Below are 57,100 nucleotides of genomic sequence, written 5' to 3'. Positions count from 1 at the left end.
GCTCCTGGACCATCGGAGTCCCTGCCCAGGGCACCTACGAAATCGAACTGGACGAGTCCACCCTCCCCGAAGGCATCAAGCTCGCCGACGGCCAGGAGAACCCGCGGCAGGTCACCTTCAGCCAGACCTCCAACCTTTCGGTGATCTTCGCGTTCGGTGAAGGCATTGTGGTGCAGCAGCAGGACTTCGGCCAGAACCTGATCAACCGCCTGGTGGCCGGCCTGAGCTTCGGCCTTCTGCTGGCCCTCGCCGCCGTCGGCCTCTCGCTGATCTTCGGCACCACCGGCCTGACCAACTTCGCCCACGGCGAGATGGTCACCCTGGGCGCGGTCCTGGTCTTCGCGTTCAACGCCATGAACCTGCCGTTCTGGCTGGCCATTCTGCTGGCGGTCGCCGGCGGCGGCTTGTTCGGCTATGTCCAGGACGCCGGCCTCTGGAAGCCCCTGCGGCGCCGCGGCACCGGCCTGGTTCCGATGATGATCGTCAGCATCGGCCTCGCACTGGCCGTCCGCTACGTGATCCAGTTCTTCTTCGGCGGCGCCACCCAGCAGCTGCCCTTCGCCCAGAGCGCGGAGATCCAGATCGGCCCGATTTCCATTTCGCCCAACAACCTCTGGTCCCTCGTGATCAGCGCCGTTGTCATCGCGGTCCTCGGCGTCGTCCTGCTCAAGACCCGCCTCGGCAAAGCCACCCGCGCAGTCGCCGACAACCCGGCACTGGCAGCGGCCTCCGGCATCGACGTCGACTCCGTCATCCGCATTGTCTGGGTGACCGGCGGCATGCTCGCCGCCCTCGGCGGCATCCTGTGGGCGTACTACCGGCCCGGCGTCACGTTCGACATGGGTTCGCAGATCCTGCTGCTCATCTTCGCCGGCGTCACCCTGGGCGGCCTCGGCACGGTGTGGGGTGCCCTCATCGGATCCATCATCGTCGGTATCTTCGTGGAGCTGACCACCGTGTTCGGCCTCGCTGCCGACCTCAAGTACGTGGGAGCCCTCTTCATCATGATCATTGTCCTTCTGATCCGGCCCCAAGGCATCTTGGGCCGGCGCGAGCGCGTGGGTTAGGAGACAGCCATGGACTTCGGATTTATTTTCTCCAGTGCTGCCGGTGAGCTGTTCAGCCCGACGACGGCTGCCTACGCCCTGGCCACCCTCGGCCTGGCGGTTCACTTCGGCTACGCAGGCCTGCTCAACTTCGGCCAGGCCGGCTTTATGGCGGTGGGGGCCTACGGCTTCGCCATCTCCACCCTGACCTTCGGTGTTCCGTTCTTTATCGGCGTGCTCATCGCGGTGGTCTGCTCGGCGATCTTCGCGCTGCTGCTGGGTATTCCAACCCTCCGCCTGCGCGCCGACTACTTGGCAATCGTCACCATCGCGGCGGCGGAAATCGTGCGCTACATCGTCACCACCAACCAGCTGACCTCGGTGACCGGTTCGGCCAACGGCCTGGCCGCTTTTGAGGGCGGGTTCTATGCGATGAACCCGTTCCCCGAAGGTTCATACTTCGGCATGAACAACCGCGACTTCTTCATCCGCGTTGTTGGCTGGTCCCTCGTGGCCGTCTGCTGCCTCCTGGTGTGGCTGCTGATGCGCAGCCCGTGGGGGCGCGTCCTCAAGGGCATCCGTGAGGACGAAAACGCCGTCCGCTCGCTCGGCAAGAACGTGTACGCCTACAAGATGCAGGCACTAATCATCGGTGGCGTCCTCGGCGCCCTTGCCGGCATGATCTTCACGCTCCCCCGCGGCGCGGTCCAGCCGGCAAACTACGGCACCGAGCTGACCTTCTTCCTCTACACCTGCCTGCTGCTCGGCGGCCTCGGCACGGTGCTGGGGCCGGTGGTCGGCGCCATGATCTTCTGGGTGGTGCTGTCCCTCACCCAGGGCATCCTGTACGGGCTGATCGAGTCCGGCACCATCACGTGGCTGAACACCGTCCAGGCCGGCCAGCTGCGCTACATCCTGGTGGGTGTCGCCCTGATGCTCCTGATGATATTCAGGCCGCAGGGCGTCCTCGGCAATAAGAAGGAGCTGGCGTTCGCATGAGCACGCAGAACGAAGAGTCCCGCCCGGGAACGACCCCGGGGAACCCGGGAAATACAGAAAACATCGACTACATGACGGACACGCGTCCGATTGCCGCGGGCGAGACCGCCCCCGGCTGCAAAAAGCGCGATCCGATCGTGGTGGCGGAGAACGTCACCCGCAGCTTCGGCGGCATCAACGCCGTCGACGTCGAGTACCTGGAGATCCCGCGGCACAAGATCACGGCACTGATCGGCCCCAACGGCGCCGGGAAGACCACGCTGTTCAACCTCCTGACCGGCTTCGACACCCCGAACACGGGCAAGTGGCAGTTTGAAGGCAACAGCCTCGCCGGGGTGTCCTCCTACAAGGTGGCCCGCATGGGCATGGTCCGCACGTTCCAGCTGACCAAGGTCATGGGCAAGCTCACGGTGATGGAGAACATGCGCCTGGGCGCCTCCCAGCAGTCCGGCGAGCGGCTGTCCAAGGCCCTTTTCAAGGGTATCTGGGGCGGCCAGGAAAAGAAGATCACCGAGGAAGCCAACGTCCTGCTGCAGAAGTTCAAGCTGGACGCCAAGAAGGACGACTATGCAGCGTCCCTCTCCGGCGGCCAGCGCAAACTTCTGGAGATGGCCCGCTCCCTTATGGTTCGGCCGAAGCTGGTGATGCTCGACGAGCCGATGGCCGGCGTGAACCCGGCGCTGACGCAGTCCCTGCTTGACCACATCAAGAACCTCAAGGCCGAGGGCATGACCGTGCTGTTCGTCGAGCACGACATGCACATGGTCCGGCACATCGCGGACTGGGTGGTAGTCATGGCCGAAGGCAAGATCGTGGCTGAAGGCCCGCCCGCCGAGGTCATGAAGAACCCGGCCGTGATCGACGCCTACCTCGGCGCCCACCACGACGTGGACCTGGGTGACTCCGAGGGCATCAAGGAACTGGCCGCCGAGCTGGTCGCCGATGAGGAATCGATTGTCGGCACCGAGAACGCCGGCATCATCTCCCTCGACGTCGTTGCCTCCGAAACAGCGGAGCCTGCGCAACCGGACACCAGCGGTCCGGTGCGCGGCCGGCGCAGCGCCGAGGAACCGAACCGCACAGACAAGGACACACCATGAGCGCCACCAGCGCGGCAGCCGCCGCAACGCCTGTCGAGGGCGACGCACCGGTCGTCAAGGTCACCGATCTGGTGGCCGGCTACCTCCCTGGCGTCAACATCCTCAACGGCTGCAGCATCGAGGCCCGCAAGGGTGAGCTGATCGGCATCATCGGACCCAACGGTGCCGGCAAGTCCACCCTGCTGAAGGCGATGTTCGGCCTGGTCAAGGTCCATTCCGGTTCGGTTGTGGTGCGCGGCCAGGACATCACCGGGCTGAAGGCCAACAAGCTGGTCAGCCGGGGCATCGGTTTTGTGCCCCAGACCAACAACGTGTTCGCCGCCCTGACCATCGAGGAAAACCTCCAGATGGGCATGTTCCAGCGGCCCAAGGACTTCGCCAAGCGGTTCGAGTTCGTCTCGGACCTGTTCCCGGAGCTGGCGAAGCGTCGGGCCCAGCGTGCAGGGTCGCTGTCCGGCGGCGAACGCCAGATGGTCGCCATGGGACGGGCCCTCATGATGGATCCGGCCGTGCTGCTGCTGGACGAGCCCTCCGCAGGCCTCTCCCCCGTCAAGCAGGACGAGACCTTCCTGCGGGTCCACGAGATCAACCGGGCCGGCGTCTCCGTCATCATGGTGGAACAGAACGCGCGCCGCTGCCTGCAGATCTGTGACCGCGGCTACGTCCTGGACCAGGGCAAGGACGCGTACACCGGCACCGGGCGCGAACTCATGAAGGACCCGAAGGTCATCCAGCTGTACCTGGGCACCCTCGCCGACACCGTCGAGTAGTCCTCCGCACAGCCAAGAAGGGCCGTCACCAGCCGGTGGCGGCCCTTCTGCGTGTCCAGGGCATGTGGGAGGCCCCCGGGGCGGCGGGCGACCTCCGGCCGCCGCAGGCAGCCACTTGCTCGGCGCCTGCGCTCGTTCCTCACGCAACAACGGCGCTTTCACAAGCACCTGCCTCCGTCGTCCTCTTCTGTGGCTTCCCCTTCCGCCGTGGGCCAAACGCAACAACGGCGCTTTCGCAAGCACCTGCCTTCGGCGCCCTCGGCGTTCGTCTCACCTTCCGCACCCCGCCGTCGGGCCTACCTGTGCCGCCTACAAGCCTTGACCTGCGTAACGCTGGGCCGAGACACCAAAAAGCCCCCGTCCGGTGGACGGGGGCCTCTTGGTGGCTAGGAAGCGGCGGGCTTAGAGCTTGCCGAACTCTTCCTTGGATGCCTTGTAGCTGTTGTCATCCTGGTACTCGTAGATGCCGATGTAGGCTTCCGTCGGATCGCCGGCGTCGGAGAACGTTACGGGGCCGGACTGGCCTTCGTAGTCGATGTCCTTGCCTTCGCGGAGCAGGGTGACGCAGGAGGCGAAGTCGCTGCACTTCTCGCCAACTTCAGAGACTGCCTTGAGCTGAGCGGCGATGTCGGCGCCCTTGGTGCTCTTGGCGGCTTCGGAAGCCAGTGCGATCAGGTTCACAGCGTCGTAGGACTCGCCTGCGTAGCTGAAGTCCTTCAGGGCCGGATCGATGGCGAGGAGCTTCGTGCGGAACGCTTCCTTGGCGAAGGTGCCCGGGATGGTGCCCTGGGCGCCCTTCAGGGTGCCGGCCTGGAAGTCCTTGCTGTAGTCGGACGTGTTGCCGTCCACGAGGAACATCTGGGTGGGCTTGACGCCCTTGCCGGTCATCAGCGGAACGATGCTCTTGGCCTGGTCGAAGGTGATCAGGGCGATGGCGTCCGGCTTCGCGGCCAGGACCTTGTCCACCTGGCTGCTGAACTGGGAGTCGCCTTCGTTGAAGAGTTCCTCGGCCACAACCTTGCCGCCTGCCGCCTCGAACGCGGACTTCACGTTCTTTGCGAGGCCGGTTCCGTAAGCGTCGTTCAGTACGATCATGCCAACGGTCTGGGCGCCACAGGTGGCCATGTAGTTGCCGAGGACCTTGCCCTGGAGGACGTCCGAGGGGGCGGTGCGCCAGTAGAGGCCCTTGTCGTCCCAGTCGGTGAAGTCCGGGGAGGTGTTGGCCGGGGAGAACTGGATGACGCCCGCGCCGGTGATCTGGTTGATCACGGTCTTGGAGACGCCGGAGGATGCAGCGCCGATGATCGCGCTGACGCCCTGGCCCAGCAGTGCCGTGGTGGACTGCGTGGCGATGTCCGTCTTGGTGTCACCGGAGTCGCGGTGGATGACCTCGACGGGCTTGCCCAGCACGCCGCCGGCGTCGTTGACTTCCTTGATGCCAAGGTTGACACCCGCGATTTCGGGCGGGCCGAGGAAGGCCAGCGAACCGGTGGTCGGCAGGAGCGAGCCGATCTTCAGCGGGGTGTCGGTGGTGGTGCTAGATGCGGGAACCGGCCCGGTGTTGGTCGCGGCAGCGGTGCCGGCGCCAGCACCAGCGCTGGGAGCCGGGCAGGCGATGCCCGCGGCGTTGGCGGAAGCGGTTCCGGATCCGGTCGCCGTCGGGGTGGACGAGCCACCACAGGCCGTGGCCAGAAGGGCGACGCCGATGCTCAATGCGGTGAGCTTAGCAATGCGCGGCGCCGCCTGGGGGAGTGAAGTCATTTACAATCTCCTCGATCTAAAGGTGCGAACGGCCTTTGATGCGAAAGATCAGGTGTTCCTGATTTAACTTCAAGCTAGTGCACTTTCCGCCCGATCCAAAGTGACTACGGTCACATCCTTATAACACTCGTTGCATAGAGGAAATCTGCCGGCTGGAGCGGAGCCTGCCGGCCAACGTGCCCCAGCAGGGACTCGAACCCTGAACACGCGGATTTTAAGTCCGCTGCCTCTGCCAATTGGGCTACTGGGGCGCCCGGTCCATGGTATCCCGCCCGGCCGCCGGGTCGGTGTACGGCTCAGCGACGCCGAACGGCCCGGCGTAGCGGAAGGTCCCGCTCGCACCGCCGGGCCACAGGGCCAGCGGCAGCAGCTGGAAGTGCGCACCCCAGGCCGGATCGGGGGCCTCCACGCCGAGCGAGGACGCCGCCACGAAGCCAAACCGCGAGTAGTACTCCGGGTCGCCCAGCAGGGCAATGCCGCGCTCCCCCGCTGCGTTGGCCCGGGCAATCGTTTCCCTCATCAGGGCGGTGCCGATCCCGTGGCGCTGCAGCCGCGGCACGACGCCGATCGGGCCGAGGCCTAGGAGCGCCAGCTCCCCCGCCCGGCCCCGGGTGCTGATGACGTGACCCACGATTTCCCCGCCCTGCTCAGCGACGATGCTGAACTGCGGCAGGTAGTCCTCGCAGTCGAAGAGTTCCGCAAGGAGGCCCACCTCTTCCGGGACACCCTGCACGGGCAGCCCCGTGACCGGGGAGACGGCAAACGCCGCGGCGGTGAGCGCGAGGATGGCGGGGCGGTCCGCGGGCTCCTCGCTCCGCAGCACCAGTTCAGGGGCGGGCTGCTGGTCCCCGCTGGCGGCAACCAGTTCGTGCAGCACCTCCAGCGCCCGCTCGGCGTCGGCGACGGGCACGAGGATGTGGTCGTGGTGGAAGCCGGCGAGGACGTTGCAGCTGATTTTGGCTCCGGTCAGGGCGGCGCTGACGGCGGCGGTCAGGCCGATGGCTTCGAGCGACGAATGCACCTGCAGGGTGATCCATGCGGCGACGAAGTCGTAGGACAGCCCGAGGCTGTCGGCCTCCGCGCGCGGCAGCACCACGGTCAGTCCTTCCGCCTCGCGGACGGCGGCGGAGACCCCACCGGCGAGGGGCCGGCCGTCGGGCCAGAGGACGTAGACGAATTCGCCATCGCGGAGCTCCGGACGCATGGTGGCCAGCAGGGTGTGGAGGTCCTTTTCAGCGGTCATGGAGCCAGTCTAGGCGCGGTCCCGCTGCTGGCGCCGTCCCGCCACCGGCGCGGTACCGCCGGTTAACAGCGACGGCGGCCGCTCCCCCAGGGGGAACGGCCGCCGTCGAAGGCTGCTGCAGTGTTACTTGGACTCGGCCGAAACCGCTTCCTTGTTCGCAGGCTTTCCGGCCTCGGCCGCCGGCTTGCCGGCGGACGCGTCGGCGGGCGGTGCGGCGGGGGCAGCCGCCGGCTTCGGGGCCGGGGTCGCGGCGGCCACGAAGGCGCCGCGGGGGTTGTCCAGATCCATCAGCTGGGTGGTGTCGCGTCCCACGAAGAAGGACAGGATCCAGCCGAAGATCACGCGGAGCTTGCGCTCCACCGTGGGCATCGCCAGGCCGTGGTAGCCGCGGTGCGCCAGCCAGGCCAGCGGGCCCTTGAGGCCGATCCGGCCAACAACCTTGAGGTTGGCCACACCCTTCCATTCGCCAAAGCCTGCGACGGCGCCCAGGTTCTTGTGCTTGTAGTCGGTCAGCGGCTTGTCCCAGCGGGATGCCCACAGGTTCTTGGCGAGCCGCTTGGCCTGGCGCAGCGCGTGCTGGGCGTTGGGGACGCAGGTGCCGTCCGGCAGGCCGTTGCCCGTGAGGTCCGGGACGGCGGCGATGTCGCCGGCAGCCCAGGCGTTGTCAATGATGCCCTCGTCGCCCGCGATGCGCAGGTCCGGCAGGACGCGGACGCGTCCGCGCGGCTCCAGCGGGAAGTCGGTGGAACGGATCATCGGGTTCGCCTGGACACCGGCGGTCCAGACGAGGGTGTCCGACTCGAATTCCTGCGCCGGGGTCTTGTCCGGGAGGTTGATGAGCTTCAGCGAACCCTCGGCGTTGTCCAGCGAGGTGTTCAGGAGGACCTCGATGCCGCGGCTGCGGAGGTGCTCGACGACCCACTGGGCCTGGCTCTCGGTCACTTCGGGCATGATCCGGCCCATGGCTTCAACCAGGACGAAGCGGACTTCCTCCTGCTTGACGCGCGGGTTGTTCTTGACCGCGGCGCGGGCCAGGTCTTCCATTTCGGTGATGCACTCGATGCCGGCAAAACCGCCGCCGACGACGACGAAGGTCAGGGCGCGGGCGCGCTCCACCGGGTCGGTCATGAGCGAGCCGGTCTCGATCCGCTCGAGCACGCCGTTGCGCAGGGCGACGGCCTCCTCGATGGTCTTGAGGCCGATGCCCTTGTCCGCGAGGCCCTTGATCGGGAACGTGCGGGTGATCGCACCTGCGGCCACGACGACGTCGAAGTAGGGAACCTCGAAGTTGGCTCCGCCGTCGGCCGGGGCAACCACGGCGGTGCGGTTGGCGTGGTCGATCGAGGTGACGCGGCCCTGGATGAGCTCGGTCTGCTTGAGGTGCTTGCGGTGCGAGACAACGGCGTGGCGTGCCTCGATGTTGCCGCCGGCAACTTCGGGGAGGAAGGGCTGGTAGGTCATGTAGGGCAGCGGATCAACGACGGTGACGATGCCACCGGCGTTCGCGATCTTCTTCTGCAGTTTGAGGGCTACGTACAGGCCGACGTACCCGCCGCCGACGACGAGTACCCTGGGACGGTCCTGGAGCTGAGGGGAGGATGCCATGCCCTCAAGAATACCGTAGTTTGTGAAAAACTTCACTAACTACGGTTTGCCGCCGGAATCCACCGGATCCAGGACCCCGGTACCCGGGCTGCCTGCGCCGTCGGGGCCCGCGGCGGGGGCGGCGCGCACGGCCCGCCTGATCTGGAACACGGCGGCTCCCACGATGCACAGGAACAGTCCGCCGAAGCCGAGCACCACCATGGCGGGCACGGCACTGTCCAGCCCGGACGGGGCCTCCGCGACCGGCACGGTGGCTTCCGGGAGGGTGGGCGCCGCACTGGTGGGCGGCGCCGCGGCGGCGGCCGGCGTGGTGGCCAGGTTGCCGCGGCGGTGGACCCGGATCCAGTCGGAAATCGAGCCGAGCGGGTTCAGGCGGGTTTCCGGCACGTCGTCCTTGAGCGCAGCCTCGGCGTCGAGGATCCCGAAGCCGTACAGCGGGTCCCGTCCCGGCGCGCCGGCGTCCTTGGCCGTGCTGACGATTCGGTTGATGACCTGGTTGGCCGTCATGTCCGGCCACTTGGAGCGGATCAGTGCTGCCACGCCGGCGACGATGGGCGTGGCCCCCGAGGTGCCGGCCCACTCCGTGTAGTCGCCGCCAGGCAGCCCCCCGATCAGGTTTTCCGCCGGGGCGGCGACGCCGATGCTGATCCCCTGGGATGAGGAATCGATGCTGGCGTTTCCCTTGCGGTCCAGGCCGGCGACGGTCAGCACCCCGGGGATGGTGGCCGGGGCCCCCACCTGGACGTTGCCGCCACCGCGGTTGCCGGCGGCAGCGACGATGACAACGTTTTTCTGCTCCGCGTACAGGAACGCGGCGTCCCAGCTCTGCGGCCATTCCGGCGAGGTGCTGCCGAGCGAGATGTTGATGACGCCGGCGCCGTTGTCGACGGCCCAGCGGACGGCCTGGGGTATCTGGTCCTGATCGCTCTTCCCGCCGGGGTTTGGCGATCCGAGCCAGGTGGAGACGGACAGGAGCTGCGCCTCGGGCGCCACGCCGACAATGCCGTCCGGGCCCACGGTGGGGCCGGCGCTCGGGCTGGGCTTGGCGGTCGAGTCGGCGGGCTGGTGCCCGCGGCCGGCCAGCATGGTGGCGACGAGGGTCCCGTGCTCAGGCTTCGCGCCGATGCTTTTCTGGCCGTCCGGGCTGCCGGCGCCGGAGACGTCGACGCCGCCGGACAGGACACCGGCGAGGTCCTGGTGCTTGCCGTCCACGCCGCTGTCGATCACGGCGATCTTGACGTTGGCGCCCTTGGACACCTCCCAGGCCTTGGTGATGCCGGATTCGTCCAGCCAGTACTGCTTGTCCCGCCATTCGTCGGCGTGCGCGGCGGGTGCTGCCGCGAGGGTGGTGGCGGCGGTGCCGCCCGCCAGGGCCAAGGCCATCAACGCGGAGGCGGTCCGGCGGCGCCGGTCTGTTGCTCTGGTCATTCGGGTCCTATCGGCGGGGTTGCTGGTGGCCGTGCGGTCGCTCTGCTGCCAGTCGCCTGGCTGGTTCACTGCGGCCCGGCTGAACCCCTGCGGCCTAACTGATGCCCCCGGCTTAGCTGACGCCCTGCGGCTTAGCTGATACTGAGGGCAATTCCGTCAAGAATATCGTGTTCACTGGTCACGGCCGTCGTCACCCTGCCATCCGTGGCACTGGCAAGGCGTTCCAGAACGCGCCGCCAGACGAGGGCGCCGGCGCCAATCACGTCCACCCGGCCGGGGTGCATGTAGGGCAGCGCGGCACGTTCGGCATGGGTCATCCCGAGCAGTTCGGTGCAGGCCTGGCGCACGGCATCCAGCGAAAGTTCCGTGCCGTGGATGGCCGCCGCGGAGTATTCCGGCAGGGCCAGCGCGTGGGCCGTGATGGTGGTGATGGAACCCGCCACCCCGACGACGACGGCGCTGCGCTCCAGCGGCACCGTCCGCGCCGCTTCATCAATGGCGGCGTCGACGTCCGCCTCCGCGGCTTCAATCTGCGCCGCCGTGGGCGGATCGCTCTGCAGGTGGCGTTCGGTCATCCGGACGCAGCCGATGTCCACCGACTTGGCGGCGATGACGCCATCGGCGTTGCCGAGCACGAACTCCGTGCTGCCGCCGCCGAGGTCCACCACGAGGACGGGATCCTGTCCGCGGGAGGGCAGGACGCTGCTGGCGCCGGCGAAGGACAGTGCGGCCTCTTCATCGCCGGTGACCACCTCGGGCTCGACGCCGAGGATCTCGCGGATGCCGTCGACGAAGACCTGCCGGTTGCGGGCGTCGCGGGTGGCCGACGTCGCGACGAAACGCACACTGGCGGCCTCGTGGCTGCGGATCTCGGCGGCATAGTCCGCGGTGGCGGCGAAGGTCCGGTCCAGGGCTTCCTGGGCGAGCTCGCCGGTGGCGTCCACGCCCTGGCCCAGCCGGACCACGCGCATCTCGCGCACGACGTCGGCCAGCCGGGGCGCCGGGGCGCCGGTGCCCGCATCGGCAGCGTTGACGTCGGCAGCGTTGACGTCGGCAATGAGCAGGCGGATCGAGTTGGTGCCGCAGTCGACGGCGGCGACGCGGCTCACTGGCCGGCCCCGCTGGCGCCGGCAGCGCCGGGCTCCTCGGTGCGTGACTTCCGGACGGGGGCCGGCCGGCCCACGATCTCCGGGAGGCCCTGCGGTCCGTGCCGGCTGAGGTCCTGCGAGGGAGCCTCCCCGCCGGTGTCCCAGGCGCCGTCGCAGTAGCACCGGTCTTTGGTCCACCACTCGCTGATTGCGGCGAGGGCTTCGTCCCCGAGCGGGTTCACCCCGGGACCGGCGGCCAGGGAGTGGCCCACCAGCACGTGCAGGCACTTGACGCGGGTGGGCATCCCGCCGGCGGAGATGCCGTCGATTTCGGGGACGGCTCCGATGCCGGACCGGGCACCGATTTCTGCGCGGGACACCAAGTACGCCGCGTGGGCTGCGCGGTAGTCCGCGGCGAGGGCGCTGTCTCCCCCGAGCCGTTCGTTCATCTCGTTCATCAGGCCCGCGGCCTCGAGCCGCGACACTGCCGAGGTGATGACGGGGTGGGTGAGGTAGAAGGTGGTGGGGAACGGGGTGCCGTTGCTCAGCCGCGGTGAGGTGGCCGCGACCAGCGGCTTGCCGCAGACGCATCGGGCGGGGATCTCGACGACGTCGCGCACCGGGCGGCCCAGCTGCCGGCTCAGGACGTCCAGGTCGCGGGGCGAGGGCCGGCGGGACTCCGCGGCGGAGCGGGGGTCCTCCGGTGTTGCCGGGCCTCCTGCGCCGCCATTTCCTGACCTGGGCGTCTGGTCCGCTTGGTTCTGGTCCACCTGGTTCTGGTCCACGGGGGCGGCACCTTCCTGCCCTGTCTGGGTTGTCCGGCTGACAATCCTGCGGCGGGCACCGCGTCTTTAGTCTGTTGCCGAACGCCGGATGGAATCCCAGAGGGAGTCCACCCACGGCAGCTCGGCCGGGTCTTGTGCTGATCCTGTCCCGGCTGCGCCACCGGTGGACCCGGCAGGAAGATCGCTGCCGAAAACCCAGTAGCCCGTCTCACCGGGCATAACCATGTTAATGCGGTCGCGGGCCTGTTGCTTCACGAAGTTCGGATCCTGCCACCGTGAGACTTGGCGCCGGAGGTCGTCCTGCTCGGACTGCTTGGCCGCGATGTCGGCCTGGAGTGCGGCGATTTCGGCCCGTTTTTCGAAGTAAATCTTCACCGTGGGCGCCAGCATGATGGTGATGGCGATCATGACCACCAGCAGCGCCAGCATGCGGCCGGAGAAGGCCTTGGCGGGGACGGGGTGCTCTTCGGCCGTTCCAGCGCCGGAAGCCGGGCCGGTGGCGGCAGCCTTGCCCGGGGTGCCCGGGGCCGCGGGCTTCTGCGTAGCGGCGCTCAGTCGGTCTGCGGCCGCCCGGCCCGCGGCGGAGGCTGCGGCTGCGGATTTCGCGGCAGCGGCCTTGGCAGCGGCTGACTTGGCGGTGGCTGACTTGCCGGGCCCGGAGCCGTCGGCGGCTGACTTGGCCGGCCCGGAGCCGGCACGGGCGGTGTGGCCGGGGTGCTGTCCGGGCGAGGCGGGGTGCGGGGCGGTTTTCCCGGCGGGGCCGGGGTGCGGGGCGGTTTTCCCGGCGGGGCCAGGGTGGGCGCCGCGTGTGGCGCCGAAGTCAGCCTGGATGACGTCGCCGCCGTCGCCCGCGTCCTGAGACTTCGGGGCCGCAGGCGTGGCCCGGGGAACCTTGGGTCGGCGGGTGGCCATGTCACTCCTGTCATCTGTGCTGCTGTCCGCGGCCCAGGCCGGGCACCGCAGGTGCCAAAAAACGGAACCGGTGGCCATGGTCTTTCAACCATAGCCACCGGTTCGCGGTTCGTGCTGTTACTAGCCCTTGAAACGCGGGAAAGCGCTCCGGCCGGCGTAGCGTGCGGCGTCATCGAGTTCTTCTTCGATGCGCAGCAGCTGGTTGTACTTGGCCACGCGCTCGGAGCGGGCCGGGGCACCGGTCTTGATCTGGCCGGCGTTGGTCGCGACGGAGATGTCGGCGATGGTGGTGTCCTCGGTCTCGCCGGAGCGGTGCGAGGTGATGGTGGTGTAGCCCGCGCGCTGGGCGAGGGAGACGGCGTCGAGGGTCTCCGTCAGGGAGCCGATCTGGTTGACCTTGACCAGGAGCGAGTTGGCGGTCTTCGAGTCGATGCCGGTCTGCAGGCGCTCCGGGTTGGTAACGAAGAGATCGTCACCCACGATCTGGACCTTGTCGCCGATGGTGTCGGTGAGCGTCTTCCAGCCTTCCCAGTCGTTTTCATCCAGCGGATCCTCGATGGACACCAGCGGGTAGTCGGCGACGAGCTCGGCGTAGTAGGCGCTCATCTCGGTGGAGCTGAGGGACTTGCCTTCGAAGTGGTAGGCGCCGTCCTTGTAGAACTCGGAGGAGGCAACGTCCAGGGCGAGGGCGATGTCCTGGCCCGGGGTGTAGCCGGCGTTGCGGATGGCTTCCTGGATCAGGTCCAGTGCGGCGCGGTTGGACGGGAGGTTCGGCGCGAAGCCGCCTTCGTCGCCGAGGCCGGTGGAGAGGCCCTTGGCCTGGAGCACGGCCTTGAGGGCGTGGTAAACCTCGACGCCCCAGCGCAGGCCCTCGGAGAAGGTCTCGGCGCCCAGCGGGACAACCATGAATTCCTGGATGTCCACGTCGGAGTCGGCGTGTGAGCCGCCGTTGAGGATGTTCATCAGCGGGACGGGCAGGACGTGTGCGTTCGGGCCGCCCAGGTACTTGTAGAGCGGCAGGTCCGCGGAAGCCGCGGCTGCGTTGGCGACGGCCAGGGAGACACCCAGGATGGCGTTGGCGCCGAGCTTGCTCTTGTTGGCGGTGCCGTCCAGGTCGATCATCGACTGGTCGATGCTGCGCTGGTCCGTGGCGTCGAAGCCGATGAGGGCCGGGGCGATCTGGTCGATGACGGCGTCAACGGCCTTCTGCACGCCCTTGCCGAGGTAGCGGCCCTTGTCGCCGTCGCGCAGTTCAACGGCCTCGTGCTCGCCGGTGGAGGCGCCGGAGGGTACTGCCGCGCGGCCGATCTGGCCGTCCGAGAGCAGGACTTCAACTTCTACGGTGGGGTTGCCCCGGGAATCGAGGATCTCGCGGGCGTGGATGGCATCGATAAGCGCCATGGATTAGCTCCTTTGGTGAAGCGGTCTGCTGGGAATCTGATGGGAAATCAAGCTGGGAATCAAGCTGAATGACCGACGTCCTCGTCGGTACCCAGCCTAGTCGAGAGTGGGATAAGTTACAGAAACCTATCCAGTCCCCGGACGTCATTTGTGGCGGATCACTCGGACGGTTCACCCGCCGGGGCCGGGGCGGGGCCGGACTGGAAGCGGCGGTTGGCGCCGCGCAGGGCGCGTTCGGCGTCCAGCCCCCGGTCGCGGGCGGCGGCTGCCATGGCGAAGAGCAGGTCGCCGAGCTCAGCTTCCGTCGCCGGAACCTCCACCGGCTGCGCAGCCACCGGGAGGCCCGCCCGTTCGGCGCGGTCCAGCAGTTTCTGCGCCCGGGCCAGCGCGGGAAGGGCGGCGGGGACCCCGCCGAGCGCGGCGTGCCGGGATGTTTCAGCGCTGGAGTGCAGCACCTGCTCCGAGCGTTTGACGGCGTCATACGTCCGGACGACGTCCTCCACGGTCGCCGGGAAGGACTCCTGCAGTGTTCCGTCGGGACGGAACACGTGCGGGTTGCGGCGCACCATTTTGGCGTGGAGTCCGCGGGCGACGTCGTCGAGGGTGAAGGCGTTGCGCTCCTCGGCGAGGCGGGCGTGGAGGACCACCTGGAGCAGGACGTCGCCGAGTTCGGCCTTAAGCTCCGCGTCGCTGCCGTCCGTCTCGATGGTTTCCGCCACCTCGTAGGCCTCCTCGAGGAGGTACTCCACGAGGGATTCATGGGTGAGGGCGCCCATCCAGGGGCAGTGGGCGCGCAGGTCGGCTATCTTACCGGCCAGCGCGCCCACCGCGGTGGGGTCCGTCTTAGCCAAGGTCGGCGTAGGCCTCGTTGATGTATTCGACGAGGGCTTCCTTCTCCTCAAGCGGCAGGAAGGCAGCCTCGGCGGCGTTCAGCGTGAGCTCCAGCAGGTCGTCGAGGTCGTAGTCGAACGTTTCGACCAGCAGTTCGAACTCGTCGGTGAGGGTCACGCCGCTCATCAGCCGGTTGTCCGTGTTGATGGTGACGTTGAAGCCCAGCTGGTAGAGCATGTCCAGCGGGTGGCTTTCGATGCCTTCGCCGAACCCGGCGATGGCGCCGGTCTGCAGGTTCGACGACGGGCAGATCTCCAGGGCGATCCCGCGGTCGCGGACCCAGCTGGCCAGCTCGCCGAGGGTGACCATGCCGATGTTGTCGCCGAACTCGTCGCTCTCGGCGTCCTCGTCTTCTTCGAATTCGACGGTGACGTCTTCGGCGATGCGGACGCCGTGGCCCAGGCGTAGGGCCCGGCCGTCCACCAGGGCGGACTGGATGCTATCGAGTCCCGCGGCTTCACCGGCGTGGACCGTGGCCGGGAAGTTGTGCTGCGCGAGGTAGGTGAAGGCGTCCTTGAACCGTGACGGCAGGAACCCGTCCTCCGCGCCGGCGATGTCGAAGCCGACGGCGCCGTTGTTGCGGTGGCGGACCGCCAGCTCGGCGATCTCCTGGCCGCGGTCTGCGTGGCGCATGGCGGTGATCAGCTGGCCGACCTGAATGTCGCGGCCGGACTCGGCGACGGCGTCGACGCCGGCATCCAGCCCCGCCTGCACGGCCTCGACGACCTCGTCCAGGGTCAGTCCCTTCGCAAGGTGCTGTTCGGGTGCCCAGCGCACCTCGCCGTAGACAACGCCGTCGTCAGCGAGGTCTTCGACGAATTCCTTGGCGACGCGGAAGAGGCCTTCCTTCGTCTGCATCACGGCCACGGTGTGATCGAAGGTCTCGAGGTAGCGGACCAGCGAGCCGGAGTCGGCGGATTCGCGGAACCACTCCCCCAGGGCCACGGGATCCGTGGAGGGCAGCTCGTGCCCGACGGCCTCTGCCAGTTCAATGATGGTGGCCGGACGGAGTCCGCCGTCCAGGTGGTCGTGAAGGGAAACCTTGGGGAGGCCCTTCAGGTCGAAGTCGAGGTCAGGGGCAGCGTCAAGAATTATCTCAGTCACGTTCCAACCTTAGGGTCGGACGCCGGGCAACACCAGCCGGAGGCCGGGTGCGGTTTCAGGCTTCGACGTCGGCCGGTGACGCCAGGGGCGCCGGGGCGGCGGGACGCGCCACCGTGGTGTGCTGCGTCTTGGCCAGCGTCGTTGTGGGCTGCTGCGCAGAGGACTGCGATGTTTCAGGCTGCGCTGTCCCAGACTGCGGTGTCTCAGCCTGCGCTGCTTTGGCGTGCGCTGCCTTGGCGTCGGCGGCGAGGCTCGCGGCACGACTGGCGGCTGCGGCAGCACCGCGGGTGTCGCGCCAGCGGTGCAGCCAGGTCAGCAGGTGGTCGATCACGATGCCCAGCACAATGGCGAAGGCAATCGCGATGCCCACCCCCAGCAGCGGGTGCTCGTGGACCCAGTTGCCGGCGACAATGCCGACGCCGGCGGAGTAAGCCACCCACGTGATGGAGGCGAACAGGTCGAGGACGATGAAGCGACGGTGCGGGTAGGCGGTGGTGCCGGCGATCCAGTTGACGGCCACGCGGCCCACGGGGATGTAGCGGGCCGTGAAGATGAGCATGGCGCCGCGCTTGTCGAGTTCGTACCGGGCCCAGTTCAGCGCGCGCTGGACCTTGGGTCGGCGCATCCAGCGGAAGCGTTCGACGCCGATATGCCGGCCCAGCAGGTAGGCCATGTTGTCGCCGGCGACGGCGCCTAGGGCGGCTGCGGCCATCACCCACCACATGTTCGGCTGGCCGGAGGTGACGGAAAGGGCACCCAGGGCGACGATCAGGGTTTCACTCGGCAGGATCGGAACAAATCCGTCGATGAAGCAGAAGAGCGTCAGAATCGGGTAAATCCACCATTGGCCCGCGGCATGGAGGATAGCCTCATTGATGAATTCCACGCGGGCGTTGCTCCTAGGAAAGTGACGAAAAGCGCTCTTCAGTGTCCCACGGCGGACCGGGATCCGCTACGTTCCGGCCGGATAAATCTGCTGACTTCCCGTGCCGCGGAATTCTACGGCTCGGCCGGCGGGACCCGCTCCTCGACGTCGTCGGGCATCCTGCCGCGCAGCCGGCTGATGACGAGGTCCACCACGATGCCCAGGCCGATCGCGCAGATGACGGCGACGACCACCCCGAGCAGGTGGTTCTCTTCAAACCATTGCCCGAAGAAGAGGCCGATCGCGACGGAATAGGCAGCCCAGAGCAGTGCGGAGAGGACCGTCAGCCCAACGAAGCGTGGCTGCGGGAAGTGCGTGGCGCCGGCCGTCAGGTTGACCGCCACCCGGCCGATCGGCACGAACCGCGCCACGAGGATCAGGGAGGCGGGCCGTTTCCGCAGTTCCGCGCCCGCCCACCGGAAGGCCCGCTGCATCCTGGGCCCCCGCATCCACGCCCAGCGCCGCGTTCCGGTGCGGCGTCCGAGCAGGTAGGCGATGTTGTCGCCGAGGAACGCCCCGGCGGCGGCCGTGGCGGCCAGGAGTGCGGGGTTGGGAACATCGGCGGTGGAGGCCACGGCTGCGAGCCCCACCACCACGGATTCGCTGGGAATGGGCGGGAAGAAACCGTCAATCACGCAGCATGCGAACACCAGGAACAGCACCCAGGGCTGGCCTGCTGCGGCCAGGATGAAGTCGTTGATTGCCTGCACGGTTTCCTACCAAACAACGGGTGGACAGCTGTGGTGCCAGTGTACCGGCAGCCTGCCCTGCCCCCTGCGGCGGTCAGCCCCGGACCGGGGCGCCGCAAGGGGGGCAGGGCAGGGCAGCCGGATTTTCAGGCGATGCGGTCGATGATGAGCTGCTGCGCCGGCCGGGACCCCTCGGGGGCAATCACCACGGCGTGCGCCAGTGCGTCCCTGGCCCGCCCGAACTTCTCCGGGGTGTCCGTCAGGAGGGTCATGAGCGGCTCGCCGGCCTTGACCACGGCGCCCGGTTTGGCGTGCATCCGCACCCCGGCGCCTGCCTGGACCTGGTCCTCCTTGCGGGCGCGTCCGGCGCCGAGGCGCCAGGCGGCGACGCCGACGGCCATCGCGTCGAGCTCCACCAGCACGCCGTCGGCCGGTGCGTAAATGACCTCGGATTCCTTGGCGACCGGAAGCTTGGCGCGCGGGTCGCCGCCCTGCGCCTCGATCATTCGGTTCCAGACGTCCATGGCCCGGCCGTCACGCAGCGCGGCGCGCGGATCGGCGTCGTGCACGCCGGCGCAGGCCAGCATTTCCTCCGCCAGCCGGACCGTGAGTTCGACGACGTCTTCCGGACCGCCGCCGGCAAGGACCTCGACAGACTCCTCGACCTCGATGGCGTTGCCCGCCGTCAGGCCCAGGGGTGTGTTCATGTTGGTCAGCAGCGCCACCGTATTGACCCCGGCATCCTTGCCCAGGGCCACCATGGTTTCGGCCAGCTCCCGGGCCCGGGCCTCGTCCTTCATGAACGCGCCGCTGCCCACCTTGACGTCGAGGACCAGCGAGCCGGTGCCCTCGGCGATCTTCTTGCTCATGATCGAGGAGGCGATCAGCGGAATGGCTTCCACCGTGCCGGTGACGTCGCGCAGCGCGTAGAGCTTCTTGTCGGCCGGGGCCAGCCCGGCACCGGCGGCGCAGATCACGGCGCCCACGTCTTGGAGCTGGGCCAGCATCTCCTCGTTGCTGAGCGCGGCGCGCCAGCCCGGGATCGCCTCGAGCTTGTCCAGGGTGCCGCCGGTGTGGCCGAGGCCGCGGCCGGACAGCTGGGGCACGGCCACGCCGAACACGGCCACCAGCGGTGCCAGCGGCAGGGTGATCTTGTCCCCCACACCGCCGGTGGAGTGCTTGTCCGACGTCGGCTTGGCGCTGCCGTCGGGCCGGCGCAGGCTGGAGAAGTCCATCCGCTCGCCGGAGGCGATCATCGCCGCCGTCCAGCGGGAGATCTCGGAGCGGTCCATGCCGTTGAGCAGGATGGCCATGTTCAGGGCGGCCATCTGCTCGTCCGCGATCGCACCGCGGGTGTAGGCGTCGATGGTCCAGTCGATCTGGGCCGGGCTGAGGACGCCCTTGTCCCGCTTGATGCGGATGATGTCGACGGCGTCGAACGCGTTGGCGTTGTCGGCGCTTGGGTTCGGGGTTGATGTCACCGGGTTTCCTCCAGGTGTTGGGGGCCAAAGGCATCGGGAAGGACCTGGTCCATGGTCTTGATTCCCTGAGTGGTCATAAGCTCCATGTCGGGAGCCCGGAATTCGTAGAGCAGCTGCCGGCACCGTCCGCAGGGCATGAGGACATTGCCGGCGGCATCCACGCAGTAGAAGGCGCGGAGCAGGCCGCCGCCGGTCATCTGCAGGTTGCCAACCAGGGCGCACTCGGCGCAGAGGGTCAGCCCGTAGCTGGCATTTTCGACGTTGCAGCCGCTCACCGTCCGGCCGTCCGCGGTGAGGGCAGCCGCCCCCACCGCGAACTTCGAGTACGGCGCGTAGGCGTTTTTCATGGCGGCGACGGCAGCGGCCTCGAGGGCCGCCCAGTCGACGTTGTTCCCTTCCACCGCCGTCAACCCTTCACGTAGGGTATGCCGCTCGCGGCCGGACCCCGCGAACGGCCCACCAGGCCGGCCACGGCAAACACGGTCACGAGGTACGGCAGCATCGCCATGAACTGGCTCGGCACCGGGGTGCCGATGATCGTCACGATGCTTTGCAGGTTGTCCGCGAAGCCGAACAGCAGCGCCGCGAAGAAGGCCCCGATCGGGTTCCAGCGGCCCAGGATCATCGCGGCGAGGGCGATGAAGCCGCGCCCGCCCGAGATCTCCTTGGTGAAGCTGTCAATCGCCACGAGGGTGAAGAACGATCCGCCGATGCCGGCCACCGCGCCGCCGAGGGTGACGTTCCAGAAGCGGGTGGCGTTGACCTTGATGCCGAGGGTGTCGGCAGCCTGCGGGTGCTCACCCACGGAACGGACCCGGAGGCCCCACTTGGTCTTGAACAGGCCGATCCACACAACGATCACGGCCACGTACATCAGGTAGCCCACCACGGACTGCTTGAAGAGGATGGGGCCGAGGACCGGGATGCTGGACAGGACGGGGATCTCGATGATCGGCAGCCGGCCGGGCGAGTTGAACATTTCCTTGTTGGCCTGCATGACGGTGCTGAACAGGAAGCCCGTGAGGCCCGAGACGAGGACGTTGAGCACCACGCCGACGATGATCTGGTTGACCACGTACTTGATGCTGAACACGGCCAGCACCATCGACACCAGGGCGCCGGCCACGGCGGCCGCGAGCAGGCCGAGGTACGGGTTGTCCGTCACGCTGGCGACGATCGCGGCCGTGAAGGCACCGCCGAGGAGCTGGCCTTCGATGGCGATGTTCACCACGCCGGCCCGTTCGCAGAGGACACCGGAGAGGGAACCGAACACGATGGGCACGGCCAGGGTCACGGACCCGGCGATCAGGCCGGCCAGCGAAATGCTGGGCGTCCTGGCGCCGCCGACCACCCAGATCAGGAACGCGACCACAAAGACCACGGTGAACACGACCGGCAGCCAGCGGGGCGGCCGCCGGTTCTGCTTGACCTTCAGGACCAGGGCGTAGCCGGCCAGGCCCAGCAGGACCAGGGAGAGGACAATCCCGGACAGGAAGGCCGGAACTTCGATGGCCGGCAGCTGGAAGAAGTCGCCGCCGGAGGACACACCGAACTTGGCGGTCGACTGGGGGCCCAGCAGGCCGAAGAAGATGAAGGCAACGACGGCCAGCACGGCGAGAGTCACCGGCAGCTTCCAGGTCACGGGCTTGGCGGACATTCCCTGCGCGGGTTCCTTTGCCTTTTCTGGCTTTCCCTGCGGGCCGCCCGGAACGGGCGCTGTTGCTGTTGTGCTCATGCTGCACCTCCGGTGGTTGCTGCCTTGGGGGACTTGCCGGCGGGTGCGGCTTTCTTCTTGCGCGGGTTGAGTCCGAAGATCGCCCGGACCAGCGGCGGCGCCGCGATAAACAGCACAATGAGGGACTGGACCACCAGCACGATGTCGATGGGCGTTCCGGTCTGGATCTGCATCTGGACCGCCCCGGCCCGGAAGGCGCCGAACAGGATGCCGGCAGCGAACGTGCCCCACGGCGTCGAGCGTCCCAGCAGCGCCACGGTGATGGCGTCAAAGCCGTACGTTGCGGCGACGCCGTCGGTCAGGACCTTCTCGGTGCCTGCCACCTGTGCGACACCGGCCAGCCCGGCCAGGCCGCCGGCCATGGTCATCACGAGGATGGTGGCGCGGGGGACGTTGATGCCGGCGGTCAGCGCGGCCTTGGGGTTGGCGCCGACGGCGCGGAACTCAAAGCCGATCGTGGAGCGGTTCAGCAGCCACGAGACGAACAGGGTGGCCGCGATGGCCAGCAGGAAGCCAAGGTGCAGCCGGTACTGGCTGCCGAAGATCTGCGGGTACAGCGCGGACGGGTCCAGGATCGGGGAGATCGGTGTGGTCTCCCCCGGCCGCTGGAACAGATCCGTGTCCAGCAGGTAGCGCAGGAAGTACAGCGCGATGTAGTTGAACATGATGGTCACAATGACCTCATGCGCTCCGGTTCGTGCCTTGAGCACACCGACCAGTCCGCCCCAGACGGCACCGCCGATCACGCCGGCGACCAGGACCAGCAGCAGGTGCAGCCCCACCGGCAGGTGCAGCGCGAAGCCCACCCAGGCGGCCAGGATGCCGGACATGATGATCTGGCCCTGTGCGCCGATGTTGAACAGGCCGGCCCGGAAGGCCAGGGCCACGCCGAGGCCGGCCGTGATCAGCGGGGTGGCGATGGTGAGGGTCTCCATCAGCGGCGCGAACTGTCCGGAGACGGCGTTGGCGCGCGGGTTGAAGACGGCGCCCTGGAAGAGCGCCACGTAGGAGCTGGTGGCGGCGGACCAGACGGCCGCGAAGAAGTCGGCGGGCCGGGCGAAGAAGTACGTCGACGTGGCGGCGACCACTTTGTCCGTGCTGGCGATGAGCAGCCCGCCCAGGATCAGGGCGAGGAGGACGGCCAGGATGGTCACGATGCCGTTGCCGGTGAAGATCTGGCGCAGCACGGAGTCCGGCCGTTCCTCGCCGGGGAGGGTCCCGCTCTGGGCGGAGACCGGGACGGCGGACGGCCGCATGGCGCCGCCGGCGGTGTCCAGCGAGGTGACGAACTCGGCGTCGTCCTCCAGGGGCTCCGTTTCCCCTGCCGGGGTCTGGGTGGCTCGAATCTTGTCCGGATCCGGGTCAGCCGGGCGTTTCGGCTCGTTGTTCTCACTCATGGTCGTCTCCTACGGCGCCGGAGCGGGGCTCCTGCACGGGCTGGGCGGCGGGCGCCGGGTCTGCTGCTGTTCTCTCGGCGGGCTGGCCCGCGTGCTGGTCTGCGGGCTGGCCCGTGTGCTGGACTACGGGGCCGCCGGCCTGCTGCCGGCTCGCCGCGTCGGCGAGGGCATCCTGCGGGGACAGGCCTGCCATCATCAGGCCGAGGACGTCGCGTCCGGTGCCGGCCGGCACGATCCCGACCAGTTTGCCCTTGTACAGCACGGCGATCCGGTCGGCGAGCTCGATCACCTCGTCCAGTTCGGTCGAGACGATCATGACGGGCGTGCCGTGGTCGCGCTCGGCCACGATGCGCTTGTGCAGGAACTCGATGGAGCCCACGTCCACGCCGCGGGTGGGCTGGGAAGCGATGAAGAGGCGCAGCGGCCGGGACAGCTCCCGGGCCATGACCACCTTCTGCTGGTTGCCGCCGGACAGTGTGCCGGCGGCAAGGGAACCGGACGGGGTCCGGACATCGAACTCGTCGATCCGGGTCTTGGCGTTCTCCAGGACCTTGGCCGGGCTCATGCTGATGCCCTTGGCGAACGGGGCCTTGTCGTAGCGGTCCAGGATCAGGTTCTCGGCGATCGAGAACGTGCCGATCAGGCCGTCCACCGAGCGGTCTTCCGGCACGAAGCCGACGCCAGCGTTGAGGACGTCCTTGACGCTGCGGCCGAGGAGTTCCTCGCCGTCGAGCAGGATGGAGCCGTGGGCGCGTTCCTGCAGGCCGAGGATCGCCTCGGTCAGTTCGGTCTGCCCGTTGCCCTGGACACCGGCGACGGCGAGGATCTCGCCGCGGGCGATGTCGAAGCTGATGCCGTCCACCACGTGCTGGCCGCTGGGGGCGATGACCGTGAGGTCCTTGACCTGGAACGTGGTTTCCTGCGGCTTGGCCGGTGCCTTGTCGAGGGTCAGGTTCACGGCCCGGCCCACCATCAGCGAGGCCAGGTCGGTGGTGGAGGCGCCGGGGTCGGCGGTGCCCACCACTTTGCCGCGCCGGATCACCGTGATGGTGTCGGAGACGGCTTTGACCTCGCGGAGCTTGTGCGAGATGAAGACGATCGAGGTGCCGTGGCTCTTGAGCTGGCGCAGGATGTCCAGCAGCTCGTCGGTGTCCTGCGGGGTAAGTACGGCGGTGGGCTCGTCGAGGATGAGCACCTTGGCGTCGCGGACCAGGGCCTTGATGATTTCAACGCGCTGCTGCACGCCGACCGGGAGGTCCTCGATCAGCGCGTCGGGGTCGACGTCGAAGCCGTAGCGGTCCGAGATCTCCTTGATCTTCCGGCGCGTGTCGTCCAGGTTCAGGAAGCCGCCGGCCTTGGTGGTCTCGGCACCCAGGGCCACGTTTTCGGCGACCGTGAAGACCGGGACCAGCATGAAGTGCTGGTGCACCATGCCGATGCCTGCGGCCATGGCGTCGCCAGGGCCGCGGAAGGTGACGGGCTTGTCGTCGATGAGGATCTGGCCCTCGGTGGGTTCGTACAGTCCGTAGAGGACGTTCATCAGCGTGGACTTGCCCGCGCCGTTCTCACCGAGCAGACAGTGAATCTGCCCGGGTTCAACCACCACGTCAATGTGGTCGTTGGCTACCAGGGAGCCGAAGCGTTTGGTGATCCCCTTGAGTTCAAGTTTCAAAACTCTGACCAATCTCGAAGTGTCCGGAGTCTTGTGGCCCGGACGGATGATGGGGCTGCAGAACCAGCGTAGTGCCTGCAGCCGGATGCGGAGCCTGCCCGCCCAACGAAAAGCGCCACAGCCCGTGCGGTGGTGACCGGACGGGCCGTGGCGCTCTAGCTAAAGGAAGTTAGACCTTCGGGCTTGCTGCGGATTCAACCTTCAGCTTGCCGTCGGCGATGTCCTTCTTGATCTGGTCCAGTTCCGACTTCAGTTCGGCCGGAACCTCGGACTCGAGGTCGTGGAACGGGGCCAGGCGGACGCCGTCGTTCGCGAGGGTGCCAACGTACGGCGTGTTGCTGAACTTGCCGTCCTTGTCTTCCTTCACAACGGCCTCGACTGCGTCGCCCATCTGCTTCATGACGGAGGACAGCATGATGTCCTTGTAGTCCGGTGCCGTGAGGAAGCCGTCGGAGTCAACCCAGATGAGCTTGACGTCCTTGCCTGCTGCCTTGGCTTCCTTCAGGGCCGCGCCGGCGCCCTTGCCGACCGGGCCGGCGACGGGCATAACGATGTCCGCGCCCTGGTCCAGGAAGTTCTGGGTGAACTGCTTGCCCTTGTCCTGCTTTTCGAAGTCACCGGTGAAGGAGCCGTCCTGCTTGGCCTTGTCCCAGCCGAGGACCTTGACGTCGGTGCCCTTCTGCTCGTTGTAGTACTTCACACCGTCGGCGTAGCCGTCCATGAAGATGGTGACCGTGGGGATCTTGATGCCGCCGAAGGTGGCAACCGTTCCGGTCTTGGTGGTGCCTGCCGCGAGGTAGCCGGCCAGGAAGGCAGCCTGGGCCGTGTCGTAGATGATCGGCTTGACGTTGCTGATCGGGGTTTCGTAGCCGAAGTCGATGATGGCGAAGTGGCTGTCCGGGTTCGCCGTGGCCTGGGCCTTGGTGGCGTCACCGAGGAGGAAGCCGACCGTGACGGTCAGGTCGCAGCCGGCGGTGACCATGGCGCGGAGGTTGGGCTCGAAGTCGTTGTTGGTCTTGGACTCGGCCTGGTTGACCTTGATGCCCAGGTCTGCTTCGGCCTTCTTCAGTCCCTCGTAGGAGGACTGGTTGAACGACTGGTCGTCGAATCCGCCCGAGTCGGAAACGATGCAGCCGGTGTAGTCGCTGGCCGTCGGGGCCGCGCTGGTGCCGGGGGTCGGGGCGGCGCCGCAGCCGGTCAGCAGGAGTGCAGCCGCACCAGCGGTGGCAACTCCGGCCATCGAACCGCGCTTGAAGGTGGCACGCAGAGAGTTCTTCAATTTTCCTCCAGGAAGAAAGAGTAGGCGCTACGACGGGAGCTCAATGAGTGTCTGTTGGCGGGATTGCCGCTGAAACGCTGTTTTCACTGATGGATTTCGCAGCACTGCGCCGAGGCGCACTGATGGAAGCCACTTTAGTGGCCTGCGACACGTCCAAGTAGCACAGCTCACCGTGAAACCGGAGATTGTTGAGAACTTGTTACCAAGCGGTAGAGACCAGAACGCCCCGCACCGGAGGCGTCCGGTGCGGGGCGTGTGGGGTTAGAGCTGCACCAGCATCTTGCCGGTGTTGGCGCCGTCCAGGAGGTCCATAAAGGCCTGCGGGGTGTTTTCGAGCCCGTCCACGATGGTCTCGTCGTAGCGCACGGTGCCGTCGGCGAGCCAGCCGGACATCGTTTCAACGAACTCGCCCATGTGCTGCCAGTAGCCGCCGACCAGGAAGCCCTTGAGGGTCAGCTGCTTGCCGATGGCCTGCATGAGGTTCCGCGGGGCCGGCGTCGGTTCGGTCGAGTTGTACTGCGAGATGGCGCCGCACATGGCTACCCGGCCGCCGACGGTGAGCGCGGACAGCGCGGCTTCGAGGTGTTCGCCGCCGACGTTGTCGAAGTAGACGTCGATTCCGCGCTCCCCCGCTGCTTTGGCGAGCTGCTCGGCCACCGGGCCGTCGTGGTAGTCGAACGCCGCGTCGAAGCCCAGCTCCAGCAGGCGTGCCACCTTCTCCGGCGAGCCGGCGCTGCCGATCACGCGGGACGCGCCCATGGCCTTGGCGATCTGCCCCACGAGGGACCCGACGGCGCCTGCCGCGCCGGAGACGAAGACAACTTCCCCGGCCTTGAAGTCGGCCACCTTGAGCAGGCCGGCATAAGCCGTCAGCCCGGTCATGCCGAGGGCCCCGAGGAACGCCTGGGCGGGCGCCAGGTCGGTGCGTGCCGGTGTGGTGGAAGCGGCGTCCAGCACGGCGTACTCCCGCCAGCCCAGGGAATGGACAACGGTGTCGCCCACCTTGCGGTCCTCGGAACGGGAGGCAATGACCTCGCCCACGGCGCCGCCGTCGAGCGCCTTGTCCAGGGCGAACGGGGCCGAGTAGGACTTGACGTCGTTCATCCGGCCGCGCATGTAGGGGTCAACGGAGATGAAGAGGTTGCGGACCAGGACCTGGCCGTCCTGGAGTTCCGGCAGGGCCGACTCGGCAAGGCGGAAGTTCTCCGGTACAGGCCGGCCGTGCGGGCGGGATGCCAGCTGGATCTCGCGGGTGGTGGCGGGAAGGGTCTGGGTGTTGGTGTTGGTGCTCATGCAGCGACCTCCAGGATCTTGATGTCGACGGTGATGTTGCCGCGGGTGGCGTTGGAATAGGGGCAGACCTCGTGTGCCTTGGCTACGAGGGCTTCGGCGCTTTCCCGGTCGACGCCGGGCAGGGCGACCTCGAGTTCTGCGGCGATGCCGAAGCCGGCTCCCTCGCCGAGGGCGCCCAGGTGGATCCGGGCGGCGACGGCGGAATCGGTTAGGTCCGCTTTCGCCTGCCGGCCGACCAGGCGCAGGGCCGAGTGGAAGCAGGCCGCGTACCCGGCGGCGAAGAGCTGCTCGGGGTTGGTCCCTTCGCCGCTGCCGCCGAGTTCCACCGGGCTGGCCAGGGCCACGTTGAGCTTTCCGTCCCGGGTCACGGCGGTTCCGTCCCGGCCGTCGCCGGAGGCCAGTGCTTCAGCTGTATAGAGAGTCTTCAAGGGAAATCCAATCTGTTGGGGAAATCTTGGTAGCCGGCGGTGAAGTCGACGGAAGCGTGCGCGCCCGCCGGAAACTTCCGGCGAGCCGGCACGCCTCCGTCGATTTCGACGTCGAGGGCCCTTAGCGCGGGGCGTGCAGCGCGGCGGTGAGCCTGCCGAGTGTCTCGCGGAGCTGGTCGAGTTCCGCCGGGGTAAGCCCGGCCGCGTCGGCGAGTTGCTGCGGAATGCCGGTGGCCCGTGCGCTCAGCGCGGTCCCGGCATCGGTCAGGAAAACCTCCACCCGGCGCTCGTCCGCGGCGGACCGGCGGCGTTCCACAAAGCCGAGGGCCTCGAGCCGCTTGAGCAGCGGCGAGAGGGTGCCGGAGTCAAGGCCCAGCTCCTCCCCCAGTTCGCGGACGGTGCGCGGGTCCTCTTCCCAGAGGACCAGCATCACCAGGTACTGCGGGTAGGTCAGGCCCAGCTCGTCGAGCATCGGCCGGTAGGCCGCGGTGGCCGCCCGCGACGCCGAGTACATGGCGAAGCACACCTGCCTGTCCAGGCGGGGCGCAGTGAGTCGGGGGGCATCGGTCATGGCAACAACAGTAGCCCACAATTCAATTGTGCACAACTTATCTACCCGTGGCCGGAGGCCGGACTGGCCGGAAGGGTCCCTAAAGGTCGCGGATGGTGCGCAGGGCGGCGGCGGTGAGGACCTGGATGCCGAGGCCCAGGGCGCGTTCGTCCACGATGTAGTCGCCGCGGTGCAGGTCGTACTCCTCGCCGCCCGGGGTCTTGGTACCCAGGCGCATCATGGCGCCGGGGAGGTCTGCGAGGAACCACGCGAAGTCTTCGCCGCCCATGGACTGCGGCGTCAGGACCACAGCGCCTTCGCCGATCTCGGCGCGGGCCGCGGCCTCAATGAGGGCCGTCTCGTGCTCGGAGTTCACCACGGGAGGCACACCGCGGGTGTGTTCCAGGTGCACGTCCACGCCGTAGGGCGCCGCAATCTGCTGCACCACCTCGTCCAGGATTTCGCCGGCGCTGTGCCAGGCGTCGCGGTCCAGGCAGCGCATGGTGCCGGCCATGTAGCCGCTGGCCGGGATCGCGTTGGGCGCGGAGCCGGCGGAAATGTGGCCCCAGACAACGGAGACACCGCTGCGGACGTCGACGCGGCGGGACAGCACCGCGGGGACGTTGACAGCGATCTGCGCCAGGGCGAAGACGAGTTCCTCGGTCAGGTGGGGCCGGGAGGTGTGGCCGCCGCGGCCGGTGAGTTCGATCTTGATGGTGTCCGAGGCGGATGTGATGGCACCGATCCGGGTGCCGATCTTGCCCACCTCGATGCGGGGGTCGCAGTGCAGGGCCAGGATCCGGGGAACACCCTCCAGGACGCCCTGTTCAATGCAGCTCTGGGCACCGCCGGGCATGGTCTCCTCGGCCGGCTGGAAGATGATCCGCACCGTGCCGCCCAGGGGGGACACCTCGTGCATGCGCTGCAGCACCAGGGCTGCGCCGAGCATGGTGGTGGTGTGGACGTCGTGGCCGCAGGCGTGGGTGACGCCGTGGTTCTTCGAGGCGAACGGCAGCCCGGTCTCCTCGATGATGGGCAGGGCGTCGATGTCCCCGCGCAGGGCGGTGGCGATGGGCCCCTCGCCGATGTCTACGGTGATGCCGGTCCCCTCAAGGCGCCGGGGCTGCAGCCCTGCTTCCTCGAGCCGCTGCGCGAGCCTGTCGGTGGTGCGGAATTCCTTGAAGGAGAGCTCCGGGTGCGCGTGCAGGTCCCGGCGGAAGTCGATCAGTTCCGGCAGCAGGGGTTCGAGCCACGGCCCCACCAGTGTGGTGGGCTCAGCTTCAGTAGAGTAGTTGCGCACGGAATAACTCTAGCGAGCGCACAAAGAATAGCGGCATCGGGTCCGGCGCGTTACGGTCCGGCGAACATTGTCCCAACGCCGGGGACAGGGCCGGAAGGCCCTGTCGCCCCGGAACCGAAGGAACCTGGAGAACAACCGGACCTAGAGGACGTCGGTGTCGCCGCTGGCCTTGAGGGCGTCAACGGCCTGCTTCACGCGCTGGGAGTGTTCCTTGTGCATCACCAGGAGCGCGTCCGGGGTGTCCACCACCACCACGTCCTTGATCCCGATCAGGGCGATCACACGCTTGGTGTCGGACACCACCACGCCGCTCGCGTCCTCGGTGAAGACGCGGGCGCCCTCGCCGATCACGGTGACGTCCTTGACCTCCTTGGCGCTGTTCAGCCGGCCCACGGAGGCGAAGTCCCCGACGTCGTCCCAGCGGAAGGTCCCGGGCACGACGGCGACGTCCCCGGCGGCGGCGGCCGGTTCGGCCACGGCGTAGTCGATGGCGATCTTGGGCAGGGTGGGCCAAACACGCGCTTTGACCTCGTCCCGCTGCGGGGTGTCCCATGCCTGGGCGATTTCCTGGACCCCGGCGAACAGCTCGGGCTGGTTGGCCTCAAGGTGCTTGAGCATCAGCGCCACCGGAGCCACGAACATGCCGGCGTTCCAGACGTAGTCGCCGCTGTCGAGGTATTCCTGGGCGACTTCCTCGCTCGGCTTCTCCACGAACTCGACGACGGCCTGGGCGCTGGGGGCGCCGTCCACGCCGAGGTTCTTCCCGGCCCGGATGTAGCCGAACCCGGTGGACGCGTGCGTGGGCTTGATGCCGATGGTGACGATCTTGCCGGCGGCGGCAGCGTGGATGGCTTCCCGCACTGCCTCGTGGAAGAGGTCGTCGGGGCTGATCACCTGGTCCGCGGCGAAGGAGCCCATGATGGTGTCCGGATCGCGCTCGTGCAGGATCGCGGCGGCCAGGCCGATGGCGGCACCGGAGTCTTTCGGCTCGCTTTCGAGCACCAGGTCCGCGTCGTCGATCTCGGGGAGCTGGCGGCAGACCGCGTCTCGGTGGGCCATTCCGGTTACGACCAGCATGTGCGCGCCGGCGAGCGGCTCAAGACGGTCGAACGTGGACCGGAGCAGGGTGCTGCCCGATCCCGTGAGGTCGTGAAGGAACTTGGGGGCTGCTGCCCGCGACAGAGGCCAAAGGCGGGTCCCCACCCCACCTGCCGGAATCACGGCAATAAACCGGCTCAGGGCCGAATCGTTTCGTGAGTCCTGGCGTGTCGCTTTATCTGTAGTCATCACGGCTACTTTAGCCGAACGGGGTGCGGCCGTCCCTGATCCTGCGGCGGACACGGCGCCGCCGCAGGCGAACACTCAGGAGAATACGCAGGACAATCAGGCACCGCCGGGGGCGGCAGCCGGCACGCCGCTGCCCCCGGCGTCGGCTGCCGCGAATGTGGCGTTCGTCTCAAAATCCGGCGAAAACCGCGCAGTGCAGAGTCACCGCCGGGTGGCTGAATTGAATAAGCTTGTAGCGAAGCCTAGATTTAGGCTTGAGCTTACGAGTGCTCTCGCAGCAGGCGTTCCCCCCGCGTGGATCCCATGCCAGCGCCGCTGTGTTGCAGGGAGGTTTATTCAGTGCCGACAAAACCAGCTGGCACCTTGTACCGCGGCCGTGAAGGCATGTGGTCTTGGGTTGGACACCGTATTACCGGTGTAGTGATCTTTTTCTTCTTGTTGGTCCACGTGCTGGACACCTCATTGGTGCGTGTGTCCCCCGAGGCGTACACCGCCGTGATCGGTGCCTACAAGAACCCCCTGATGGCCCTGGGTGAAACGGGCCTTGTCGCAGCGATCGTGTTCCACGCCTTCAACGGCCTCCGGATCATCGCCGTCGACTTCTGGAAGAAGGGTGCGAAGTACCAGCGCCAGATGCTGTGGACGGTGCTCATTCTCTGGGCAGTCGTCATGGTGGGCTTCTCCATCCGCCACCTTTCCCTCGCCCTTGGAGGACACTAGCCATGAGTGCAACTGAGATTCAGAGCCCCCGCAGCAAGGCGCCCGGCGTCGGCAGCGGCCGGATCGCCCCGCAGTACCGCCGCAGCGGCACGTCCAAGGGGAACTTCGAAATGCTCGCCTGGCTGTTTATGCGGCTCTCCGGCGTTGTCCTTGTGGTCCTGATCTTCGGGCACCTCACGGTCAACCTGCTGGTGGGCGAGGGCATCCACGCGATCGACTTCGGCTTCGTGGCCGGCAAGTGGGCCGACCCGTTCTGGCAGATCTGGGACCTGGCCATGCTGTGGCTCGCCATGCTGCACGGCACCAACGGTGTCCGCACCATCATCAACGACTACGCCGAGAAGGACGCCACGCGCATGTGGCTGAAGGTGGTGCTCTACGCGGCCACCACCGTGATCATCATCCTGGGCACCCTGGTCATCTTCACGTTTGACCCGTGCCCCGTGGTCAACGGCGTCCAGCTGCCCGGCGGTTTCTGCCCCGCCCCGTAGCGGCGCAGTCCCAGCGGCACTTGATCCCTTGCCTGCCCGGTGCGGGCAAGGGATTTCCACGAGATGTCACCGGCCCGGCTCCGCCGGCCCGGTGCTGTAAAGCGAATTTTTAGAGAAAGAGCGTCTGGTATGCAGGTCCATAAGTACGACGTCGTCATCGTCGGTGCCGGTGGCGCCGGGATGCGCGCGGCGATCGAATCCGGTCAGCGCGCCCGAACAGCAGTACTGACCAAGCTGTACCCCACCCGCTCCCACACCGGCGCGGCGCAGGGCGGCATGTGCGCGGCCCTGGCGAATGTCGAAGAGGACAACTGGGAGTGGCACACGTTCGACACCATCAAGGGCGGCGACTACCTGGTTGACCAGGACGCTGCCGAGGTCATGGCGAAGGAAGCGATCGACGCCGTCCTGGACCTGGAAAAGATGGGCCTGCCGTTCAACCGCACGCCCGAGGGCCGGATTGACCAGCGCCGCTTCGGCGGCCACACCCGCGACCACGGCAAGGCACCGGTGCGCCGCGCCTGCTACGCCGCTGACCGCACCGGTCACATGATCCTGCAGACCCTCTACCAAAACTGCGTCAAGCACAACGTGGAGTTCTACAACGAGTACTACGTCCTTGACCTGCTGACCGTCGAGGAAGACGCGGTCCGCGAGGACGGCACCCCGTACAAGCAGAAGCGTGTTGCCGGCGTCGTGTCCTACGACCTGGCCTCCGGCGAACTGCACGTGTTCCAGGCCAAGTCCGTGGTGTTCGCCTCCGGCGGCGCGGGCAAGGTCTTCAAGACCACGTCCAACGCGCACACCCTGACCGGCGACGGCATGGGCATCGCGTTCCGCCGCGGCATCCCCCTGGAGGACATGGAGTTCTTCCAGTTCCACCCGACAGGCCTTGCAGGCCTGGGCATCCTCCTGTCCGAGGCTGCCCGCGGCGAGGGCGCGATCCTGCGCAACTCCGAGGGTGAGCGCTTCATGGAGCGTTACGCCCCCACCATCAAGGACCTCGCCCCCCGCGACATCGTGGCCCGCTCCATGGCCAACGAGGTCCGCGAAGGACGCGGCTGCGGTCCGAACAAGGACTACGTCCTCCTGGACCTGACGCACCTCGAGCCGGCGCACATCGACGCCAAGCTGCCGGACATCACCGAGTTCGCCCGCACCTACCTGGGTGTGGAGCCGTACACGGAGCCGGTTCCGGTGTTCCCAACGGCGCACTACGCCATGGGCGGCATCCCCACCAACATCAGTGCCGAGGTCCTCCAGGACAACGACACCGTGGTCCCGGGCCTGTACGCCGCCGGCGAGGTGGCGTGCGTGTCCGTGCACGGCTCCAACCGGCTGGGCACCAACTCCCTCCTGGACATCAACGTCTTCGGCAAGCGCGCCGGCATCGCCGCCGCGGAGTACGCCAAGACCGCCGATTTCGTGGAGCTCCCGGCCGACCCGGAGGCCTACACCCAGGAGCTCCTGAACCACGTCCGCACCGCCGACGGCACCGAGAAGGTCGCTGCGATCCGCAAGGAACTGCAGGACACCATGGATGCCAACATGCAGGTGTTCCGCACGGCCGAAACGCTGAACCAGGTCCTGAAGGACATCGCGTCCTTCGAGGAGCGGTACAAGCGCATCAGCGTCCAGGACAAGGGCAAGCGCTTCAATCTGGACCTCCTGGAGGCCGTGGAGCTCGGCTTCCTGCTGGAACTGGCCAAGGTTATGACCGTGGCGGCCCTGCACCGCGAGGAGTCCCGCGGCGGTCACTTCCGTGAGGACTTCCCCGAGCGCGACGACGAAAAATTCATGAAGCACTCTATGGCGTACAAGGATGACCACGCTCCGGCGGACGGGTCCGCCGAGTCGATTGCCGGCATCCGGCTGGCCACCAAACCGGTGGTCTTTACGCGCTACGAGCCGATGGTGAGGAAGTACTAAGATGACCGCTGAACTCGCTGAGCCAGCATCCAAGATTGAACTGCCTGCCGGCGTCGGGGGCGGCGGGGAGATCCCGTCCTTCGACGTCACGCTGCGCGTGCGCCGCTACAACCCCGAGGTCTCCGAGGACGCCACGTGGGATGACTTCCAGGTCACCATGTACGGCACCGACCGTGTCCTGGACGCCCTGCACAAGATCAAGTGGGAGATGGACGGCAGCGTCTCCTTCCGCCGCTCCTGCGCCCACGGCGTCTGCGGCTCCGACGCCATGCGTATCAACGGCCGCAACCGCCTCGCCTGCAAGACCCTGCTGAAGGACCTGGACACGTCCAAGCCCATCACGGTCGAGCCCATCAAGGGCCTGCCGGTGGAGAAGGACCTGATCGTGGACATGGAACCGTTCTTCCAGTCCTTCCGCGAGGTCATGCCCTTCCTCATCAACCGCGGCCACGAGCCCACCAAAGAACGCCTGCAGTCCGCCGAGGACCGCGAACGGTTCGACGACACCACCAAGTGCATCCTGTGCGCCGCGTGCACCTCGTCCTGCCCGGTGTTCTGGACCGACGGCCAGTACTTCGGCCCGGCGGCAATCGTGAACGCCCACCGCTTCATCTTCGATTCCCGTGATGATGCCGGCGACATGCGGCTCGAGATCCTGAACGACAAGGAAGGCGTGTGGCGCTGCCGCACTACCTTCAACTGCACCGAAGCATGCCCGCGCGGCATCCAGGTCACCCAGGCTATCGCCGAGGTCAAGCAGGCCATCCTGTCCCGCAAGGTCTAGCGTCACCCTGACCTGGAGCACCAAAAACAACAGACGACGGCGCCTCTCACCTTCTGGGTGGGGGCGCCGTCGTCGTACTCCCCCGAACCGAAAGGCGGACGCCGTGTCCCGCTCCGAAAAAGTCTCGTTCCAGGGTTCCACCGGCGAACTGCTCTCCGGCATCGTTGACGTCCCCGAGGGCCCCGTGAAGGGCTGGGGTGTGTTCTCGCACGGCTTCACCCTGGGCAAGGACAGCCCCTCGGCGTCGCGCATGTGCAAGGCCCTGGCAGACAACGGCGTGGGGATGCTCCGGTTCGACAACCTGGGGCTCGGCGAATCGGCCGGGATGTGGTCCGAGGGGTCCTTCAGCCACAAGGTGGCCGATACCGTCAAGGCCGCCGAGTACATGCGGGAGACCGGCCGTCAGGTGTCCCTGCTGGTGGGCCACTCGTTCGGCGGAGCCGCGGTCCTGTCCGCCGCCCGCTCCATCCCGGAGCTCGACGCCGTCGCGACGGTGGGCGCGCCGTTCTCCCCCAAACACGTCGCGCATGTCTTCGACGCGGCGCTGGACCGGATCCTCAGCGAGGGCAGCGCGGAGGTGGACCTGGGCGGCAAGCGTGTGGAGATCCGGCGGCACTTCGTCGAGGACCTGGAGAACGCGGACCTGACGGACTGCATCCGGAAGCTCGGCAAACCGCTCCTGGTGCTGCACTCCCCCACCGACAACACCGTGGGCATCGAGAACGCCAGCACCATTTTCCAGACCGCCCGGCACCCGCGGAGCTTCGTCTCCCTGGAGGGCAGCGACCATCTGCTGACGGCCAAGGGCCAGGCGGCCCGGGCCGCGAAGATTATTTCGGCGTGGGCCGACCAGTACCTCGACGCCTGAACGCGGCGGACCACGCCGTCCGGCGGGGCCGCGGCTCGGACGGCGTCCTGCCGCGCTGGACCTGCCGGGCGCCCCACCCGGTGGTGCTGGCGGCCGGTTCCGTGGCGCGGTCCTGCTCCCGGATCGCCACCCAGGCGGCGCAGATCACGTAGACCTGGCTGACCAGGTTGAACCAGATCAGCAGGCCGATGATGATGGCAAACGGGGCCAGGATGGGGTTCCTGCCCGCGCTGGCCAGCAGCTGGGTGCTGAAGATCTGCAGCACCGTGGTGCCGATCGCCGCGAGCACGCTCCCTTCCAGCAGCGTCCGCCAGGCAGGTTTCACCCCCGCGGCCACCCGGAACATGATCAGGGCAGTACCCCAGCCGAGCAGCAGCGGCACCACGATCATCACGGACGTGGTCAGTGGCCCGGCCACCTCGGGGTCGAGGTTCAGCTGCGCCGTCACCCAGTCCGCCGCCGTGCCGAACACCAGCGACACCGCCGCGCTGGTCACCAGGGCAAGTCCGAGCAGGAGGAGCGTTGCGACGTCGCGCAGGATCTGCAGGACGGGGTTGGCCCCCCGCGGGCCCAGCTGCATCATGCCCCGCACGCCGTCGCGGATTCCGCTGATCCAGCCGAGCGAGGTGAAGACCGTGACGACGGCGGCAATCAGCGCCGCCCAGCCCAGGCTGGACGGGTTCAGCAGCGCGTAGGGGTCCACCAGGCCCTCGCTGCCGTCGACCTGCAGGAGGCCGGGCGCCGTCAACGCCACGCTCTTGATGATCTGGTCCAGCAGGGCCGGCTGCCCGCTGAGGAAGAGGCCGGCCAGGGAGAACCCGGTGGCCAGGAGGCCGGTGACGGAGAAGAACATCCGGAACCCGATGCCGGCGCTCATCAGCGGGCCGTGCTGCCGGCCGTAGTGCGCGAAGGCCCGCACCGGGAGGAGCGCATTGACCCGGGCCACCAGCCACGGCACCATGGCCATCAGCGACGCCATGCCGCCGCCGGAGCGCCGGGCCCGGCCCCAGTCCACCTGCTTCCTGATGACTTCCAGCTTCAGCCCGGCCAGGTCGGTGGGAAGCGGCGGCTTAGCCGGCGTCCGCGGGGACGTCCGGGCCTCCGTCGTGGTGCTGTTTGGTCCCAAAGTGAAGCTCTTCCCGTAGCTGCCAAATGCCGTTGTCGTCGTGCTCGTAAAGTCCCATGCTAGCCACCGGGAACGTGGCCCTGTAGTTCTTCAGCGCTTCCTCGGCCTCATCGAGGCTCTCCGGGGCGACGTCGTGGGCCACCGTGACGTGCGGGTGGTAGTCGAACGGCAGTTCGCGCTCCAGCGGGCCGGCCTGCAGCTGCCGGTGCAGGCTCACACAGTCGCCGAAACCCTCCTCGACATTCAGGAAAACCACCGGGGAGACCGGCCGGAAGGATCCGGTTCCCGCGATGGTCACGGTGAAGGGCTCCTGATTCCGCGCGATATCCCGCACATGGCTGCGCGTCGCTTCCCAGTCCTGCGTCATGGTGGTGGTGACCAGCGTGATGTGGGCCGGGATGACGGCGGCCATGGGGTCGCCGAACGAGGCGCGCCAGCGCTGGAGCTCCTCGGCGATGTCCGCGGGGAAGCCCAGGATCACACCGATGCTGATGCCGTCGCCGCGCTGTCCGTTGCCCTGGGGGTCCCCTGCCGCAGGCGCCGTGGTGCCGCCACGCGGGTAAGCGCGTGCCGTCTGGTGGGCGGTGACTTTGCTGGCGGAGGACATGATCCTAGCGGGCTCCGGAGGTGCCGGCGTAGGGCAGGAACCCCACCTTGGCGTAGACATCCTGCAGCGTGGCCGAGGCGATCCCGCGCGCCTTGTCGGCGCCGAGGGCCAGCAGCCGGTCGAGTTCCGCGGGATCGTCCAGAAGCTCGTTGGCCCGGTCCCGGATGGGGGTCAGGGACTCGGTGACGACCTCTGCCAGGTCAACCTTGAGGTGGCCGTACATCTTGCCCTGGTAGGCCGCGACAAGGTCCTCGACGGTCCGCCCGGTGAGGGCCGAGTAGATGGTCAGGAGGTTGGAGACCCCGGGCTTGGCCTCGCGGTCGAACCGGATCTCCGTCTCCGCGTCCGTCACCGCGGACTTGATCCGTTTGGCGATGACCTTCGGGTCATCGAGCAGGTTGATGAGCCCCGCCGGCGACTCCGCCGACTTGGACATCTTGGCGGTGGGGTTCTGCAGGTCGTAGATCTTGGCGGATTCCTTCTGGATGAAGGGTTCCGGAACGCGGAAGGTCTCGCCGAAGCGCGTGTTGAAGCGCTGGGCCAGGTCGCGGCTGAGCTCCACGTGCTGCCGCTGGTCCTCGCCCACCGGAACACCCTGCGGCTGGTACAGGAGGATGTCGGCCGCCTGCAGGATGGGGTACGTGAACAGGCCCACGCTGGCCTGGTCCGAGCCGTGCCGCGAGGCCTTGTCCTTGAACTGCGTCATCCGGGAGGCCTCGCCGAAGCCGGTGATGCAGTTCAGGACCCAGGCGAGCTGGGCGTGTTCGGGCACCTGCGACTGGACGAAGAGCGTGCACTTGTCCACGTCCACGCCGCCGGCGATGTACTGTGCGGCCGTGACGCGGGTGCGGTGCGCCAGCTCGGCCGGGTCCTGCGGGACGGTGATCGCGTGCAGGTCCGGGATGAAGAAGACGGCGTCATATTCGTCCTGCATCCGGACCCAGTTCACCAGGGCGCCGAGGTAGTTGCCCAGGTGCAGGGAGTTCGCGGAGGGCTGCATGCCGGAGAGGACGCGCTGGCGAACCCCGGAAGGGAGCCCGGAGGCCACGGCGGGAGCCGCGGCCGGAACAGCGGCGGTGTCGGTCACGGGGGTCACAGTGGAAGAAGAGGTCATTCGCGAGGGGCCTTAAGGCTAGAGCCGGTAGTCCACTACCAGCGGGGCGTGGTCGGAGAAGCGGGTGTCCCAGGACGGTGCCCGGTCGACAACCGCTGACACTGCGGCGGCAGCGAGGTCTGGCGTGGCGATCTGGTAGTCGATGCGCCAACCGGTGTCGTTGTCAAAGGCCTGCCCGCGCTGCGACCACCAGGTGTAGGGTCCGTCGACGGCGCCGGCCAGGCCCCGGTGCACGTCCTTCCAGCCGATGTCCTCGCCGAAGAACCGGTCGAAGTAGGCGCGCTCCTCCGGCAGGAAGCCGGCCCGTTTGACGTTGCCCTTCCAGTTCCTGATATCCAGCTCCGTGTGGCCGACGTTGAGGTCGCCCACCACCAGGGCGTGGTCGCTGTGCTTGGCCAGCTCGGGCAGCCGGGTGATCATGGCGTCGAGGAAGCGGAACTTGTCGTCCTGCTTCGGGGTTCCCGCCTCGCCGGAGTGCACGTAGGCGCTGGCGACGGTCAGCTGCGATGCTTCTCCCGCGGCGTTGCGGACGATGAAGTCGGCCTCGACCCAGCGGCCGGCGGTGGCGAAGTAGTCCACGCCGATGCCTACCCGGGTCTGCTGGGGCTCGGTGCGGGAGGCGATGGCGACGCCGGCGCGGCCCTTCGCCTCGGCCTCGGCGTGCAGGATGAACCAGCCCTCGCCGATCAGTTCATGGACGATCGCGTCGGGGGCGCGGACCTCCTGCAGGCACAGGATGTCCACCTCGCGGGGCGCCAGCCACTCGGCCATGCCCTTCTTGTAGGCGGCGCGCAGGCCATTAACGTTGACTGACGCGATGCGAAGGTTGTCCTTCTTCAATGCCTGGCTCACCCGATCCACTCTAGTCGACAATGGTTCCGGAGACCGGTTCGTCGGCGCCGCCGGAGGACTTGATCATGTCCCGGGCGTTGGTGGCGGTGATCTCGATGGTCTCCAGGGCGCGGCGGATGGTGTCCTGGTCCGAGGCGGCGCCCTTGGCCCGCTCCTGCTCCACAACGCGGACCTGCACCTGCACGATCTTGAACGAGTGGTCGAGCTTCATGTCCCGGACCTCGTCCGCTTCGCGGCGGACCTCCACGAGGCGGGTGCTGCCGGAGTCGGCGCTGCCCGGCGACGGCGCCAGGCCGGCGGCCGCGTTGAAAGCGTTCTGGGCTTCCGTGAGCTTGGCTCCCGCTTTCTTGGCCGCCTTTTGGATGCTGAAGACGACGAAGGAGGCCAGCGCGAGCCAGAAGCCGGCGATGATCGCAACGATCCAACCGACGACGTCATTCTGGTTGGCCGCAAAGATCACCGCGACGACGAAGGCGATGATAAACACCATCATTCCGGGTCCGCTGATGCGGAACAGGGAGAACTTGCCGGCGGCGGAGTTGTACGCGGACGGCTTGGAAGACTCGGAGTTGCCCAGAGATTGCATGAGCCTATTATCGCAAACCCCTGCGGGCGCCCCGGCCCGCTTCCACCCGGGGCGAACGGCAGTCCGCGTGGACCTCCCTCCGGGGACTATTTGAGGAACAGCTTGCGCAGCCGGCCGGTGGTGAGCAGCACGCCCAGGACGATCATCACCAGGTAGTAGCCGATGTGGACGGCCGTGGCCGGGGTGAAGACGCCCACGCTGATCTGGCGCAGCAGCTCCACGCCGTGCCACAGCGGCATGGCCTGGATGAACCACTGGATGGGCTGCGGGTACACGCTCAGCGGGTAGAAGGTGGCGCTGAACAGGAACATGGGCAGCATCACGAAGTTGATCCAATCCATCTGCTGGAACGTCTTCATGTAGCTGGTGATGCCCATGCCGAAGCTGGCGAAGCCGAAGGCGATCAGCACCGCGGCCGGGATCATCAGGATGGCCCACGGGGTGGTGATCAGGCCCATCAGGCCCATCACGGCGGTGAATCCGGTGGCGTACATCAGGCCGCGAAGCAGCGCCAGGAAGATCTCCCCCATCGCAACGTCCAGCGGCCCCAGCGAGGTATAGAGCATGCCCTGGTACAGCTTGGCGAAGTTCATCTTGAAGAAGACGTTCCACGTGGAGTCGTAGACGGCGCCGTTCATGGCGGATACCGCCAGCAGCGCGGGGGCGATGTACGCGGCGTAGGAAATTTCCCCGCCGCCGGGGCCCTGCACCGACCCCACGATCGCGCCGAGGCCCACGCCCATCGAGATCAGGTACAGCACGGGTTCGAAGAAGCCCGAGAGCATCACCATCCAGTTGCTGCTCTTGGTGGCCATCAGGCCGCGGGCGATCACCGCGCGGACGTTGCGGGAGTAGAGCGGGCCGAAGTGCCGGTTGCGGGCCGCCTCGGTGACGCTGTGGCTCGCCGGCCCCGGGCCGGTGGTGACGGCGCTCATCCGCCCATCCTTTTCACGAACTGGCGCTTGGTCAGGACCCAGCCGGCGGCGCAGAGCGCCAGCAGGAACACGACGTGCGCGATGGTCAGCAGCGGGGCTTCCTCATAGCCGTAGCTGAGCACCCGGCCCAGCTCCGTGCCGTGCCAGATCGGCGAGATCCAGCCGATCCAGCGCACGGCCAGCGGCAGCGTGTCCAGCGGGAAGAAGGTGCCGGAGAACAGGAACAGCGGCATCACGATGAAGCGCATCACCATGGCGAACTGGCCCTTGTCTTCCTTGATGGAGCCTGCGTAGGCCATAAGGGGCAGGCCGAAGGACAGTCCGGCGACGGTGGCCACCAGGATGGAGGCCCACCCCCAGGGGCTCGGGGACGCGCCGAACAGGGCCACCACGGCGAAGTAGATGGCGGACTGCAGCACCAGGCGGACCGTAACGGCGATGATCTGCCCCAGCGCGATCTGCTCCGGGGTCAGAGGCGAGGCGTGCGGCCCGTAGTAGACCCGGCGCCATTTGAAGCCGTCCATCACCGGGAAGGTGAACTCGTTCGCGGCCGTCATGACGGCGGCCGAGACCAGGAGCGCCGGGGCGATGAACACGAGGTAGCTGACCCCGCCGAAGGCCGAGGTGCTGTTGGTGTCCACCAGCGTGGCGAGGCCGACCCCCATGGCGAAGAGATAGGCCACCGGCTGCCCGACGCCGTACATGACGATGGTCCAGCCGTAGCCCTTCATCACCCGCAGGACCTGCTCGGCGTAGTAGAAGGCCCCCCACTTCCGGGCCTTCGCCGCCGAGACCTCCGGCGAGTGAGCGCGCAGGGCGGGCGCTGCCGTCGTGGTTTCTGCCTTAGTCAACGAGGCTCCTGCCGGTCAGCCGGAGGAAGACGTCCTCCAGCGAGGAGCGGCGCACCAGCGAGGTCACCGGGCGCAGTCCGCGGGCGGAGACCTCCTCGAGGGCGGCTTCGCCGTCGTGCGCGTAGATCAGGACGCGGTCCGGCAGGGTTTCCAGGCGTTCGCCGATCCCTTCGAGCTCGGCGCCGATGGTGGCGTTGCGTTCGGAGCCGAAGCGCAGTTCCAGGACCTCGCGGGTGGAGTATTCGCGGATCAGGCTGGCGGGCGAGCCCTCGGCCATGATCTTGCCTTTGTCCACCACGATCAGCCGGTCGCAGAGCTGCTCGGCCTCGTCCATGTAGTGGGTGGTGAGGATCAGGGTGACGCCCTGCTCCTTGAGCCGGAACAGCCGGTCCCAGAGGATGTGCCGGGCCTGCGGGTCCAGCCCGGTGGTGGGTTCGTCCAGCAGCAGGATGCGGGGTTCGTTGATGAGGGACCGGGCGATGGTGAGCCGGCGCTTCATGCCGCCGGACAGGGCGTCCACCTTCGACTTGGCCTTGTCCGTGAGCTGGGCGAATTCCAGCAGCTCGTCGGCCTTGGGCTTGAGGTAGCTCATGGGCAGGCCGAAGTAGCGGCCGTAGACCAGCAGGTTGTCGCGGACCTTCAGTTCCTCGTCCAGGTTGTCCTGCTGCGGCACAACGCCCAGGTGCGCCCGCACCTCCGGGCCGTTCTGGTCGGGGTCCAGGCCCATGATGCGGAGGGTTCCGGAGGTGCGCTGGGACACCCCGCCGATCATCTTCATGGTGGTGGATTTGCCGGCGCCGTTGGGGCCCAGGAGGCCGAACGCCTCGCCCGCGGGCACGGAAAAGGAGATGCCGTCGACGGCGGCGACGTCGCCGTAGCGCTTGGTCAGGTTCTCGGCGGTGATGACGTACTGCGGCGCCCCGGTTGCGGCGGCGCTGCTGTTGGGGGTGCTCAAGGGGGCGTCCTTTGAGGAGGCTTCCGCGGATTGGCTGTGTTTGGAGACGAGTTCAGGCACCCGAACACGGTAATGGAAACGGCCGAACTATGAAAGAGTCTTTTCGTAAAAAAAAATCCAGACGTTTGCTGATCCGGATGCCCCAGGGGCTTAAACGCGCCAGGGCGCCCCTCCAACGAAGGGGGCGCCCTGGGTAAAGCAGCTATCTACCGTCTGTTGTAGGCCTTTAGCTGCGGCGTTTATTTGCGGCCCTACCTGCGGCCTGCGGCCGCGTGGCGTTCCGCGGTTTCCACCACGTTGGCCAGCAGCATTGCGCGGGTCATCGGCCCCACTCCCCCCGGGTTCGGGGAGAGCCAGGCGGCGACGTCGGCCGCGGCCGGGTCCACGTCTCCGGTGACCACGGCCTTGCCGGAACCGTCGTCGACGCGGCTGACGCCGACGTCGAGCACAATGGCGCCCGGCTTGAGGTCCTCGGCCCGGATCATGTGCGGCTGGCCGGCCGCGGCGATCACGACGTCGGCCTGCCGCAGTTCAGCGGGCAGGTCCACGGTGCCGGTGTGGGCCAGGATGACGGTGGCGTTGACGTCCTTGCGGGTGAGCAGCAGCCCCACCGGACGGCCGATGGTGACCCCGCGGCCCACCACCAGCACCCGCTTGCCGTTGAGGTCGATGCCGTGCCGGGTGAGCAGCTCCACGCAGCCCTTGGGAGTGCAGGGCAGCGGGGACTTCATGGGCCCGCCGACGTTGGCCACCAGCCGGCCGAGGTTCATCGGGTGCAGGCCGTCGGCGTCCTTGTCCGGATCCATGGCCTCCAGGATGGTGTCCTGGTCGATGTGCTTCGGCAGCGGAAGCTGGACGATGTAGCCGGTGCACTCCGGGTTCTCGTTCAGCTCCCGGACCACGGCCAGGAGCTCGTCCTGGGTGGTCTCCTCGGGCAGGTCGCGGCGGATGGACGTGATGCCCACCTCGGCGCAGTCCTTGTGCTTTCCACCCACGTACCAGGTGCTGCCCGGGTCGGAGCCCACCAGGATGGTGCCCAAGCCCGGGACGATGCCCTGGGCTTTCAGGGCGGCGACGCGTTCGGTCAGTTCGGCCTTGATCGTGGCGGCGGTGGCTTTGCCGTCAAGGATCCGGGCGGTGCTGGCGGGGATGATGGGAGTCTCCGTCGTCATTACCACTGCTCGTGCTGCGGGTACAGGGGGAAGTCGGCGGCGAGCTTGTCCACACGGGTCTGCAGCGCCTCCACGTCCGTGCCGGAGCCGGCCTTCAGCGCGGTCGCGATGATCTCGGCGACCTCTGTGAACTCCTCGGCGCCGAAGCCGCGGGTGGCCAGGGCCGGCGTGCCGATGCGCAGCCCGGAGGTGACCATCGGCGGGCGTGGGTCGAAGGGGACGGCGTTGCGGTTGACCGTGATGCCCACCGAGTGGAGCAGGTCTTCGGCCTGCTGGCCGTCCAGCTGGGAGTTGCGCAGGTCCACCAGGACCAGGTGCACGTCCGTGCCGCCGGTGAGGACGGAAACGCCGGCGTCGGCCACATCGGACTGGTTCAGGCGGTCGGCGATGATGCGGGCGCCTTCGAGGACACGCTCCTGGCGCTCCTTGAACTCAGCCGTGCCGGCAATCTTGAAGGCAACAGCCTTGGCGGCGATGACGTGCATCAGCGGCCCGCCCTGCTGGCCCGGGAAGACGTTGGAGTTGATCTTCTTGGCCCAGTCCTGCTTGGCCAGGATCACACCGGAGCGCGGGCCCGCGAGGGTCTTGTGCACCGTGGAGGTGACGACGTCGGAGTGCGGCACCGGGCTGGGGTGCAGGCCTGCGGCGACGAGGCCGGCGAAGTGCGCCATGTCGGTCCAGAGCAGGGCGCCCACCTCGTCGGCGATCGAGCGGAACGCGGCGAAGTCCAGATGGCGCGGGTAGGCGGACCAGCCGGCGATGATCACCTTGGGCTTCTCGGCGATGGCCTGCTCGCGGAGCTTGTCCATGTCGATGCGGAAGTTGTCTTCCTCGACCTGGTACGCGGCGACGTCGTAGAGCTTGCCGGAGAAGTTGAGCTTCATGCCGTGGGTGAGGTGCCCGCCGTGGGCGAGGGAGAGGCCCAGGATCTTGTCGCCCGGCTTGATCATCGCGGACAGGGCCGCAGCGTTCGCCTGGGCGCCGGAGTGCGGCTGGACGTTGGCGTATTCGGCGCCGAAGAGCTCCTTGACCCGGTCGATCGCCAGCTGCTCGGCGATGTCGACGTACTCGCAGCCGCCGTAGTAGCGGCGGCCGGGGTAGCCCTCGGCGTACTTGTTGGTCAGCACCGAGCCCTGGGCTTCCATCACGGCGCGCGGGGCGAAGTTCTCGGAGGCGATCATTTCCAGGGTGCCGCGCTGGCGGCCGAGCTCCTGGGCGAGGACTGCTGCGATTTCAGGATCGAGGTCCGCCAGCGGCTGGTTGCTCACGGCGGCGGACGAAAGGCTAAGAGAGGTGGTCACGGGGAACTCCTGGCTAGGCAACGGGCACTGCTCAAAGGTCAGGTTACCGGCTGGCCCGCGGCTGCGCCCCTAGGTTACGGTCCCGGACTGCGGGAAAGTAGCAACAGCAAGGGGCCGGCATCCGGTTGCGGGATGCCAGGCACGGGCCGGCAGCGGGTGCTGCCCGCCGGAAAAACGTGACCCTCGGCCCAGGCGTACGATCCGTGGTCTTCACTGCGTGCCGCTCCCCGGTGGTTAACCACCCAACGCCAGTTGCGACCGTTCCAGACTACCCCAGACCCGCAGCCGTGCCCCAGCCGCCGGCACGGGCCCCGCGTCCTTCGCGGGTAGGCTGTTCTCCGTGAATGACCACCAGCTGACTGCTTCCTACATCCTGACCCTCTCCTGCCCGGACCGCCCCGGAATCGTGCACGCCGTCGCCGGCGCCCTGCTCGTGGCGGGCTGCAATATTACGGACTCGCAGCAGTACGGCAGCCAGGGCACGGGCACGTTCTTTATGCGCGTCGAGGCCACGACGGCGGCCCCGCAGGCCGAACTGCAGGCCGCCCTGGAGCCCGTGGCCCAGGCCTTCGGGATGCAGTGGAGCCTCAACCCGGCCGGCCGGAAGGTCCGCACCCTGCTGATGGCCAGCACGTCGGCGCACTGCCTCAATGACCTGCTGTTCCTGCAGCGCTCCGGCACCCTGCCGATCGAAATCCCGGCGATCGTGTCCAACCACCGCGACCTGGCGGGCTTGGCCGAGTTCTACGGGATCCCGTTCCACCACATTCCCGTCACCCCGGGCACCAAGGCCCAGGCCGAGGACGAACTGCGGTCACTCATGGCCCGGCACGACATCGAACTCACGGTCCTGGCCCGCTACATGCAGATCATTTCCGACGAGCTGTGCCAGGAACTGACCGGCAAAGCCATCAACATCCACCACTCCTTCCTGCCATCCTTCAAGGGCGCCAAGCCCTACCACCAGGCCCACGCCCGCGGCGTGAAGCTGATCGGCGCCACCGCGCACTACGTGACGGCGGCCCTGGATGAGGGCCCCATCATCGAGCAGGAAGTCATCCGGGTGGACCACCGGCGCACCGCCGAGCAGTTCGTCCAGATGGGCCGCGACGTGGAGGGCCGCACCCTGGCCCAGGCGGTGCAGTGGCACGCCGAACATCGCGTCCTGCTCGACGGAAACCGGACGGTTGTCTTCAACTGAGCTGCCTTCCCACCGGGCTTCCTTCGACCGGTTGTTTTCAGCTGATCCCGGTCATTGAATAGGGGTATGGAACTTTCCGCGCAAGACCCGTTCCCGGACTTCGTGGCCCTGCTCAAGGCCGAGGGCCGCAGGGGCGTGCTGGGCCTGGACTGCGGCCAGGGCACGGACGGGCTGCGTTTTGTGCGGTCGGGCATCCACTTCACCGGCGTCGACCCCTCCGAGGAGAACGTCCACTCGGCGCGGGCCCGCGGGCTGGAGGCCTCGGTGGCCGCCGCCCCGGCGCTGCCGTTTGCTGACTCCGTTTTCCCGGCGGTGTGGGCGCCGGATGCCCTGGCGGGGCTGCCGCCGGAGGAATGGGAGGGTGTGGTCCGCGAACTCCAGCGGGTCGCAGCGCCCGGTGCCCCGATCGCCGTCGTCCGCCCCGAACCCGGGGAGGGCTACACCGTGGTCCGCTCCCCCGCCTGACACCCGCCACACCCGACGCTCCCTCACATCCGGCGGCGTTCCACCCGATCCTCCTCACATGCGGCGGCGTTCCACCCGACGCCCCCTCACATCCGGCGGCGTTCCACCCGACGCCCCCTCACATCCGGCGGCGTTCCACCCGACGCTCCCTCACATCCGGCGGCGTTCCACCCGACGCCCCCCTCACATCTGGAGCCCTTCCACCCGACGCCCCTCACATCGGGCAGGAGGGTTCGTCTTCTCGCTGCAGGATCTGCGGGAGGGTCCGTTTGTAAACCGCAGGATCTGCGGGAGGGTTCGTCTTCTCGCTGCAGGATCTGCGGGAGGGTCGGGGGGCGGGGCGATTAGGGGGTGCGGCGGCTGCGCATGTGGCCGCCCAGGAAACCGCCCACAATTGCGACCGCTCCGCCCGCGCGGGCCAGGCGCACGCCCAGGCGGTGCCGGTCCCGGGTCCGGGCCACCCACGACGCCAGGAAGATGAGGGTGGCGGTGAGGTTGGCCGCGGCATGCACGACGCCGATGCGCCGGGTTGCGCGGTCGGCCCGGGCCCATTGGGCCCAGCCGGTGATCCCGGTGGGGGCGGCGGCAACAACGCCGAGGGCGACGAGCCGTGTGGCCGCCCGCCTGGTGCCGTCGTCCCGGAAGAGGTCCAGGAAGATCGCCATAAACCAGGCGCCGAACGGCACATCGGTGGCGATCCCGTGCGGCGGTATCCCGGTCGCCTCGCCGCTGAAGAAGCTTCGCAGCCGCCGGTCGGCCACCAGTTTGTCCGCCAGCGGGCCGGCCGCCCGGACGGCCGGGTCCAGCCGCTCCGACTCCCCCAGCCGCCGCATGGTTCGCAGGAACATGTTCTTGTCAGCCATGACGGCCCCTCCCGGACGGCGCGCTGTGATGGGCCCGATCCTACTCAGCCCCGGCCGCGGTTCAACCCCCTGCCGCGCAGCTCCTGGGCCGGGGCCGTGTCCTAGGCTGGAGGAATGGCTCCCATTTACGCATTCGCCGGGGACACCCCGGCCGTCCATGATTCCGCTTTCGTCGCGCCCACCGCCTCGGTGATCGGCAAGGCGACCCTCGCCGAGGACTCAAGCGCCTTCTACGGCGTTTCCGTCCGGGCCGACACCGCCGCCATCACCGTGGGCGCGGGCACCAACCTGCAGGACAACGTGGTGCTGCACGCCGACCCGGGCTTCCCTTGCACGGTGGGCGCCCGGGTCAGCGTGGGCCACAGCGCGGTGGTGCACGGCTGCACCGTGGAGGACGACTGCCTCATCGGCATGAGCGCCACCATCCTCAACGGCGCCGTCATCGGTGCCGGCTCCCTCATCGCGGCCGGTGCCGTGGTCCTGGAGGGGACCGTGGTCCCGCCCCGCTCGCTGGTCGCCGGCGTCCCGGCCAAGGTCCGGCGCGCGCTCACCGACGAGGAATTCGCCGGGGTCCAGCAGAACGCCGCGCACTACCAGGGACTGGCCCGGGCGCACCGGGAACTGCACGCCTGACCCGACACGGGCGCTCCGGTTGCGTTAACTTCTTGACTACAAGAGCGTGATGCGGGAACCTTCATGCATGCCCTCACCAACGCGCTCAACGAGGAGCCGCACCAAAAACCCCGGATCGCAGTCCGCCCTCCGCCACCTGAACCAGCAGCGGATCATCGAATGCCTTCTCGCCGGACCCTCCACGCAGGCGGAACTGGCCCGGCAGACCGGCCTGTCGACGGCCACCGTCTCGAACATCGTAAAGATCATGCAGGACGCCGGGCTGGCCTCCACCGAGCCCACCACCAGTTCCGGCCGCCGCGCCCTCAACGTCCGGCTCAACAGCAACGGGGCCGTGGCGGTCGGCATCGACTTCGGCCGCCGGCACCTGCGCGTTGTTCTGGCGTCCCTGAGCTACCACGTCATCGCGGAGGAATCCGTCCTCCTCCCGCTGGGCCACCAGGCCGAGGAGGGCATCACCGCCGCCGTCGGGCTGGTGGACCGGCTGCTGGATTCCAGCGGCGTGGAACGCAGCGCCGTGGTGGGTGCCGGCGTCGGGATCCCCGGCCCCATCGACCGGCGCACCGGGACGGTGGCGCAGGGCGCCATCCTGCCCGAGTGGGTGGGCATCAACATCCTCGAACGCCTCGAAGAGGCCCTGGATCTGCCCGTTTTTGTCGACAACGACGCCAACCTGGGCGCCCTCTCCGAGGTCACTTGGGGGCCGCACACCGGCATCAGCAACCTGATGTTCCTCAAGATCGGGTCCGGCATCGGTGCGGGGCTGATCCTGAACGGAATGCCCTATTACGGCAACGTGGGAATCACGGGCGAAATCGGCCACGCGACCATCCATGAACACGGCCTGGTCTGCCGCTGCGGGAACCGCGGATGCCTGGAAACCATCGCCTCCACCACCACCATGATCGAGCTCCTGGGCCGCGGTGACGACGCTCCGCTCACCCCGGAGGACATCGTCCGCAAGGCCCTCGCCCGGGACTCGGCGACCCTGCGCGTGGTGGACGACGCCGGGCTCGCCGTCGGCCGCGCACTGGGCAACGTGGCCAACCTGATCAACCCCGAGGTGATCGTTGTGGGCGGCCCGCTGGCCGGGCTCGGCGAGCTGCTGCTGGACCCGATCCGGCGGGGCCTGGTCCGCCACGCCGTGCCCGTGATCGGCGAAACCACCACCCTCACCATGTCCTCGCTGGGCGACCGGGCCGAGGCCCTGGGAGCCACCGCATTGGTGTTCCAGCACGCGGGAATCCGACGAAACTGAGTTTTCGTTATCGGGCCGTTGCGTTAAAGACTTGACGACAACGCCTGTGATCCAGTTTACTTTTCCATCAGACGACCCTGCGGTTTGCAGGGGCGGACAACGAAGTCATGCATTGGAGGCGTAAGGGCAGATGACGTCCCTCAACACGCACAGCGATCCGGTAATCCTCGAGATGCGCTCCATCACCAAAGAGTTCCCCGGCGTTAAAGCTTTGTCCGAGGTGAACCTGCGGGTGAAGGCCGGTGAGATCCACGCGATCTGCGGTGAAAACGGCGCCGGCAAGTCGACCCTCATGAAGGTCCTGTCGGGGGTCTACCCCTACGGCAGCTACACGGGCGACATCGTCTACCAGAGCGAAGTCCAGCAGTTCAAGGACATCCGGGCCAGCGAGCACGCCGGAATCGTGATCATCCACCAGGAACTCGCGCTGATTCCCGAGCTGTCCATCATGGAGAACATCTTCCTGGGCAACGAACCCACAAAGCGTGGCGTGATCGACTGGGCCGAGGCACGGACCCGTTCCACCGAGCTGCTGGCCCGCGTGGGACTGCGGGAGGACCCGGAGACCCCCATCAAGGAAATCGGCGTCGGCAAGCAGCAGCTGGTGGAGATCGCCAAGGCCCTGAACAAGTCGGTGAAGCTCCTTATCCTCGACGAGCCCACCGCAGCGCTGAACGAGTCCGACTCCCAGCACCTGCTGGACCTGATGCTGGGCCTGAAGGGCCGCGGCATCACCTCGATCATCATTTCGCACAAGCTCAACGAGATCGAGCAGATCGCGGACTCCATCACCATCATCCGCGACGGCAAGTCGATCGAGACGCTCAACGTCAAGGCCGACGGCGTCGACGAGGACCGCATCATCAAGGGCATGGTGGGCCGCACCCTGGAATCCCGGTTCCCGGACCACGAGCCGAAGATCGGCGAGGTCTTCTTCGAGGTGAAGAACTGGAACGTGGGTCACCCCCAGGTCCAGGACCGCATGGTCTGCAAGAACTCGAACTTCTTCGTCCGCCGCGGCGAGATCGTGGGCTTCGCCGGGCTGATGGGCGCCGGCCGCACCGAGCTGGCCCGCTCCGTCTTCGGCCGGTCCTACGGCCGGTTCCTCTCCGGACACGTGTACATGGACGGCAAGGAAGTGGAGCTCAAGAGCGTCCGCCAGGCGATCGACGCCGGCCTGGGCTACGTCACGGAGGACCGCAAGACCCTGGGCCTGAACCTGCTGGACGACATCAAGGAAACCACCGTCTCCGCCAACCTCAAAAAGGTCAGCAAACGCAACGTCATCGACGCCAACAAGGTCTTCACGGTCGCCGAGCAGTACCGCAAATCCCTGCGGACCAAGGCGCCCTCCGTGGAGGAAGGCGTGGCCAAACTCTCGGGCGGGAACCAGCAGAAGGTGGTGCTGGCGAAGTGGATGTTCACCGACCCTGAGCTGCTGATCCTGGACGAACCCACCCGCGGGATCGACGTCGGCGCCAAGTACGAGATCTACGGCATCATCCAGCAGCTGGCCAACCAGGGCAAAGGCGTGATTGTGATTTCCTCGGAGCTGCCCGAGCTGCTGGGCCTCTCGGACCGGATCTACACCATCTTCGAGGGCGCCATCACCGGCGTGCTGAACAAAGACGAAGCCAGCCAGGAAAACCTCATGAAGCTCATGACCTCCGCCCGCAAGACCGCCTGAACCAAGGACTGAAACAATGAACGCGCTCAAGAAGCTCTTTGGCGGCAACACCCGCCAATTCGGCATGATCTTCGCCCTGGTGGCCCTGATCATCTTCTTCCAGATTGCCACCGACGGCCGCACGCTCACCCCGGGCAACGTCATCAACCTCTTCAACGGCAACTCCTACATCCTGATCCTTGCCATCGGCATGGTCCTGGTGATCATCGCCGGCCACATCGACCTGTCCGTGGGTTCGGTGGCGGCGTTCGTCGGCGTCTGCGTGGCCCTCTTCATCCGCGACTGGGGCATCCCGTGGTACCTCGGCATCCTCATGGGGCTGCTGCTGGGCGTCCTGATCGGGGCCTGGCAAGGGTTCTGGGTGGCCTACATCGGCATTCCGGCGTTCATTGTGACGCTCTCCGGCATGCTGATCTTCCGCGGCGCCAACCAGTACGTGGGCAAGTCCAACACCATCCCGGTGCCCTCCGACTTCCAGAAGATCGGCTCCGGCTACCTCCCCGAGGTGGGGCCCACCACCGGCTACAACAACCTCACCCTGCTCCTGGGCCTGGCCGCCGTCGCGTTCGTTATCTTCAGCGAGATCCGCTCCCGCCGCACCGCCAAGGCCCTCGGCGCCGAGGTCCCCGAGACCTGGGTCAGCATCACCAAGCTGGTCCTGATCTGCGCCGCTATCCTCTACGCCACGTACCTGTTCGCCACCGGCCGTCCGGGCACGTCCTTCCCCATCCCCGGCCTGATCCTGGCAGCGCTCGTTATCATCTACGGCTTCATCTCCTCCAAGACCGTGATCGGCCGCCACATCTACGCCGTCGGCGGGAACCGGCACGCCGCCGAGCTCTCCGGCGTGCAGTCCAAGAAGGTCAACTTCCTGGTCATGATGAACATGTCCGTCCTGGCCGGCCTGGCCGGCATGATCTTCGTCGGCCGCTCCACCGCCTCGGGCCCGTTCGACGGCGTCGGCTGGGAACTGGACGCCATCGCGGCCGTGTTCATCGGCGGCGCAGCGGTGACCGGCGGCGTGGGCACCGTGATCGGCTCGATCGTCGGCGGCCTGGTCATGGCTGTGCTGAACAACGGCCTGCAGCTCCTCGGCGTCGGCGCCGACCTCACCCAGATCATCAAGGGCCTGGTGCTACTGATCGCCGTCGCGTTCGACGTCTACAACAAGACCCAGGGCAAGAAATCCATCATCGGCCTGATGTTCAAGAACTTCGGCCGCAGCAGCGAGATGAAGCCCGACGAGACCACCTCCACCAAAGAGGTCATCTCCAAGGGCGCCTGATCGGCTCCCTGGACCTCCCCAAGATTCTCCGCACACCATCTAAAGAAAGTGAACCAAGCAATGCGACTGATTGGTAAAGCAGGAAAGGCAGCAGCAATCGCTGCTATTGCGGCACTGGCGCTGACAGCCTGCGGCCGTGCCGACACCGGGTCCACCGGCGGCTCCACCACCGGCGGGGAAGCGTTCCCGAAGGACTCCATGATCGGCGTCGCGCTCCCCCAGAAGACCAGCGAAAACTGGGTTCTGGCGGAGACGCTCTTCAACGACGGCCTCAAGAACGCCGGCTTCCAGCCGGACGTGCAGTTCGCCAACGGCGGCGTTTCGGAACAGCAGAACCAGATCAGCGCCATGATCACCAAGGGCGCCAAGGTCATCATCGTCGGCGCCATCGACGGTGCGCAGCTGGGCACCCAGCTGCAGCAGGCCAAGGAGGCGGGAGCCACGGTCATCGCGTACGACCGCCTGCTCCTGAACACCGCCAACGTGGACTACTACGTGGCGTACGACAATTTCAAGGTCGGTGAACTCCAGGGCCAGGCGCTGCTGGAAGGCATGAAGGCTAAGAAGCCCGAGGGCCCGTACAACATCGAGCTCTTCGCCGGTTCCCCGGATGACGCCAACGCGAAGGTCTTCTTCGACGGCGCCATGAGCGTCCTGAAGCCGAAGATCGACGACGGCACCCTCAAGGTACTGTCCGGCCAGACCTCCTTCGAACAGGCCGTAACCCAGGGCTGGAAGGCAGAAAACGCCCAGCGCCGCATGGACACCCTGCTCGCCGGCACCTACGGCAGCGCAACGCTCGACGGCGTCCTGTCCCCGAACGACACCCTGGCCCGCGCGATCATCACCTCGGTGAAGGCCGCCGGCAAGCCGATCCCGGTCGTCACCGGCCAGGACTCCGAAGTTGAGTCCGTGAAGTCCATCATGGCCGGAGAGCAGTACTCCACCATCAACAAGGACACCAGCAAGCTCGTGGAGCACGCCATCACCATGGTCAAGGACCTCCAGGCCGGCAAGACGCCTGAGATCAACGACGACAAGTCCTACGACAACACGGTCAAGGTTGTTCCGGCCTACCTGCTGGAGCCGGTGATCGTGACCTCGGAGAACGTCAAGACGGCCTACGTCAACGATCCGGTACTCGGACCGCTGACCCAGGGATAGTTCGGTCGCCCTGACATCAGGTAGAACCGACGTCAGGGAGCACCGACATCAAGGAGCCCCGGCCCGCCTCTGGACCAGTCCAGAAGCGGGCCGGGGCTTTTTGCTGCCCGCTTTTCCGCGTTCGCCATGTTTCTTCACGGGGTTCTCTGCACGGGGCTCCCTTCACAGGGTTCTCACACGGGGCTCCCTTCACAGCGGATCCATAGCTCCCGACGGCGGTCCGCACAGCAGCCCGTACCACTGTGGGATCTGCCGCCGGCCACCCGGGCCGGCTCAAGATCCCTAGGAGTCACGTGAGCGTCCTTGCCCGGAGTATCGGCAACGCCTTTCGAAACAAGGTCCGAACAGCGGCCGTAGTGGCCGTGCTGGCGGTCGCCATCGGCCTCGCCCTGGCCATGCTGGTGGCCAACCAGGCCGTCGCAGGCAAGGTCTCGGAACTGAACGCTTCGGTGGGCACCGTCCTCACCGTCACCCCCGCCGGCGGGCAGGGCTTCGAAGGCGGCGGCGAGCCGCTCACCGCAGACCAGGCGACGACGGCGGCCGGCGTGCCCAACGTCAGCTCGGTGGTCGGCGCCACGGCGCTGCGGCTGCGCAACGCCGAGGCGGCCGCCGCCCAGGCGGGCGCGGGAGGTCCCGCGGGCCAGGGCGGTCCCGGCGGCCAGTCCGCCGCCACCGTGACCACCAGCCTCACAGCCGCCGTCGACGCCGGGACGCTCGGCACCCGCAACCAGGCAGCGACGGGCACAACCGGGAGCCCCGGCGCCGCGACGTCGTTCTCCCTGCCCATTACAGCCACCGGCGTTGGTGCCGAAGTGGACACCACGGGCAAGGCACTGGAGCTGACGGCGGGCTCGGGACTAGGCGATTACAGTGCCGCCTCTTCCGGTGCCCTGCTGGGCACCACACTCGCCGAGAAAAACGGCCTCGGCGTCGGCTCGGCGTTCACGATCAAGGACCAGAGCTTCACCGTGGCCGGGCTCTTCGACGCCGGCACGGCCTTCGGCAACAACGCGCTGTATCTCACGCTCCCCACAGCCCAGACCCTCGCGGAGCTCCCCGGGGAGCTGTCCACTCTGATCGTCACCGTGGACTCCATGGACCACGTCGAGTCCGCCAAGACGGCCCTGCAGGCGGCGCTCGGCACCGATGCCGCCGATGTCAGCCAGGGCCAGCGCAACCTGGAAACCGCCGTCAGCTCGCTCAGCAGCGTCAAGAGCATCTCTTTCATCGCATTCGTGGCTGCCCTGGCCACCGCGGGCCTGATCATCCTGCTGATCATGGTCATGCTGGTCCGCGAGCGCCGCCGGGAAATCGGGGTGCTGAAAGCGATCGGCGCCCGGAACCGTACCATCGGCCTGCAGTTCGTGCTGGAGGCGCTGGTCCTCGTGGCACTGGGCAGTGCCGCGGGGGCCGCCGTCGCCTCCTTCGCCAGCGGAGGCATCGCCTCCGCACTGATCAGCTCCAACACCACCACGGCCACCGGGGCGGCCGGTGCCGCAGGGCAGCGCGGGATTCCCGGCGGGATGGCGCCGGGCGGCTTCCCGGGTGCTCCCGGCGGGAACCCGCTGGGCGGCGCCGGCCAGCTGCTGACGTCCGTCACTGCGAGCGCCTCCCCCGGCGTGATCGGCGCCGGCATCGCCGCCGTGTTCGGCGTCGCCATCATCGGCGCGCTGGTTCCGGCCCTGCTCACCGCACGCATCCGCCCCATCGAAGTCCTCCGAGGAGAGTAGCCATGCTCGAAGTCAAAAACCTGGTCCGCACGTTCAAGTCCGGCGACCGGACCATCAAACCGGTCAACGATGTCAGTTTCAAGCTTGCGCAGGGCACGCTGGCCTCCATTGTGGGCAAGAGCGGCAGCGGCAAAAGCACCCTGCTGTCCCTCCTCGGCGCGCTCGACAAGCCCACCAGCGGTGACGTACTGGTCAACGGTGTGAGCCTGGCCGGCATGCCGGACAGCAGACTGACGGACTACCGCCGGCAGGGCATCGGCTTCGTATTCCAGCAGTTCAACCTGGTCCCCAACCTGTCCGCGGTGGACAACGTGATGCTGCCGATGGAATTCGCCGGGATGCGCAAGGCCGCACGGCTTTCCCGCGCGAGGGAACTGCTGGAGCAGGTGCAACTGGACCCCGGAAAGCATGCCCGCCGCATCAACCGGCTCTCAGGCGGCGAGCAGCAGCGCGTGGCGATCGCCCGGGCCATGGCCAACTCGCCCCAACTGATCCTGGCGGACGAGCCCACCGGCAACCTGGACGAACAGACCGGCGAGCACATCATCGAGCTGCTCAGCTCTCTGAGCCGGGACCACAACACCACCATCCTAGTGGTCACCCATGACCGCCAGCTCGCGAACAAAACGGACCGGCGCTTCCGGCTGCAGCAGGGCCGGCTGACGGAGGAGGCGTCCCCGGCCCGTCCGGCGGCAACCGCGCCGGCGCCTGCGCCGGCGTAACAGGGGCGCTGCGGGCGGATCCCTCCCGATCCTCCCGCAGCTCCGGTGCCAGGAACCACACCCCTCCCTCCCCCGAATGAGAGGATGGCTCCATGACCGCCCTCATCGCCAAGCCCTGGTTGTCCAGCCAGCCGGACACCGACCCCCGTACTGCCACCGGCGCCCGGCTGCGCTGGGGTGTGATCGCCACGGGAGGAATCGCCGCCGCGGTGACCCGGGACCTGGAACTCCTTGCCGACGCCGAGCTGTATGCGGTCAGTTCCCGCACCCAGGCCGCGGCCGATGCGTTCGCGGCTGACTTCGGCTTTGCCCGCGCCTACGGGGACCAGGACGGGCACACCGGATATGAGCGGCTGCTCGCCAACGAGGCGGTCGACGTCGTATACGTCGCCACGCCGCACGCCCACCACCACGAAATCGCCATGGCGGCCCTGACCGCCGGCAAGCACGTCCTCTGCGAGAAGTCGTTCACCGTCAACGCCCGGGAAGCGTCCGAGCTGGTCTCCCTGGCGCGGGCCAACGGGCTGTTCCTGATGGAGGCCATGTGGAGCCGCTTCCTGCCCGGCATGCAGCGGGCCTTCGAGATCGCCGGCTCCGGCGAGCTTGGGGAGGTCAGGTGGGTGGGGGCGGACCTGGGCTTCCCGGCGCCGTACTCGCCCACCTCGCGCCTCTGGGCGCCCCATGACGGCGGCGGCGCGCTGCTGGACCTCACCGTCTACCCGCTGCTCTGGGCGCTGGGCACGCTGGGCTTCCCCCAGACTGTCACCGCCACGGGCTGGCTGAACGACGACGGCGTGGACGCCCAGAACGCGCTGACGCTCGGCTACCACCACGGGGCGCAGGCCCAGCTGACCTCCTCCCTGCTGGCACACGGCCCCCGGACCGCCACCGTGGCCGGCAGCAATGGGTTTCTGCAGTCCATCGGCTCCATCAACAACCCCAAGGAGCTGCTGGTGCGCGTCGGCTTCGACGAGCCGCGCACCGAGACGTTCAACGTCGTCGGGCGCGGGTACAGCTATGAGTTGCGGGAGGTGACCCGCTGCATTCAGCACGGCCTCACCGAGAGCCCCGTCATGCCCCTCGAGGATTCGCTCAACACCATGCGGCTGTTCGACGGCGTGCGCGCCCAGCTGGGGGTCAGCTACCCGAACGACGCCCGCTGACCTGCGGATTTATCGCGAAGTTCCGCGGTTTTGCCTGCCGCTTTTAGGGGGCGCTATGGACTCACGCCCGCGCGCGGACTTACCCTAGATGCACCATTGGGCGTTCGGGGAAATGGGGTGTGCGTGTGGACCCAGCATCAGTCCCGTTACGCGCGCGCCGCACGCTCCGGCGGGTGATACTGGGCGGCACCGCGGGACTTGCGTGGCTGGCGCTCTGCGCTACCGGCGCCGCGGCTGACTCCACCCCGACCCCCACCCCCACCCCCGTCCTCAGTGCTACAGGGGCTTCGCCGCTGACATCGCAGTCGGCAGGGATCTCCGCGGCACCTCCCGCCCTGCCTGCCGCGGAGATCCCTGCCGACTGCGATGTCAGCGGCGAAGCCCTGTCCGGACTGCAAGAGGGCGCCACCGGACGGGACACCGATTTCTTTGGCGCGGCCCTCTACCTGCCGGTGCTGGATGCTGAGAT

The 57,100-nt window shown here is 67.7% G+C and carries 54 protein-coding genes, 1 tRNA gene and 1 riboswitch (2 of these 56 only partly in view); of the genes, 20 read left to right on the top strand and 35 right to left on the bottom strand.

What is annotated here, in order from left to right; all coding sequences use genetic code 11:
- The 4 genes in view from AR539_RS07290 to AR539_RS07275 are tightly spaced (at most 9 nt apart) and all read left to right on the top strand, a layout consistent with a single transcriptional unit that may run on beyond the window.
- On the top strand, nt 1–1,067 hold the 3' portion of the coding sequence (locus AR539_RS07290) for a branched-chain amino acid ABC transporter permease (protein WP_197410572.1). It extends 217 nt beyond the left edge of the window; the window shows 1,067 of its 1,284 coding nt (coding positions 218–1,284); its start codon lies off the left edge, out of view; the stop codon is at nt 1,065–1,067.
- 9 nt (nt 1,068–1,076) lie between these two features.
- Complete coding sequence (locus tag AR539_RS07285) at nt 1,077–2,045, top strand: branched-chain amino acid ABC transporter permease (RefSeq protein ID WP_066434221.1); 969 nt, start codon at nt 1,077–1,079, stop codon at nt 2,043–2,045.
- Nucleotides 2,042–3,145 (top strand): ABC transporter ATP-binding protein, encoded by a 1,104-nt coding sequence (locus tag AR539_RS07280; protein WP_066434215.1) that lies wholly within the window; start codon nt 2,042–2,044, stop codon nt 3,143–3,145. The genes AR539_RS07285 and AR539_RS07280 overlap by 4 nt, the downstream gene beginning before the upstream one ends.
- The gene (locus tag AR539_RS07275) at nt 3,142–3,915 is read left to right on the top strand and encodes an ABC transporter ATP-binding protein (RefSeq protein ID WP_066434214.1); all 774 of its coding nucleotides are present in this window, start codon (nt 3,142–3,144) and stop codon (nt 3,913–3,915) included. The genes AR539_RS07280 and AR539_RS07275 overlap by 4 nt, the downstream gene beginning before the upstream one ends.
- A 402-nt stretch (nt 3,916–4,317) precedes the next feature.
- Here AR539_RS07275 and AR539_RS07270 read toward each other — a convergent pair whose 3' ends face one another.
- The 24 genes from AR539_RS07270 to AR539_RS07155 form a co-directional block, all read right to left on the bottom strand.
- The gene (locus AR539_RS07270; protein WP_066434211.1) at nt 4,318–5,676 is read right to left on the bottom strand and encodes an ABC transporter substrate-binding protein; all 1,359 of its coding nucleotides are present in this window, start codon (nt 5,674–5,676) and stop codon (nt 4,318–4,320) included.
- A gap of 177 nt (nt 5,677–5,853) precedes the next feature.
- Nucleotides 5,854–5,927: transfer RNA gene (locus tag AR539_RS07265), tRNA-Leu, on the bottom strand.
- Nucleotides 5,918–6,919, bottom strand: coding sequence for an N-acetyltransferase (locus tag AR539_RS07260; protein WP_082699233.1), 1,002 nt, complete (start codon nt 6,917–6,919; stop codon nt 5,918–5,920). Before AR539_RS07260 ends, AR539_RS07265 begins: the two co-directional genes overlap by 10 nt.
- A gap of 123 nt (nt 6,920–7,042) precedes the next feature.
- A complete protein-coding gene (locus AR539_RS07255; RefSeq protein WP_066436256.1) occupies nt 7,043–8,524 on the bottom strand; it encodes an NAD(P)/FAD-dependent oxidoreductase in 1,482 nt (493 codons plus the stop codon).
- 39 nt (nt 8,525–8,563) lie between these two features.
- Entirely contained in the window at nt 8,564–9,952 is a 1,389-nt protein-coding gene (locus AR539_RS07250; protein WP_066434208.1) for a S8 family serine peptidase, read from the bottom strand.
- 131 nt (nt 9,953–10,083) lie between these two features.
- Nucleotides 10,084–11,061: a Ppx/GppA phosphatase family protein gene (locus tag AR539_RS07245; protein WP_066434206.1), complete on the bottom strand. Its 978-nt coding sequence runs from the start codon at nt 11,059–11,061 to the stop codon at nt 10,084–10,086.
- Nucleotides 11,058–11,693, bottom strand: coding sequence for a DUF501 domain-containing protein (locus AR539_RS07240; RefSeq protein ID WP_157360990.1), 636 nt, complete (start codon nt 11,691–11,693; stop codon nt 11,058–11,060). The genes AR539_RS07245 and AR539_RS07240 overlap by 4 nt, the downstream gene beginning before the upstream one ends.
- Before the next feature lie 198 nt (nt 11,694–11,891).
- Complete coding sequence (locus tag AR539_RS07235) at nt 11,892–12,737, bottom strand: FtsB family cell division protein (RefSeq protein ID WP_066434204.1); 846 nt, start codon at nt 12,735–12,737, stop codon at nt 11,892–11,894.
- Between the two features lie 120 nt (nt 12,738–12,857).
- Nucleotides 12,858–14,138, bottom strand: coding sequence for a phosphopyruvate hydratase (gene eno / locus AR539_RS07230; RefSeq protein ID WP_066434195.1), 1,281 nt, complete (start codon nt 14,136–14,138; stop codon nt 12,858–12,860).
- 158 nt (nt 14,139–14,296) lie between these two features.
- Complete coding sequence (locus AR539_RS07225) at nt 14,297–14,914, bottom strand: MazG nucleotide pyrophosphohydrolase domain-containing protein (protein ID WP_082699317.1); 618 nt, start codon at nt 14,912–14,914, stop codon at nt 14,297–14,299.
- Nucleotides 14,915–14,981: 67 nt separating this feature from the next.
- Nucleotides 14,982–16,133, bottom strand: a complete 1,152-nt coding sequence (locus AR539_RS07220) for an adenosine deaminase (RefSeq protein WP_066434188.1) — start codon at nt 16,131–16,133, stop codon at nt 14,982–14,984.
- Nucleotides 16,134–16,188: 55 nt separating this feature from the next.
- Nucleotides 16,189–17,019 carry a DedA family protein gene (locus AR539_RS07215; RefSeq protein WP_066434187.1) on the bottom strand — a complete coding sequence of 277 codons (831 nt, stop codon included), beginning with the start codon at nt 17,017–17,019 and terminating at the stop codon, nt 16,189–16,191.
- Between the two features lie 113 nt (nt 17,020–17,132).
- Nucleotides 17,133–17,768 carry a DedA family protein gene (locus AR539_RS07210; RefSeq protein ID WP_066434184.1) on the bottom strand — a complete coding sequence of 212 codons (636 nt, stop codon included), beginning with the start codon at nt 17,766–17,768 and terminating at the stop codon, nt 17,133–17,135.
- 125 nt (nt 17,769–17,893) lie between these two features.
- Nucleotides 17,894–19,228, bottom strand: coding sequence for a thymidine phosphorylase (locus AR539_RS07205; protein ID WP_066434181.1), 1,335 nt, complete (start codon nt 19,226–19,228; stop codon nt 17,894–17,896).
- On the bottom strand, nt 19,225–19,629 hold the full coding sequence (locus AR539_RS07200; protein ID WP_082699316.1) for a cytidine deaminase: 405 nt from the start codon (nt 19,627–19,629) through the stop codon (nt 19,225–19,227). The genes AR539_RS07205 and AR539_RS07200 overlap by 4 nt, the downstream gene beginning before the upstream one ends.
- A 5-nt stretch (nt 19,630–19,634) precedes the next feature.
- Nucleotides 19,635–20,963, bottom strand: coding sequence for an ABC transporter permease (locus AR539_RS07195; protein ID WP_066434179.1), 1,329 nt, complete (start codon nt 20,961–20,963; stop codon nt 19,635–19,637).
- Complete coding sequence (locus AR539_RS07190) at nt 20,960–22,360, bottom strand: ABC transporter permease (RefSeq protein ID WP_082699232.1); 1,401 nt, start codon at nt 22,358–22,360, stop codon at nt 20,960–20,962. Before AR539_RS07190 ends, AR539_RS07195 begins: the two co-directional genes overlap by 4 nt.
- The gene (locus AR539_RS07185; RefSeq protein ID WP_066434177.1) at nt 22,353–24,032 is read right to left on the bottom strand and encodes an ABC transporter ATP-binding protein; all 1,680 of its coding nucleotides are present in this window, start codon (nt 24,030–24,032) and stop codon (nt 22,353–22,355) included. The genes AR539_RS07190 and AR539_RS07185 overlap by 8 nt, the downstream gene beginning before the upstream one ends.
- 169 nt (nt 24,033–24,201) lie before the next feature.
- Nucleotides 24,202–25,311, bottom strand: a complete 1,110-nt coding sequence (locus AR539_RS07180) for a BMP family lipoprotein (protein ID WP_442854394.1) — start codon at nt 25,309–25,311, stop codon at nt 24,202–24,204.
- Between the two features lie 261 nt (nt 25,312–25,572).
- The gene (locus AR539_RS07175) at nt 25,573–26,604 is read right to left on the bottom strand and encodes an NADP-dependent oxidoreductase (RefSeq protein ID WP_066434175.1); all 1,032 of its coding nucleotides are present in this window, start codon (nt 26,602–26,604) and stop codon (nt 25,573–25,575) included.
- Nucleotides 26,601–27,032, bottom strand: a complete 432-nt coding sequence (locus AR539_RS07170; protein WP_066434173.1) for an organic hydroperoxide resistance protein — start codon at nt 27,030–27,032, stop codon at nt 26,601–26,603. Before AR539_RS07170 ends, AR539_RS07175 begins: the two co-directional genes overlap by 4 nt.
- A gap of 121 nt (nt 27,033–27,153) precedes the next feature.
- Nucleotides 27,154–27,603, bottom strand: coding sequence for a MarR family winged helix-turn-helix transcriptional regulator (locus tag AR539_RS07165; protein ID WP_066434170.1), 450 nt, complete (start codon nt 27,601–27,603; stop codon nt 27,154–27,156).
- 79 nt (nt 27,604–27,682) lie between these two features.
- A complete protein-coding gene (locus AR539_RS07160) occupies nt 27,683–28,882 on the bottom strand; it encodes an amidohydrolase (RefSeq protein ID WP_066434167.1) in 1,200 nt (399 codons plus the stop codon).
- A gap of 141 nt (nt 28,883–29,023) precedes the next feature.
- On the bottom strand, nt 29,024–30,169 hold the full coding sequence (locus tag AR539_RS07155; RefSeq protein WP_066436232.1) for a mannose-1-phosphate guanylyltransferase: 1,146 nt from the start codon (nt 30,167–30,169) through the stop codon (nt 29,024–29,026).
- A 339-nt stretch (nt 30,170–30,508) separates the two neighbouring features.
- On the opposite strand from AR539_RS07155, the gene sdhC reads away from it, so the two are divergent.
- The 5 genes from sdhC to AR539_RS07130 all read left to right on the top strand — a co-directional run bounded on the left by sdhC (nt 30,509) and on the right by AR539_RS07130 (nt 34,961).
- Complete coding sequence (gene sdhC, locus AR539_RS07150) at nt 30,509–30,889, top strand: succinate dehydrogenase, cytochrome b556 subunit (protein ID WP_082492811.1); 381 nt, start codon at nt 30,509–30,511, stop codon at nt 30,887–30,889.
- 2 nt (nt 30,890–30,891) lie between these two features.
- Complete coding sequence (locus AR539_RS07145) at nt 30,892–31,380, top strand: succinate dehydrogenase hydrophobic membrane anchor subunit (RefSeq protein ID WP_066434163.1); 489 nt, start codon at nt 30,892–30,894, stop codon at nt 31,378–31,380.
- 129 nt (nt 31,381–31,509) lie between these two features.
- Nucleotides 31,510–33,309: a succinate dehydrogenase flavoprotein subunit gene (sdhA, locus tag AR539_RS07140; RefSeq protein ID WP_066434159.1), complete on the top strand. Its 1,800-nt coding sequence runs from the start codon at nt 31,510–31,512 to the stop codon at nt 33,307–33,309.
- 1 nt (nt 33,310) lies between these two features.
- A complete protein-coding gene (locus AR539_RS07135) occupies nt 33,311–34,093 on the top strand; it encodes a succinate dehydrogenase iron-sulfur subunit (protein WP_066434156.1) in 783 nt (260 codons plus the stop codon).
- 103 nt (nt 34,094–34,196) lie between these two features.
- On the top strand, nt 34,197–34,961 hold the full coding sequence (locus tag AR539_RS07130; protein WP_066434154.1) for an alpha/beta hydrolase family protein: 765 nt from the start codon (nt 34,197–34,199) through the stop codon (nt 34,959–34,961).
- Here AR539_RS07130 and AR539_RS07125 read toward each other — a convergent pair.
- The 10 genes from AR539_RS07125 to glyA all read right to left on the bottom strand — a co-directional run bounded on the left by AR539_RS07125 (nt 34,924) and on the right by glyA (nt 44,460).
- Entirely contained in the window at nt 34,924–36,087 is a 1,164-nt protein-coding gene (locus tag AR539_RS07125; protein ID WP_066434152.1) for a YihY/virulence factor BrkB family protein, read from the bottom strand. The genes AR539_RS07130 and AR539_RS07125 overlap by 38 nt on opposite strands.
- Nucleotides 36,032–36,694, bottom strand: a complete 663-nt coding sequence (locus tag AR539_RS07120; RefSeq protein ID WP_082699231.1) for a 2'-5' RNA ligase family protein — start codon at nt 36,692–36,694, stop codon at nt 36,032–36,034. Before AR539_RS07120 ends, AR539_RS07125 begins: the two co-directional genes overlap by 56 nt.
- A gap of 4 nt (nt 36,695–36,698) precedes the next feature.
- On the bottom strand, nt 36,699–37,808 hold the full coding sequence (gene trpS / locus AR539_RS07115; RefSeq protein ID WP_066434149.1) for a tryptophan--tRNA ligase: 1,110 nt from the start codon (nt 37,806–37,808) through the stop codon (nt 36,699–36,701).
- Nucleotides 37,809–37,826: 18 nt separating this feature from the next.
- Complete coding sequence (locus tag AR539_RS07110; protein WP_066434147.1) at nt 37,827–38,660, bottom strand: exodeoxyribonuclease III; 834 nt, start codon at nt 38,658–38,660, stop codon at nt 37,827–37,829.
- 10 nt (nt 38,661–38,670) lie between these two features.
- On the bottom strand, nt 38,671–39,246 hold the full coding sequence (locus tag AR539_RS07105; protein WP_066434144.1) for a hypothetical protein: 576 nt from the start codon (nt 39,244–39,246) through the stop codon (nt 38,671–38,673).
- A gap of 86 nt (nt 39,247–39,332) precedes the next feature.
- Nucleotides 39,333–40,181: an ABC transporter permease gene (locus tag AR539_RS07100; RefSeq protein ID WP_066434141.1), complete on the bottom strand. Its 849-nt coding sequence runs from the start codon at nt 40,179–40,181 to the stop codon at nt 39,333–39,335.
- Complete coding sequence (locus AR539_RS07095) at nt 40,178–41,032, bottom strand: ABC transporter permease (protein ID WP_066434138.1); 855 nt, start codon at nt 41,030–41,032, stop codon at nt 40,178–40,180. The genes AR539_RS07100 and AR539_RS07095 overlap by 4 nt, the downstream gene beginning before the upstream one ends.
- Nucleotides 41,025–41,987: an ABC transporter ATP-binding protein gene (locus AR539_RS07090; protein WP_066434136.1), complete on the bottom strand. Its 963-nt coding sequence runs from the start codon at nt 41,985–41,987 to the stop codon at nt 41,025–41,027. Before AR539_RS07090 ends, AR539_RS07095 begins: the two co-directional genes overlap by 8 nt.
- A gap of 251 nt (nt 41,988–42,238) precedes the next feature.
- Entirely contained in the window at nt 42,239–43,138 is a 900-nt protein-coding gene (locus AR539_RS07085) for a bifunctional methylenetetrahydrofolate dehydrogenase/methenyltetrahydrofolate cyclohydrolase (RefSeq protein WP_157360989.1), read from the bottom strand.
- A gap of 20 nt (nt 43,139–43,158) precedes the next feature.
- Nucleotides 43,159–44,460: a serine hydroxymethyltransferase gene (glyA, locus tag AR539_RS07080; RefSeq protein WP_066434128.1), complete on the bottom strand. Its 1,302-nt coding sequence runs from the start codon at nt 44,458–44,460 to the stop codon at nt 43,159–43,161.
- A 179-nt stretch (nt 44,461–44,639) separates the two neighbouring features.
- Nucleotides 44,640–44,726: riboswitch (ZMP/ZTP riboswitch) on the bottom strand.
- 74 nt (nt 44,727–44,800) lie between these two features.
- On the opposite strand from glyA, the gene purU reads away from it, so the two are divergent.
- Nucleotides 44,801–45,661, top strand: a complete 861-nt coding sequence (purU, locus tag AR539_RS07075; protein ID WP_066434125.1) for a formyltetrahydrofolate deformylase — start codon at nt 44,801–44,803, stop codon at nt 45,659–45,661.
- A gap of 66 nt (nt 45,662–45,727) precedes the next feature.
- Nucleotides 45,728–46,126 carry a class I SAM-dependent methyltransferase gene (locus tag AR539_RS07070; RefSeq protein WP_066434123.1) on the top strand — a complete coding sequence of 133 codons (399 nt, stop codon included), beginning with the start codon at nt 45,728–45,730 and terminating at the stop codon, nt 46,124–46,126.
- A gap of 344 nt (nt 46,127–46,470) precedes the next feature.
- Here AR539_RS07070 and AR539_RS07065 read toward each other — a convergent pair whose 3' ends face one another.
- Complete coding sequence (locus AR539_RS07065) at nt 46,471–46,989, bottom strand: DUF2231 domain-containing protein (protein ID WP_066434121.1); 519 nt, start codon at nt 46,987–46,989, stop codon at nt 46,471–46,473.
- Between the two features lie 114 nt (nt 46,990–47,103).
- Here AR539_RS07065 and AR539_RS07060 point away from each other — a divergent pair, with 114 nt between their 5' ends.
- From AR539_RS07060 to AR539_RS07020, 9 genes are all read left to right on the top strand, one after another.
- Nucleotides 47,104–47,622, top strand: a complete 519-nt coding sequence (locus tag AR539_RS07060) for a gamma carbonic anhydrase family protein (RefSeq protein ID WP_066434119.1) — start codon at nt 47,104–47,106, stop codon at nt 47,620–47,622.
- Between the two features lie 67 nt (nt 47,623–47,689).
- Entirely contained in the window at nt 47,690–48,880 is a 1,191-nt protein-coding gene (locus AR539_RS07055) for an ROK family transcriptional regulator (protein ID WP_066434117.1), read from the top strand.
- A gap of 130 nt (nt 48,881–49,010) precedes the next feature.
- Entirely contained in the window at nt 49,011–50,567 is a 1,557-nt protein-coding gene (mmsA, locus tag AR539_RS07050; RefSeq protein WP_066434112.1) for a multiple monosaccharide ABC transporter ATP-binding protein, read from the top strand.
- Between the two features lie 16 nt (nt 50,568–50,583).
- Nucleotides 50,584–51,852, top strand: coding sequence for a multiple monosaccharide ABC transporter permease (gene mmsB / locus AR539_RS07045; RefSeq protein WP_066434111.1), 1,269 nt, complete (start codon nt 50,584–50,586; stop codon nt 51,850–51,852).
- Between the two features lie 60 nt (nt 51,853–51,912).
- Nucleotides 51,913–53,016 carry a substrate-binding domain-containing protein gene (locus tag AR539_RS07040; protein WP_066434107.1) on the top strand — a complete coding sequence of 368 codons (1,104 nt, stop codon included), beginning with the start codon at nt 51,913–51,915 and terminating at the stop codon, nt 53,014–53,016.
- 293 nt (nt 53,017–53,309) lie between these two features.
- On the top strand, nt 53,310–54,746 hold the full coding sequence (locus AR539_RS07035; RefSeq protein WP_066434104.1) for an ABC transporter permease: 1,437 nt from the start codon (nt 53,310–53,312) through the stop codon (nt 54,744–54,746).
- 2 nt (nt 54,747–54,748) lie between these two features.
- Complete coding sequence (locus tag AR539_RS07030; protein ID WP_066434102.1) at nt 54,749–55,468, top strand: ABC transporter ATP-binding protein; 720 nt, start codon at nt 54,749–54,751, stop codon at nt 55,466–55,468.
- 92 nt (nt 55,469–55,560) lie between these two features.
- On the top strand, nt 55,561–56,631 hold the full coding sequence (locus AR539_RS07025; protein ID WP_066434099.1) for a Gfo/Idh/MocA family protein: 1,071 nt from the start codon (nt 55,561–55,563) through the stop codon (nt 56,629–56,631).
- A gap of 125 nt (nt 56,632–56,756) precedes the next feature.
- Nucleotides 56,757–57,100 carry the 5' portion of a hypothetical protein gene (locus tag AR539_RS07020; RefSeq protein ID WP_157360942.1) on the top strand. Its footprint extends 325 nt past the window's final position, so only the first 344 of its 669 coding nucleotides appear in the window; the start codon lies at nt 56,757–56,759; its stop codon lies off the right edge, out of view.

Source organism: Arthrobacter sp. EPSL27 (assembly GCF_001512305.1).
Lineage (GTDB): Bacteria > Actinomycetota > Actinomycetes > Actinomycetales > Micrococcaceae > Arthrobacter.
Note: the sequence above shows the minus strand (reverse complement) of the source record. Positions and strands in the feature narration are given on the sequence as shown.

What these genes read in the sequence shown, in the direction of transcription:
- AR539_RS07285 (WP_066434221.1), top strand. Translation starts at nt 1,077, where the DNA reads ATGGACTTCGGATTTATTTTCTCCAGTGCTGCCGGTGAGCTGTTCAGC.
- AR539_RS07280 (WP_066434215.1), top strand. Translation starts at nt 2,042, where the DNA reads ATGAGCACGCAGAACGAAGAGTCCCGCCCGGGAACGACCCCGGGGAAC.
- AR539_RS07275 (WP_066434214.1), top strand. Translation starts at nt 3,142, where the DNA reads ATGAGCGCCACCAGCGCGGCAGCCGCCGCAACGCCTGTCGAGGGCGAC.
- AR539_RS07270 (WP_066434211.1), bottom strand. Translation starts at nt 5,676, where the DNA reads ATGACTTCACTCCCCCAGGCGGCGCCGCGCATTGCTAAGCTCACCGCA.
- AR539_RS07260 (WP_082699233.1), bottom strand. Translation starts at nt 6,919, where the DNA reads ATGACCGCTGAAAAGGACCTCCACACCCTGCTGGCCACCATGCGTCCG.
- AR539_RS07255 (WP_066436256.1), bottom strand. Translation starts at nt 8,524, where the DNA reads ATGGCATCCTCCCCTCAGCTCCAGGACCGTCCCAGGGTACTCGTCGTC.
- AR539_RS07250 (WP_066434208.1), bottom strand. Translation starts at nt 9,952, where the DNA reads ATGACCAGAGCAACAGACCGGCGCCGCCGGACCGCCTCCGCGTTGATG.
- AR539_RS07235 (WP_066434204.1), bottom strand. Translation starts at nt 12,737, where the DNA reads ATGGCCACCCGCCGACCCAAGGTTCCCCGGGCCACGCCTGCGGCCCCG.
- eno (WP_066434195.1), bottom strand. Translation starts at nt 14,138, where the DNA reads ATGGCGCTTATCGATGCCATCCACGCCCGCGAGATCCTCGATTCCCGG.
- AR539_RS07225 (WP_082699317.1), bottom strand. Translation starts at nt 14,914, where the DNA reads ATGGGCGCCCTCACCCATGAATCCCTCGTGGAGTACCTCCTCGAGGAG.
- AR539_RS07195 (WP_066434179.1), bottom strand. Translation starts at nt 20,963, where the DNA reads ATGAGCACAACAGCAACAGCGCCCGTTCCGGGCGGCCCGCAGGGAAAG.
- AR539_RS07190 (WP_082699232.1), bottom strand. Translation starts at nt 22,360, where the DNA reads ATGAGTGAGAACAACGAGCCGAAACGCCCGGCTGACCCGGATCCGGAC.
- AR539_RS07175 (WP_066434175.1), bottom strand. Translation starts at nt 26,604, where the DNA reads ATGAGCACCAACACCAACACCCAGACCCTTCCCGCCACCACCCGCGAG.
- AR539_RS07165 (WP_066434170.1), bottom strand. Translation starts at nt 27,603, where the DNA reads ATGACCGATGCCCCCCGACTCACTGCGCCCCGCCTGGACAGGCAGGTG.
- AR539_RS07155 (WP_066436232.1), bottom strand. Translation starts at nt 30,169, where the DNA reads ATGACTACAGATAAAGCGACACGCCAGGACTCACGAAACGATTCGGCC.
- AR539_RS07145 (WP_066434163.1), top strand. Translation starts at nt 30,892, where the DNA reads ATGAGTGCAACTGAGATTCAGAGCCCCCGCAGCAAGGCGCCCGGCGTC.
- sdhA (WP_066434159.1), top strand. Translation starts at nt 31,510, where the DNA reads ATGCAGGTCCATAAGTACGACGTCGTCATCGTCGGTGCCGGTGGCGCC.
- AR539_RS07135 (WP_066434156.1), top strand. Translation starts at nt 33,311, where the DNA reads ATGACCGCTGAACTCGCTGAGCCAGCATCCAAGATTGAACTGCCTGCC.
- AR539_RS07120 (WP_082699231.1), bottom strand. Translation starts at nt 36,694, where the DNA reads ATGTCCTCCGCCAGCAAAGTCACCGCCCACCAGACGGCACGCGCTTAC.
- trpS (WP_066434149.1), bottom strand. Translation starts at nt 37,808, where the DNA reads ATGACCTCTTCTTCCACTGTGACCCCCGTGACCGACACCGCCGCTGTT.
- AR539_RS07105 (WP_066434144.1), bottom strand. Translation starts at nt 39,246, where the DNA reads ATGCAATCTCTGGGCAACTCCGAGTCTTCCAAGCCGTCCGCGTACAAC.
- AR539_RS07100 (WP_066434141.1), bottom strand. Translation starts at nt 40,181, where the DNA reads ATGAGCGCCGTCACCACCGGCCCGGGGCCGGCGAGCCACAGCGTCACC.
- AR539_RS07070 (WP_066434123.1), top strand. Translation starts at nt 45,728, where the DNA reads ATGGAACTTTCCGCGCAAGACCCGTTCCCGGACTTCGTGGCCCTGCTC.
- AR539_RS07065 (WP_066434121.1), bottom strand. Translation starts at nt 46,989, where the DNA reads ATGGCTGACAAGAACATGTTCCTGCGAACCATGCGGCGGCTGGGGGAG.
- AR539_RS07060 (WP_066434119.1), top strand. Translation starts at nt 47,104, where the DNA reads ATGGCTCCCATTTACGCATTCGCCGGGGACACCCCGGCCGTCCATGAT.
- AR539_RS07055 (WP_066434117.1), top strand. Translation starts at nt 47,690, where the DNA reads ATGCCCTCACCAACGCGCTCAACGAGGAGCCGCACCAAAAACCCCGGA.
- mmsA (WP_066434112.1), top strand. Translation starts at nt 49,011, where the DNA reads ATGACGTCCCTCAACACGCACAGCGATCCGGTAATCCTCGAGATGCGC.
- mmsB (WP_066434111.1), top strand. Translation starts at nt 50,584, where the DNA reads ATGAACGCGCTCAAGAAGCTCTTTGGCGGCAACACCCGCCAATTCGGC.
- AR539_RS07040 (WP_066434107.1), top strand. Translation starts at nt 51,913, where the DNA reads ATGCGACTGATTGGTAAAGCAGGAAAGGCAGCAGCAATCGCTGCTATT.
- AR539_RS07030 (WP_066434102.1), top strand. Translation starts at nt 54,749, where the DNA reads ATGCTCGAAGTCAAAAACCTGGTCCGCACGTTCAAGTCCGGCGACCGG.
- AR539_RS07025 (WP_066434099.1), top strand. Translation starts at nt 55,561, where the DNA reads ATGACCGCCCTCATCGCCAAGCCCTGGTTGTCCAGCCAGCCGGACACC.